The 57,671-nt window shown below is 60.6% G+C and carries 29 protein-coding genes and 3 rRNA genes (1 of these 32 cut by a window edge); 11 read left to right on the top strand and 21 right to left on the bottom strand.

The genetic code is table 11. The annotated features are described in order from the left end of the window. Both ACEN8E_RS00175 and ACEN8E_RS00170 read right to left on the bottom strand, forming a co-directional pair. On the bottom strand, positions 1–1,097 hold the 5' portion of the coding sequence (locus ACEN8E_RS00175) for an FUSC family protein (protein WP_495590954.1). 976 nt of this gene lie to the left of the window's left edge; the window shows 1,097 of its 2,073 coding nt (coding positions 1–1,097); the start codon lies at positions 1,095–1,097; its stop codon lies off the left edge, out of view. After that, positions 1,094–1,522: a MarR family winged helix-turn-helix transcriptional regulator gene (locus tag ACEN8E_RS00170; RefSeq protein WP_495590953.1), complete on the bottom strand. Its 429-nt coding sequence runs from the start codon at positions 1,520–1,522 to the stop codon at positions 1,094–1,096. The genes ACEN8E_RS00175 and ACEN8E_RS00170 overlap by 4 nt, the downstream gene beginning before the upstream one ends. Before the next feature lie 199 nt (positions 1,523–1,721). On the opposite strand from ACEN8E_RS00170, the gene ACEN8E_RS00165 reads away from it, so the two are divergent. Next, positions 1,722–2,000 carry an antitoxin of toxin-antitoxin stability system gene (locus tag ACEN8E_RS00165; protein ID WP_495590952.1) on the top strand — a complete coding sequence of 93 codons (279 nt, stop codon included), beginning with the start codon at positions 1,722–1,724 and terminating at the stop codon, positions 1,998–2,000. Beyond that, on the top strand, positions 1,997–2,278 hold the full coding sequence (locus ACEN8E_RS00160; RefSeq protein ID WP_495590951.1) for a type II toxin-antitoxin system RelE/ParE family toxin: 282 nt from the start codon (positions 1,997–1,999) through the stop codon (positions 2,276–2,278). Before ACEN8E_RS00165 ends, ACEN8E_RS00160 begins: the two co-directional genes overlap by 4 nt. A gap of 4 nt (positions 2,279–2,282) precedes the next feature. Here the strand turns inward: ACEN8E_RS00160 and ACEN8E_RS00155 are convergent, their stop codons facing one another. Both ACEN8E_RS00155 and ACEN8E_RS00150 read right to left on the bottom strand, forming a co-directional pair. Then, positions 2,283–2,528, bottom strand: a complete 246-nt coding sequence (locus ACEN8E_RS00155) for a DUF2789 domain-containing protein (protein WP_085727562.1) — start codon at positions 2,526–2,528, stop codon at positions 2,283–2,285. A 122-nt stretch (positions 2,529–2,650) separates the two neighbouring features. Next, positions 2,651–3,112 (bottom strand): aminoacyl-tRNA deacylase, encoded by a 462-nt coding sequence (locus ACEN8E_RS00150; RefSeq protein ID WP_008019133.1) that lies wholly within the window; start codon positions 3,110–3,112, stop codon positions 2,651–2,653. Between the two features lie 198 nt (positions 3,113–3,310). On the opposite strand from ACEN8E_RS00150, the gene ACEN8E_RS00145 reads away from it, so the two are divergent. Next, on the top strand, positions 3,311–3,844 hold the full coding sequence (locus tag ACEN8E_RS00145; RefSeq protein ID WP_495590950.1) for an NfeD family protein: 534 nt from the start codon (positions 3,311–3,313) through the stop codon (positions 3,842–3,844). A gap of 2 nt (positions 3,845–3,846) precedes the next feature. Continuing rightward, positions 3,847–4,605, top strand: coding sequence for a slipin family protein (locus ACEN8E_RS00140; RefSeq protein ID WP_413427156.1), 759 nt, complete (start codon positions 3,847–3,849; stop codon positions 4,603–4,605). A gap of 18 nt (positions 4,606–4,623) precedes the next feature. On the opposite strand, the gene ACEN8E_RS00135 is transcribed toward ACEN8E_RS00140, so the two are convergent. From ACEN8E_RS00135 to ACEN8E_RS00080, 12 genes are all read right to left on the bottom strand, one after another. Beyond that, on the bottom strand, positions 4,624–6,207 hold the full coding sequence (locus ACEN8E_RS00135) for a glycosyltransferase family 39 protein (RefSeq protein WP_495590949.1): 1,584 nt from the start codon (positions 6,205–6,207) through the stop codon (positions 4,624–4,626). A 120-nt stretch (positions 6,208–6,327) separates the two neighbouring features. Continuing rightward, positions 6,328–7,905: an efflux transporter outer membrane subunit gene (locus ACEN8E_RS00130; RefSeq protein WP_495590948.1), complete on the bottom strand. Its 1,578-nt coding sequence runs from the start codon at positions 7,903–7,905 to the stop codon at positions 6,328–6,330. Beyond that, positions 7,902–8,972, bottom strand: coding sequence for an HlyD family secretion protein (locus ACEN8E_RS00125; RefSeq protein WP_495590947.1), 1,071 nt, complete (start codon positions 8,970–8,972; stop codon positions 7,902–7,904). Before ACEN8E_RS00125 ends, ACEN8E_RS00130 begins: the two co-directional genes overlap by 4 nt. A 26-nt stretch (positions 8,973–8,998) precedes the next feature. Then, entirely contained in the window at positions 8,999–10,531 is a 1,533-nt protein-coding gene (locus tag ACEN8E_RS00120) for an MFS transporter (RefSeq protein ID WP_495590946.1), read from the bottom strand. 261 nt (positions 10,532–10,792) lie between these two features. Beyond that, positions 10,793–11,713 carry a LysR family transcriptional regulator gene (locus ACEN8E_RS00115; RefSeq protein ID WP_495590945.1) on the bottom strand — a complete coding sequence of 307 codons (921 nt, stop codon included), beginning with the start codon at positions 11,711–11,713 and terminating at the stop codon, positions 10,793–10,795. Between the two features lie 94 nt (positions 11,714–11,807). Next, positions 11,808–12,674: an ABC transporter permease gene (locus ACEN8E_RS00110; RefSeq protein ID WP_495590944.1), complete on the bottom strand. Its 867-nt coding sequence runs from the start codon at positions 12,672–12,674 to the stop codon at positions 11,808–11,810. A gap of 21 nt (positions 12,675–12,695) precedes the next feature. Further along, positions 12,696–13,556, bottom strand: coding sequence for an ABC transporter ATP-binding protein (locus ACEN8E_RS00105; protein ID WP_495590943.1), 861 nt, complete (start codon positions 13,554–13,556; stop codon positions 12,696–12,698). A gap of 5 nt (positions 13,557–13,561) precedes the next feature. Continuing rightward, positions 13,562–14,587: an ABC transporter substrate-binding protein gene (locus ACEN8E_RS00100; RefSeq protein ID WP_495590942.1), complete on the bottom strand. Its 1,026-nt coding sequence runs from the start codon at positions 14,585–14,587 to the stop codon at positions 13,562–13,564. Positions 14,588–14,605: 18 nt separating this feature from the next. Next, positions 14,606–15,493: a TauD/TfdA dioxygenase family protein gene (locus ACEN8E_RS00095; protein ID WP_495590941.1), complete on the bottom strand. Its 888-nt coding sequence runs from the start codon at positions 15,491–15,493 to the stop codon at positions 14,606–14,608. A 371-nt stretch (positions 15,494–15,864) separates the two neighbouring features. Beyond that, on the bottom strand, positions 15,865–17,229 hold the full coding sequence (locus tag ACEN8E_RS00090) for an HlyD family type I secretion periplasmic adaptor subunit (RefSeq protein ID WP_495590940.1): 1,365 nt from the start codon (positions 17,227–17,229) through the stop codon (positions 15,865–15,867). Next, a complete protein-coding gene (locus tag ACEN8E_RS00085; RefSeq protein ID WP_495590939.1) occupies positions 17,219–19,375 on the bottom strand; it encodes a type I secretion system permease/ATPase in 2,157 nt (718 codons plus the stop codon). The genes ACEN8E_RS00090 and ACEN8E_RS00085 overlap by 11 nt, the downstream gene beginning before the upstream one ends. 42 nt (positions 19,376–19,417) lie before the next feature. After that, positions 19,418–20,770, bottom strand: coding sequence for a TolC family outer membrane protein (locus ACEN8E_RS00080; protein ID WP_495590938.1), 1,353 nt, complete (start codon positions 20,768–20,770; stop codon positions 19,418–19,420). A 356-nt stretch (positions 20,771–21,126) separates the two neighbouring features. On the opposite strand from ACEN8E_RS00080, the gene ACEN8E_RS00075 reads away from it, so the two are divergent. Together ACEN8E_RS00075 and ACEN8E_RS00070 are read left to right on the top strand one after the other, a co-directional pair. Then, positions 21,127–43,716 carry a cadherin-like domain-containing protein gene (locus ACEN8E_RS00075; protein WP_495590937.1) on the top strand — a complete coding sequence of 7,530 codons (22,590 nt, stop codon included), beginning with the start codon at positions 21,127–21,129 and terminating at the stop codon, positions 43,714–43,716. Positions 43,717–43,862: 146 nt separating this feature from the next. After that, positions 43,863–44,201 carry a hypothetical protein gene (locus ACEN8E_RS00070; protein ID WP_008022183.1) on the top strand — a complete coding sequence of 113 codons (339 nt, stop codon included), beginning with the start codon at positions 43,863–43,865 and terminating at the stop codon, positions 44,199–44,201. 45 nt (positions 44,202–44,246) lie between these two features. On the opposite strand, the gene lapD is transcribed toward ACEN8E_RS00070, so the two are convergent. Together lapD and lapG are read right to left on the bottom strand one after the other, a co-directional pair. Continuing rightward, positions 44,247–46,193, bottom strand: a complete 1,947-nt coding sequence (gene lapD / locus ACEN8E_RS00065) for a cyclic di-GMP receptor LapD (protein WP_495590936.1) — start codon at positions 46,191–46,193, stop codon at positions 44,247–44,249. A gap of 14 nt (positions 46,194–46,207) precedes the next feature. Beyond that, positions 46,208–46,900: a cysteine protease LapG gene (gene lapG / locus ACEN8E_RS00060; protein WP_495590935.1), complete on the bottom strand. Its 693-nt coding sequence runs from the start codon at positions 46,898–46,900 to the stop codon at positions 46,208–46,210. 196 nt (positions 46,901–47,096) lie between these two features. Here lapG and ACEN8E_RS00055 point away from each other — a divergent pair, with 196 nt between their 5' ends. The 5 genes from ACEN8E_RS00055 (at position 47,097) to ACEN8E_RS00035 (ending at position 54,156) form a co-directional block, all read left to right on the top strand. Then, positions 47,097–47,807 (top strand): GntR family transcriptional regulator, encoded by a 711-nt coding sequence (locus ACEN8E_RS00055; RefSeq protein ID WP_495590934.1) that lies wholly within the window; start codon positions 47,097–47,099, stop codon positions 47,805–47,807. A gap of 731 nt (positions 47,808–48,538) precedes the next feature. Continuing rightward, positions 48,539–49,315 carry a DUF3050 domain-containing protein gene (locus tag ACEN8E_RS00050; protein WP_495590933.1) on the top strand — a complete coding sequence of 259 codons (777 nt, stop codon included), beginning with the start codon at positions 48,539–48,541 and terminating at the stop codon, positions 49,313–49,315. Then, entirely contained in the window at positions 49,312–50,241 is a 930-nt protein-coding gene (locus tag ACEN8E_RS00045; RefSeq protein WP_495590932.1) for a diiron oxygenase, read from the top strand. The genes ACEN8E_RS00050 and ACEN8E_RS00045 overlap by 4 nt, the downstream gene beginning before the upstream one ends. A 13-nt stretch (positions 50,242–50,254) precedes the next feature. After that, the gene (locus tag ACEN8E_RS00040; RefSeq protein ID WP_495590931.1) at positions 50,255–53,665 is read left to right on the top strand and encodes an amino acid adenylation domain-containing protein; all 3,411 of its coding nucleotides are present in this window, start codon (positions 50,255–50,257) and stop codon (positions 53,663–53,665) included. Positions 53,666–53,688: 23 nt separating this feature from the next. Further along, positions 53,689–54,156 carry an SRPBCC family protein gene (locus ACEN8E_RS00035; protein ID WP_495590930.1) on the top strand — a complete coding sequence of 156 codons (468 nt, stop codon included), beginning with the start codon at positions 53,689–53,691 and terminating at the stop codon, positions 54,154–54,156. Positions 54,157–54,261: 105 nt separating this feature from the next. Here the strand turns inward: ACEN8E_RS00035 and rrf (ACEN8E_RS00030) are convergent. From rrf (ACEN8E_RS00030) to ACEN8E_RS00020, 3 genes are all read right to left on the bottom strand, one after another. Further along, a 5S ribosomal RNA gene (rrf, locus tag ACEN8E_RS00030) occupies positions 54,262–54,377 on the bottom strand. A gap of 110 nt (positions 54,378–54,487) precedes the next feature. Then, a 5S ribosomal RNA gene (rrf, locus tag ACEN8E_RS00025) occupies positions 54,488–54,603 on the bottom strand. A 150-nt stretch (positions 54,604–54,753) separates the two neighbouring features. Continuing rightward, positions 54,754–57,645: ribosomal RNA gene (locus ACEN8E_RS00020) — 23S ribosomal RNA — on the bottom strand. Positions 57,646–57,671: the final 26 nt, after the last annotated feature.

The following is a 57,671-nucleotide window of genomic DNA, read 5'->3' as shown; positions in this document are numbered from 1 at the left end:
ATCAGACCGCGGTCCAGAAACGGCGTCAGCCGGCCCAGCCGCCAATGCCGAAACACCGCACGCCAGTTGTCCTGGCTTTCGCACTGGATGGCGTATTGCAGGCTGCGGCAGTCCTGCCACAAATCGATCCACTCGCCGAGGCGGTAAATCGCGTTGGAGAACAACAGTTGCTTGCGGTCATCCAGTGCCTGGGGAGCTGGCTGCAGGGCCTCAAGTTGATCCTTCAGGGCTTGCCAGCGATCGAGATCGGCATCCTTGTACCCGAGCCATTCGGTGGTGGCCGCCAGCAACGGCGCGAACTTGTCCACAAGCTCGGGGGTGCGCCGCTCCAATGCGTAAAGCGCGTCGTCGAGGGCATCGATCACTGGCAGCAGGTGAATCATCCGCCCGCGCAACTCCTTGGTGTTGCGCACCGTCTGCGGACGCGAACCTTCGTGGGGCAACTGACCGATCATCAATTCCAGGGAGTTGAAGGTAGCGACCATCGATGCCCGCAACGCACTGACTTCTTCGGGCTGCACGTTGCGGCTGAGGAAGCGCTGGCTATAGATCGATGCATCGGTAAACCATTTGCTCACCGAATCATTGAACACCGGCGCCAGACGCCGGGGCCAGAACATGGCAGCTACCACTGCCGCCACGGCGATGCCCAGAAAGATTTCTTCGGTCCGTGCTTCGGCCACATCCCACACCCCCAACGGGTTATTCACCACTGGCAGGGCGATCAACGGCAAGGTGTAACCGGCGAGCATCAAGGCGTAGTTGTTGGCCGTGCGCAAATGCAGGGACAGAAACAGCAGCGTGCCGGTCCACAGTGCAATCACCACCACCAGCACGTAAGGGCTCTGTACGAACATCGGCACGAACAGAACCGCCGCCGCAGCGCCGACAAAGGTGCCGATTGCCCGGTACAGCGCCTTGGAAGTGGTCGGCCCGAGAAATGGATTGGAAACGATGTACACCGTGGCCATCGCCCAGTACGGACGGGGCATCTGCATGAGCAAGGCGATGTACAGCGCGATCATCGATGCAGCGAAGGTACGGACCCCGTAGAACCAGTCCCGCGCCGGGGGCATGCCAGAGAAAAAACCGTTCAAGAGTTGGCCACCGACGGCGGCGTGGCCGCTTCAAATGCTCTCAGTACCCGCAGCGTAGCTTCCAGATCACTCTGGTCAATGCCTTCAAGTACTTCGTGGCGCAAGCGCACCAACTCCGCTTCGACCGCTTGCAGCAGGTCCCGACCGGTTTCGGTCAGGCTCAGGCATTTGGCGCGGCGGTCCTGTGTGTCTTCGGTCCGGCAGACGTAACCGGCATGGCACAGTTGATCGAGCAGGCGCACCAGTGACGGGCTCTCCATCCCCGAAGCTTGCGCCACCCTCACCTGGCGCACGCCCTCGCCCAGGCGCCCGATCATCAACAGCGGAACGGCGCAGGCTTCGGAGATTCCATAGTTGACCAGGGTGGTCTGGCAGATTTTGCGCCAATGCCTGGCGGCCACCACCATGGCACTGCTGATGTTCATCTGGAGGACGTCGAGGTTATTCGGCACGAGGGAAAACACACACTGTTAGTTTGCTAACTATCAATATCGCATTGGAGAGGATTTTCCGTCAAGTTTTGAAACATATTGGCTTCCATCCGTCGCGAAGCCATAGGAGGTGAACAAGCCACCGTACTGAAGATGTATATACTTTGTCATCACGACAACCGAGAAGGCAGCCATGTCGAAACAAGCCGTTTTTACAATGAAACTTGAGTCTGAACTGCGTGAACAGTTCATGGCAGAGGCAGAAGCCGCTCATCGCCCCGCCTCGCAAATCGTCCGGGAAATGATGCGTCAGTTTGTTCAAACCCAACGGGAGACTCGCGAGTACGAAGCATTCCTGCAGCGCAAGGTCGACACCGCACGCGCTTCAATGCGCGCCGGTGACGGGCTGGCAAATGATGAAATCGAGGCAGAGTTCGCTGCCAGGCGCAGGCGGGCCGAGCTACAGGAATGAAAATAATATGGACGAAAGAAGCAGCACAGGACCGTGCAGACATTTGGGATTACCTGCATGCCGTTAACCCAAAAGCAGCCATCGACATGGACAACCGGTTCAGCGATGCGCTATCCCGGCTTGCCCAATACCCGGAAAGCGGCCCTGTCGGGATCATTACAGGCACTCGCGAGCTGATTCCACATCAGAGTTACCGCATTGTTTATGAACAGGGACTGGACGCCATCTGGATACTCGCCCTGGTCCATACATCCCGACAGTGGCCGCCCGGAAGATGACGATTCACACCCCCCGCCCCTTCCTCAGCAGCACATCCAGTTGATCCACCACCTCGGCCCAATCCGCGTCATCGAGAATCTCGTCCCGCAGAAGTTCCGCCTGGCTCGGGCTCCAGAAAAACGCATCCGCAAGGTGCAGTTCCGGTTTGAGCGGTGAATGGGTAGCGATGAATTTATCAATGCTTTCGGCATCGTCCGGCAGGCCGAGTTGCTTGAACAGCGAAGGTAGGTTGTGGGTCGGGTTTTCCATGTCGAACTCCTGCGAACCGATCAAGGGACCGCTGCGCGGTCATCGCGGGCAAGATCACTCCCACAGGGTTCTGTGTGGGAGTGGGCTTGCCCGCGATGACGTCAGCATTGACGCAACAAAACTCAATGACTCAACTCCCGCACCTCGGCATGCGGCACCATTTTCAGGAACTCGGGCACGTCCATGCGCACCAGGTTGACGTGGTTGCCGGCCTCCAGATAGATGTCTTTCTGCCGGGTCAGCAGCGGATCGATGACCACATCCAACCCATAGGACTCACCCAGCGCCGGTACCGCGCCGCGTTCGCAATCGTCGAACAGGTGCGCCAGGTTGCTTTCGCGGGAAACCTGCCATTCACCACTGCTGCGGACTTTGCTCAGGTCAAGGTGACGGCTGGCTGGCAGTACGGCCATCAGGTAATGCCCATGGTGATCGTCGAGAATCACCGATTTGGCCACCCGTTCGGCAGGAATTCCTGCGACCCGTGCCGTTTCGAGGCTGCTGGCCGAGTGTGGGTGGCTGACGATGTCATATTGGCATTGAGCCTTTTCCAGGCTTCGCTGCACGGTTCTTGCCATACGCATGATGCACCTCGGTGTCCGCAACAACCGCTGACGGACGCTGGTTAACACTTCTTTCGGTACTCAAAGTCTAGGCCCGATGGCGTGTTCCGGCGGGAAATCCGCCCATCGGACGCCGTCGACAGTTGAGCAAAATTCATACAATCGGCGGGTCAACTAAACTGACTACAGAGCCACCCCAAGACTCTCCCGGAGGGTCACGTGAACACGCGTTGCTGTGCCGTTGCGTTGCTGTTGGCGTTGTGCGGACCCGCCTGCGCCGCCGACACGGTTGTGTTGCTGGTACCCAACCCCATCGGAATCTGGCTGATCACCTTCGGCCTTGCATTCCTGATCGCTGAGGCGGCCCTGCCCAATTACGGCGTGATCGGCCTGGGCGGCATCGTGATGTTCGTGATCGGCGCAGTGATCCTGACCAATACCGATGTGCCCGAACCGCTGATGATCGGCCTGGGACTGGTCAGCGCGCTGTTGCTGGTCTATCTGGTGATTCACGCCCTGAAGACCCGACCGCGCCACACCGTCAGCGGTGATGCCGGGCTGCTCGGCAGCGTGACGGCGGTGACGTCCTTGCAGGCCGGCAACGCCTATGGCGGCTGGGTGCATCTGCAAGGAGAACGATGGCAAGTGCTTAGCGCGACACCGCTGCAACCCGGGCAACAGGTGCGGGTGGTGGGGCGCAAGGGTTTGCTGCTGCAAGTGGCCGCGACTGACGCGGCGCCGGGTGGAGAATAGTCATGGGTTTGCAATTGGGTCTTGTCGCGCTGCTATTGTTGATCATCGCACTGGCGGGGGGGACGTTCCGCATCCTGCGCGAGTACGAGCGCGGCGTGGTGTTCCAGCTCGGGCGCTTCTGGCAGGTCAAGGGCCCCGGCCTGATCCTGCTGATCCCGGTGGTGCAGCAAATGGTCAGGGTCGATTTGCGGACCGTGGTGCTGGACGTTCCCCCGCAAGACGTGATCACCCGTGACAACGTGTCGGTCAAGGTCAACGCGGTGCTGTATTTCCGCGTGCTCGATCCGCAGAAGGCAATCATCCAGGTCGAGGACTTCCTCGCCGCTACCAGCCAACTGGCGCAAACCACACTGCGGGCGGTACTGGGTAAACACGAACTGGACGAATTGCTGGCCGAACGCGAACGGTTGAACCTGGACATCCAGCAAGTGCTCGACGCCCAGACCGACGCCTGGGGCATCAAGGTGGCCAACGTCGAGATCAAACACGTGGACCTCAACGAATCGATGATCCGCGCCATCGCCAAGCAGGCCGAAGCCGAACGGGAACGGCGAGCCAAGGTGATCCACGCCGAAGGTGAATTGCAGGCCTCGGAAAAACTCATGCAGGCCGCCGAAATGCTTGGCCGTCAACCGGGGGCCATGCAGCTGCGCTACATGCAGACCCTGAGTTCGATTGCCGGCGACAAGAGCTCGACCATCGTCTTTCCACTGCCTATCGAGTTGCTCAAGGGCATGGCGGACTTGTCGTCGAAACCCTGAAAGTTGCGATGACGCCACTCATTGCCCGGTATTGCCGGACAGGTACAACCTGGCGGTAACACCACCGGCCTTCATCTGACGACCGATATGCCACTGCGTCGGCAGCGGCGCGAACTCGTCCGGCACATCGGCGGTGCCGATCAGCCAGATCCGCCCCGTGCCCCTGGGCAGATCGCTCAAGTGGTCCAGATACACGTCTGGCGTCGTCAAGGTACCGAAACCATAGTCGTTTGGCCGGCTCGTAGAGCCATCGGCCCGTGGCGGGGTGTACAGCAGAGGCTGGGTCCCGGTGCGGTTGTAGTAGACGTAACTCAAGTACCAGAGCATGTCGCTGGTGACGATCCGGTCCCCCGGCTGAAAATGCAGATTGACGTCGTCCACCAGGACATTGACCTGATCATGGACGTCCACCGTAGCGTTGTTTTTCAGGCCCACCAGTTCCACACAGACAAACAGCGTCAGCACCGTCAGGGCCAGTACCCGGGTGCCGTTATACAAGCGGTCGATCGCCAATGCCGCCAGCAGCGGCAGGCCAAGCGCGTACGCGGTGAGGTAACGCTCGATGAATATCGGCGAAAAAAACGACACCGCAAACACCAGCAGCATCGGGACAAAAGTGTAGACCGCGAGCAAAACACTGCCGCGCATCACGCTTCGATCGCGTGCCAGCGCTACCCACGCCACTAACGGCAAAGCCAGCGGCAAGGCAATAAATAGCAGTGAAGGAAGGGTTTCACCGTCGTCCTGGGTCAGTAGCGACCAGACCATCGATGGCAAGGAATCCAGGCTGACGGGCAATTCCCAGCCAACATCGCCATTGGCCTTGAGCTGATCCACGTGCCGTAGCAAGTCGACAAACCCCGGCAACCACGGCAGATACAGCGCCACGATGGCCACATTGGCCAGCCACCAGTCACCCCGCTGGAGATGCCGCAGTCGATACCCCGGCTGCACGCGAATGACCCCCAGGTACAACCAATGGCAGAGCACGCACAGGGCCGTGAAATAATGCGTGTAAAACGCTGCGCTCATCAGCAGGACGTAGATCACCAGGTAACGCCGACGCTGTGGCTTGCGGATCCAGTACACCAGCGCCAGGGTTGCCCCCAGCAACCACAGCCCCAACAGCGAATACATGCGCACTTCCTGGCTATAGCGCACCGCCGTCGGGAGCAGGGCCAACAGCAAACCGGCCAATATCGCGGCCCGGCGGGTGGCGAGCCGGTCGACCAGCCACATACCGAGCCCGACCGAGGCAATGCCGGGCAAGGCGCTGAGACAGCGGATGGACAATATGCCGTCGCCAAACATTGCGATCCAGCCGTGCAGCAGCATGAAGTACAACGGCGGATGGACGTCGTAGGCGGCGTGAACCCAGATGTCAGGTATTGAATAACCGGCCAGCAGCAGGCTGGAGCCCTCGTCGCCCCAGATCGCGGCAGCGGTCAGATCGTAAAAGCGCACCAGCGCGGCCAATACCAGAATCGGCACCAGCCAATGCTCCCGCGCCCAGCGGACCAGCGGTAGCGCCCCCCTGGCGAAACCGGGATTGGCATGCGGTCCCTGGGTGTCGCCCATCGGCGTTTCTCGGCGCGCCTCCATTGCTTCCCCTTGCAACGCTTAGTGAACATCCGGATTGTCTACGCTTCACTTTAGCGCTTCAAGCCAAGCAACGTCGATGCTGGCCCACTGATGGAGCGATAGTCGGCGGCGGCTGCAACGTCAGCGCTGCGCCGTCTCTGTCACTGGATACACCGACTGCCACCCACCACCCAACGCCTTGTACAAACCGACGGCCGCCAGCGACACGCCAGTCGAACTCTCGACCCACTGCTCCTGCGTGGCCAGCAACGCCCCTTGCACGGTGAGTACGGTGACGAAGTCCACCACGCCCTCAATGTACTGCTGTTGTGCGGTGTCCAGCGCAATGCGGTTCTGGCGCACGGCTTCGGTCAGGCTGTCGCGGCGCAACTGACTGGCGTTGTAGGCGGTCAGTTGGTCATCGATTTCATGCCAGGCACGCAGCACGGTTTGTTGATAGGCGATGGCCGCTTCCTGTTGTTGTGCTTCACGCAAATCGAGCACGCCACGCAAGCGACCGCCGTCGAACAACGGCAAGCTCAATTGCGGGCCGATCCCGAACGAACGCGAACCCCATGAGCCGAAATCGCTCAGCTGCATGGCCTGGGAACCGATGTTCCCCGACAGGGTGATGCGCGGATAGAAATCGCCCTTGGCCACGCCAATGCTGGCGGTGGCGGCATGCAGCCGTGCTTCGGCCTGGCGAATGTCCGGGCGACGTTCAGCCAGCTGCGAGGGCAAGCCAATGGCGACCTGTCGCGGGGTTTGTGGCACGGGGGCATCTGTGGATAACTCCGCCGCCAATGCCTGGGGCGGTTCGCCCATCAACAGACTCAAAGCGTTGATCAGTTGCCACTGGCGCTGCTCCAGTGCGGGCAGGCGCGACTCGATGGCCGCCACCTGTGCGGCGGCTTCGGCGACATCCAGATCCGTCGCGACGCCGTCGGCCAGACGCAGTTGCGAAAGCTTCAGGCTATGGCGGGCGACGTCGAGATTCTGTTCAGTGACGAGCCGGGTGTTCTGCACCCCTCGCAATTGAATGTAGTCCTGGGCAGTTTCGGCCAGTACCGACAGCAGCACGCCGCGTCGGTCGTTCTCGGTGACTTCAAGGTTGGCATCGGCGGCTTCGGTTTCCCGACGCACGCGCCCCCACAAATCCAGCTCCCAGGCGGCGGAAAAGCCGGCATCCCACAGATTGAACGCGGATTGGCCGTTGTGCCCTGACGGGTCGCTCAGGCCTTCGCTACTGTTACGTTTTCGGGCGTAACTTCCCGTGGCGGCGGTATTCGGATAGCGGTCGGCGGTGATCACCTGGCGAACGGCACGGCTTTGTTGCAAGCGGCTGCTGGCGAGTTTCAGGTCGAGGTTGTCGGTCAGGGCGCGTTGCGTGAGAGCCGAAAGTTTCGGGTCGTTGAACACGTCCCACCAGCGCTCGTTCATCGTTTCGGCGATTACCTGGCTGGTGGCTGCCTTTGAGGGTTTCGACCACTCGGTGATTTGTGTGGGTTGAGGTTTGTGAAAGTCCGGGCCGACGGTGCAGGCGCTGAGACTCATGACGAGCAAGGCACTGAAGGTGAGTGGTTGCCACTGGCCTCTTCGCGAGCAGGCTCGCTCCCACAGCGAACTTTCGATGGAACCGCAATTACCGGCATTGCGCCGATCCCTTGTGGGAGCGAGCCTGCTCGCGAAAGCACTTGACCAGCCAACACAACCCTTCATCGCTGAGTCACCTCGCGCGCAGGCACTGCATTGCTGACGGTATCAATACTCGCCTCCACCGACATCCCCACCCGCAAGCGGTCGGCCAGCGATTGTCCCGGCTCCAGCACGATTTTCACCGGTATGCGCTGTACCACCTTGGTGAAGTTGCCGGTGGCGTTGTCCGGTTTGACCGCGGCGAACGTCACCCCGGTGGCCGGGGCAATGCTTTCGACACGACCGTTCAGTGCCGCACCGCCCAGACTGTCAACGCGCACTTGCACAGCCTGCCCCGGCTGCACATCCGTCAGTTGGGTTTCCTGGAAATTGGCCATCACGTATGCCTGTGCCAGCGGCACCACGGCGAGGATTTTACTGCCCGGAGTGACGTAGGCGCCGACCCGCACCGCGCGCTCGCCGACCATACCGTCCTGTGGCGCGACGATCCTCGTATAGGACAATTCGTAGCTGGCCATTTCCAGCTTCGCTTGCGCCCGTTTCAGGCCACCTTCGGCTGCATCGCGCTGGGCCGTGAGGATCTCCACTTGCTTGCGCTCCGCCGCCAGTACCGCCGTCGCATTGGCCAGCCGCGCAGAGGCCTGGTCGATGCGCGTTTGCGCCTGTTGCGCATTTTGTACCGTGCCGGCGCCCACCCCGGCGAGGTGGTTGTAACGGTTCAGTTCATGCTCGGCAAACGCCATTTCCGCCTTGGCCGAGACCACCGAGGATTGCGCCTGGGCAATCACCGACGCCTGGCGTTCCAGGGTCGCCCTGGCGTTTTGCAGTTGCGCCCTGGCCACCAGCGTTTCGGCGTCGGCGGCCTGGGCGGCTGCGCGCAAATCCCGGTCATCGATCAGTGCCAGCAACTGCCCGGCCTTGACCTGCTGGTTGTCCTCAACCAGCACTTGCTGGATAAACCCGGCGACCCGCGGCACTACCAGGGTGAAATCCGCCGAGACATAAGCATCGTTGGTGTTCTGTTGGGTACGCTTGCCGAACAGGCCGGGCATCGCCAGGTACAGCAATACCCCGACGGCCACTGCGGCGGTCATGGCAACCGCGACTTTCTGCTTTGCTTGAGTGTTCATAAAAACCTTCTGTTTCAGTGGAGCATTCAGGTCGGTGCGCGCGGCGGATAGATCCGCGTCGGCAGCCAGAAAATCAGCAGGATCAAGGTCACGGCGATACCGGCCATGCACAGGTAAAGATCGGAGGAGGCGAGCACCACCGCTTGCTCATGCAGGCGATGAGCGAGACTTGCTTTGTCGCGCTCGGCCAGCGGTGAGTTGCCGAGGCGATCGACCAGCATGGTCGAGTGAAAATGCAGACGTGCCGTGGTCAACGCCTCGATCACCCCGGTGGCGATGACCGCCGACAGGCCTTTGACCGTGTTGAACCAGGCCGATGCGAACGGCCCTTGCATCGGGTTGATGCTGCCGGTGGACAGCATCAGCAGCGGCAACACCGCCATGGGCTGACCGAAAATCTGCAGCCATTGCAGCACATAGAAATCGTCGCGAATCCACGCAGAGGTCAGTTGCGAGCCCCCGACGCACGACAGCGCCAGCATGCTCAGGCCAAGGCCCAACACCCAGCGGCAATCGACCCAGCGAAAGTTGCACAGCGCCGCCACCAACGGCAGCGCAATCAATTGCGGCAGCGCCGCCAGCAGCATGATCGGCGCAGTTTGCACCGGGCGGTAACCCTGGACCTGCGCCAGGTAGCTGGACGGAATAATGATCACCGCCTGCAACACCACCAGCACTCCCGCCAGGGTCAGCAGGGCGAAAGACAGGTTACGGATGCCGAGCATCTGCATCTTGAAAAACGGAACCGGCTGCGACCACTCGCCAGCCAGGAACAGCGCCAGCAACAACAACCCGCCACCGAGCAATCCGCAGATCAGGTTCGACTCGAACCAGTCCAGGCGATTGCCCTGCAGAATGCCGATCACCAGCATGCAGATGGCGGGAAAACCCAGCAGCACACCGCGCCAGTTGAAGGACTTGAAGCGCTCCAGACGCAGCGGGTCCCGGGGTAAGCCATACGCCACCGCAGCCATGGCAATCAGGCACGGGGCGATGATTTGCCAGAAGGTCCATTGCCAGCCGACATACTCGGTCCACAACCCGGCCAATGGCGTGCCCAGGCCCGGGCCGAACGTTGCCGTCAGGGCATAACCGGCCAGGCCATACAACTTCACGTTGGCGGGCAGAAACCGCAGGGCCACGGTCATCAACATGGGCGGCAACGCGCCGCCCGCCAGGCCTTGCAGGGTGCGCAGCAACAAAAGGCTTTCGTAATTCGGGGCGAAAGGGCACAGCGCGCCCAACAGGGTGAACAGGCTGATGGCGCACAGGGTGAAACGCCGTAACGAGAACGTCACCGCGCACCATGGTGCAAAAGCCATGGCCGCCACCGAAGTCGCGTTGTAACAGGCCACCAGCCAGGTGCCTTCGTCGTAGCCGATGGCCAACGCACCGCGGATGTCGGCCAGGGCGACTTTGGTCACCATCTCGTTCAGGCCCGACACCAGCACCGCCAGCAGCACGCCCACCAGGCCGATGATGATCCGCGGGCCGAAGACGGGTGCAGCGATTGCCGTGCTGGCCGCGGCGACAGGTGCCGTGGCTGTAAGGGAGGTCATGAACTGCAAGCTCCGGAGTGGAAATACCGAAGCATTCTAGAAAGCGTGATGCCTGACGGAAATCAACTTATTGGCAGGTTATAAGTGCGCTAAACGCAACGATACAACCCCCTGCCCACTGCCCCCTGTAGGAGCGAGCTTGCTCCGGGCGGCGTTCCGACGATGGTCGTCAACGATAACGCTGGCTGGCAGGTGCCCCGCGGTGTTCTCGGGTTTTTCGCGAGCAGGCTCGCTCCTACAAGGGGGGAAATTGCGTTCAGCTCAGTCCGGTTGCGCCGCCAGCCACGTCTCATCGCAGCAGGTTTTCAGCGTTTCACGCAGCCAGCGGTGCGCCGGATCCTTGTCGAAGCGCGGGTGCCAGGCCTGGGTCAACATCAGCGTCGGCAAAGGAATCGGCAGGTTGAACGAACGCAGTTTCAACCCCAACCGTCGCACACTCAGCAAGGCTTCCTTGGGCACCGGCAGAATCAGGTCGGAATCGGGCAAGGCAAACATCGCCGCATGAAAGCTTGGTGCGATCACCGCCACCCGCCGCTCCAGCCCCAGGGCATTGAGCGCGGTGTCGATCGGACCTCGGGCAATGCCACGCCGGGACATGCTTATATGGGAATAACCCGCATAGCGCTCGGCCGTGATTTCTTCATCCAACAGCGGATGATCCTCACGCACCAAGCCAACGAAGTGGGTGGAAAACAGGTTCTGAATCTTCACTTCGGGGGTCAATGGCCGGGTGTTGCTGATACTCAGATCGATCCGCCCTTCGCGCAACGCCTCATCATCGCCATCGCCTTCTGGGACAAAACGCAATTCGCAGTGCGGCGCCTGCCGGTCAAGGGTGTCGAACAACTTGCCGCCGTAGACGCCGACAAAAAAGTCGTTGGCCCGAATACTGAAACGCCGCCGCAGCGAACCCAGCTCCACCGCATCGGCCGAACGAAACAGCAACCCGGCCTGCTCCACCACACTGCGCACCTGCTCACGCAAGGCCAGGGCCTTGGGGGTTGGTACCAGGCCACGACCGGCGCGCACCAGAATCGGATCGCCAATGGCTTCGCGAATGCGCGTCAACGTCCGGCTCATGGCCGCCGGGCTCAGGTTCATCCGTCGTGCGGCACCCACCACACTGCCCTCGTCGAGCAAGGCGTCGAGAGCGACTAACAGGTTCATGTCTGGAAGCTGCATGGCAAGCACTCAAGCCCGATTTTTATTGATTCAGACGCAATGCTAGCAAACTCCACTCAGGCATTGTGCGGGCAGACTTCACACAATCAGACAGTCAACGCACCATCCCCCACCGCCTGACCGTCACCCGCTCCAACGAATCGAACACCAGATTCTCCACCAGCAATCCAATCAGAATCACCACCGCCAACCCGGCAAATACCTTGTCCGTGTACAGTTCATTACGATTCTGAAAGATGTACCACCCCAACCCACCCTTGCCGCTGGTTGCGCCAAACACCAACTCGGCAGCGATCAATGTACGCCAGGCAAAGGCCCAGCCGATCTTCAGGCCGGCGAGGATCGATGGCAGCGCAGCCGGAATCAGGATGAACAGCACGAAACGCATGCCCTTGAGGCCGTAGTTGCGCCCGGCCATGCGCAGGGTTTCCGAGACGCCGAGGAACCCGGCGTAGGTGTTCAGCGCCAAGGCCCAGAGCACCGAATGCACCAGTACGAAAATCAGGCTGTTCTGCCCCAGGCCAAACCACAACAGCGCCAGCGGCAACAACGCGATGGCCGGCAACGGGTTGAACATTGAGGTCAGGGTACTCAGCAGGTCGCGACCGAACTGGGTCGACACCGCCAGAGTAGTCAGGCCGAACGCCAGGACGATGCCGATCAGATAGCCCTTGAGCAATACCACCAGGGAAATCCATACCTTGCCCAGCAATTCGCCGCTGAGCAGGCCGTCATACAAGGCGTGAGCGGTTTGCACAAAGCTCGGCAGCAGCAGATCGTTGTTCTGATAACGGGCGACCGCTTCCCACAGCACCGCAAGCAAAATCAGGATCAGGCTTTTGCGCAGCCAGCCCTGTTGCCACAGGCGTTGGCCGAGGGGCAGTTCGCGCTCCAGCGGCACACTGGTCAGCGGTGGCAATACGGTTTCGAATTCTTCACGCAGGGATGATAAATGGCTCATCGGGCCCTCCTCTCAACTGGCTCAATAAGCAATGCGGATGTCAGCGAAATCCAGCTCATGCTCAGCGTTCGCCACATCACCTTCATCGAACAACAACCGATGGATGCGCCGTGCCGACTCCTGAAACGCCACGCCACCCAGGCTGTGCAAATCGTATTGATGGCTATGGACTTCGGCCCGCACCCGGCCCGGATGCGGTGACAACAACAGGATGCGGTTACCCACCACCAGCGCCTCTTCGATGGAGTGCGTGACGAACAGCAGGGTGAAGCGCACTTCCTCCCAGAGCAGCAGCAGTTCTTCCTGCATCTTGCGCCGGGTCAGGGCGTCGAGGGCGGCGAAGGGTTCGTCCATCAGGAGGATTTTCGGCTGCATCCCCAGCGCCCGGGCGATGGCGACTCGGGCCTTCATGCCACCGGACAAGGTGTGCGGATAGGCATCGGCAAACGCCGCCAGGCCGACTTTTTCCAGATAGTGCAGTGCTCGCGCTTCAGCTTCTTTTTTCTTCAGGGTTCGAGAAGCCAGCAGTGGGAACATCACGTTCTGTTTGACGGTTTTCCACGGTGGCAGTTGATCGAACTCCTGGAACACGACGATCCGGTCAGGCCCCGGTGCATCGACGCGCTGACCTTGCAGACGGATCTCGCCTTCGACGGGCTGGATGAAGCCGGCAGCGGCCTTGAGCAACGTCGACTTGCCGCAACCGGACGGGCCGAGCAGGACAAACCGATCCGCCGGATCCACTGCGAAACTGACTTGATGGGTCGCCCGCACCACGCGCTGCGGCGTGCGGTACTCCAGGCTGACGTTATCGACCGACAGCAGCGCCCGGGCTGCCGCGATCGACTTGCTGACCGTGTGGTCTTGCAAAGGGGCGTTCATCTCGGTCAGCTCCCTTGCAGCGGCTTGGCGTCCTGGAAGAAGTAGTCCTTCCACGAATCCGGTTTGTTTTTGATCGCGCCAACGCGGTACAGGAACTCGGCCAACGGGTAAGTATTTTTCGGCGTGACACTGAATTCGAACTGCGGGTTGTCGATGATTTTCAGCAACGCGGCACGGTCGATCCTGGCCCTGGTGACGCGAATGTAGGTATCGGCTGCTGCGACCTTGTCGTTCTGCGCGAATTGCGCCGCTTCGGTCAGCGCATCGATAAATGCCTTGTAGGTTTTCGGGTTCTCGTCGCGGAATTTCTCGGTGGCGAACAGGACGGTCGGCGAGTTCGGGCCGAGCAGGTCATAGGTGTTCAGCACCACGTGCACGTTCGGATTTTCCAGCGCCTGGTCCTGGAATGGCGGGTTGGAGAAGTGCCCGGTCAGCTCGGTGCCACCGGCAATCAGCGCCGCCGTGGCATCGGGATGGGGAACCGCGATGGTGTACTTGTCGAGGCGATTGAACTCCTTGTCGCCCCACTGCCTGGCAGCCGCGTATTGCAGGAAGCGCGACTGCACCGACACGCCTACCGCCGGCACCGCGATGCGGTCCTTCTCGGTGAAGTCGGCAATGGTCTTGACCTTGGGATTATTGCTCACCAGGTAGTACGGGAAGTTACCGAGGGAGGCCACGGCCTTGACGTTCTGCTTGCCGTGGGTGCGGTCCCAGATGGTCAGCAACGGACCGACGCCAGCGCCGGCAATGTCGATCGAGCCTGCAAGCAACGCATCGTTGACCGCCGCGCCGCCCGAGAGCTGGGTCCAGTCGACCTTGATGTCGATGCCTTGCTGCTTGCCGTACTTCTCGATCAGATTCTGATCGCGAACCACGTTGAGCAGCAGGTAAACGATGCCGAACTGCTCGGCAATGCGGATTTCACCTTCGGCATGAGCCACGGTCGGCGCCACCAGGCTGCCGGCGATCAGGCTGATACCCAGGCCGATGGCCGCGGCCAGCGCAGCGAATGGAAAACGTTTGGACATGGTCAGATCTCCGACAAATCAGAAAGGCGCGTCGCCCTGGATGGTGGTGCGAAACAGCTTGCGGCGCAGATGGCTTGGGCATCCTGCGGCGAGGTGGATCAGCGAACGGTTGTCCCAGAACACCAGATCATGGGGCTGCCATTGATGGCGGTAGATGTTTTGCGACAACACGCTGTGGGCGTAGAGCTCGGCCAGCAGTTGCCGGCTCTCGTCCTCCGGCAGGCCAACGATGCGGGTGGTGAAACCCTCGCTGACGAACAGGGCCTTGCGGCCGTTTTCCGGATGGGTACGCACGACCGGGTGCACCACTTCGGCGACCTGGGCGAGTTGCTCCGGGGTCAGGGTCGGGCGCCAGTTGCCTTCGAATTTGGTCTCGCTGTAACGCGCCGTGTAGGAGTGCGCGGCCGAGCGACCTTCAACGGCATTGCGCAATGCGAGCGGCAGGCTGTCCCAGGCTTTGTGCATGTCGGCGAACAGCGTGTCGCCGCCCTCCGATGGCAGCTCCTGGGCATGCAGCATCGAGCCCAGACTCGGCAGTTGTTTGTAGGAGAGATCGGAATGCCAGAACTTGCCGGCGTCACCCAGGCCGATGTTCTGCCCGTTTTCGACGATGTTGGAAACGATGAGGATTTCCGGGTGCCCTGCCAGCAGGAACTGCTTGAGCACGTGTATCTGCAACACGCCAAAACGACGGCTGAAGTCGATGTGCTGTTCGGGGGTGATGCGCTGGTCGCGAAACACCACCACATGATGGTCCAGATGCGCACGGTGAATGCGGGCAAAATCGTCATCATTGAGCGGGCGGGACAGGTCGAGACCAATGATCTCGGCACCCACCGCTCCGCTGAACGGACGAATCTCAAAGAATTGTGGCGCGATGCTTGGCGAAGCTGAAGCTGCAGACATAAATCACTCCCACGCACGGCACGCTCAAAGGCGCGCGCGTCGATCAGAAACTCACGGAGATCCCGTGTTGGTTCGTGTCGTGCGGCGCGCCGATTGGTCGGCAGGTACGCAGGAGGTTGACTTTATAGGTATAAGAATTGAAATTTAAATACCGTTAATGAATAACGATATGGCAATTGAAAAGGGGCTGCGTGGATTGTGGTGTGACGTTATTTGTCACTTACTGACAGGGTTGTGGTGTTGTGACTGACGTCATCGCGGGCAAGCCCGACTCCCACAGGTTTTTGTGTCGAACACATAATCGTGTTTCAACAGAAAACCTTGTGGGAGCCGGGCTTGCCCGCGATGGGGGCAGTGAATCCATTAAAGATCTAGCGCTCGTGCAGAGACTCGGCCCGCGCCTTGATGATCGGCTTGATCAGATAACTGAGAATGGTCTTCTTGCCGGTAATGATGTCCACCGAGGCCACCATCCCCGGAATGATCAGCAATGGTTTTTCGTCAGTGCCCAAGTGACTGCGGTCGGTACGCAGCTTGATCACGTAGTAGGTGGTTTTCTTGTCTTCGTCGGTAATGGTGTCGGCACCGATCTGCTCCAGCTTGGCCTTCAATCCGCCGTAGATGGTGTAGTCATAGGCGGTAAATTTTACCGTCGCTTCCTGCCCCGGATGCAGGAATGCGATGTCCTGTGGACGGATCTTCGCCTCGACCAGCAAGGTGTCGTCCAGCGGCACGATTTCCACCAGGTCGCTGCCTGGCTGGATAACCCCGCCGATGGTATTGACCAGCAACTTGTTGACGATACCTCGCACCGGCGAAGTGACCAGCGTCCGGCTGACCCGGTCTTCCAGGGCCTTACCGGTGGCCTGGGCCTTGTTCAGGTCGGTGCGTGCTTCATTGAGCTGGGTCAGGGCTTCGCTGCGGAACTTGCCACGAGTTTCGTCGATCTTGCGCTGTACTTCCTTGATCGCCGACTCGGCTCGTGGAATTGCCAGGGTGGTGGCGTCGAGCTGACCACGGGTCTCCGCTTCGGCACGCTTGAGGCGCAGGACTTCCACCGGCGATACCGCGCCCTGGGCCACCAACGGCTCGGACATACTGATTTCCTGACGCTGAAAGCCCAATTGCTGGCGATACTGCGCCTGCTTGGACGTGAATTCGCGCAGTTCTTGCTGACGCTGGATCAGTTGCTCCTGCAAGCCGCCAATCTCGTCGTGCAACTGCTGGCGGCGGCTTACATAGAGCGACTCTTCGCTCTTGGCCTGGCCCGGCACAGCCTTGAGTACATCCTCGGGGAAGTTCAGCGGACGGTCGTCAACCTCGGCGCTCAGGCGTTCGACCCGCAGCACCATCGACAACCGATCGGCCTCGGTTTCGCCGACGTTCGAAGCAAATCGCGTGTCGTCCAAGCGAATCAGCGGCGCGCCGGCTTCGACGATCTGGCCTTCCTTGACGAACAGCTCGGCAACGATACCGCCCTCAAGGTTCTGGATTTTCTGGATCTTCGACGATGGAATCGCCTTGCCGTCGCCCTTGGTCACTTCGTCGATCACCGCGAAGTTTGCCCAGAGCATCAGGAACACGAAGAACGCGATGATCGCCCAGATCGTCAGCCGCACCACACGTGGCGCATCCTCGATCAGCGCTTTGTTGACCTCCGGCAGCGGCTGGCCCTGCAGCGAAGCAGAGCCTTTGAAGTAGCGACGGATCGAATCCTTGCCCGACTTAAGCAACACTGATCTGCCCCTTCTTCAATGCTTCCATCACCGCAGCTTTCGGGCCGTCGGCGAGTATCTGCCCGCGGTCGATCACGATCAGCCGTTCAACCAGCGACAACAGCGATGCCCGGTGTGTCACCAGCACCATGGTCTTGTTTTCGATCACCGCTGCCAGGCGCTGCTTGAGGCGTTCTTCGCCGGTGTTATCCATGGCGCTGGTCGGTTCGTCGAGCAGCAGGATCGGCGGGTTGAGCAATAACGCACGGGCCAGGGCGACGTTTTGCCGTTGACCGCCGGAGAGGTTCTGCCCGCGTTCGCCCACTTGCAGCTCATAACCCTGCGGATGCAAACGCGCATATTCGTGGACACCGGCCAGCTCTGCCGCTTGCAGCACCAGTTCGTCCTCGACATACCGCGCGCCGGAAACCAGGTTGTCGCGCAAGGTGCCGGCGAGCAACTGGATGTCCTGGGGCACGTAGCCGATGTTGTAGCGCAGCTCGCTGACGTCAATCTGGCGGATATCCACACCATCGACCAACAATGAACCGTCGTCCGGCTGATACAGCCCCACCAACAGCTTCGCCAGCGAGCTCTTGCCCGAGCCGCTTCGACCAATGATGCCAACCTTCTCGCCGGGAGTAATCGACAGGTTGATGTTCTTCAGCGCCAGGTTCTGCTGCTGCGGGTAGGTGAAGTTGAGCTGGCGGCACTCAATACCACCCTGCAACACCTTGCGGCTGAGCGGGCGCTCTTCGAAATTGCGCTCCTGGGGCAGCTCCATCATCTGGTCGACCGACTTCATGGTCACCTGTGCCTGCTGATAGCGTGTCAGCAGCCCGGACAGCGACGCCAACGGGCTCAGCGCCCGGCCACTGAGCATGTAGCAAGCCACCAGGCCGCCCATGCTCAGGTTGCCGGCAATGATCTGGTACACACCGAAGACGATCATGATCACCCCGGCCAGTTGCTGGATCAGCAGGGTGATGTTCATTGCCAGGCCGGACAGCATTTTCACCCGCAACTCAAGGCGGCTGAGGGTGCCAATGGTTTGTTCCCACTGATACTGGCGTTCACTTTCGGCGTTGTTGACCTTCACTGCATCCAGGCCGGCCAGGGTTTCGATCAGGCTCGACTGGCGCTCGGCCCCCAGCGCCATGGTCCGTTCCATGGTCGCCACCAGGGGTTTCTGCAAGGCATAGCCGATGGCCAGGGCTATCGGGAACGCCAGCACCGGAATCCACACCAGATGCCCGCCAAGGATCGCGATGACGATAAAAATCAAAATGGTGAACGGCAGGTCGATCAGGCTGGTGAGGGTCAGCGAGGCGAGGAAGTCGCGCAGGCTCTGGAACTCATGGATGTTCTGGGCAAAGCTGCCGACCCGTGCCGGCCGGTATTTCATGGCCATGCCGACGATGCGCTCGAACAGCGTGGCCGAGATAATCAGGTCGGTTTTCTTGCCGGCCAGATCCAGGCACAGGCTGCGCAGGCTTTTCAGGATCAGGTCGAAAAAGTAGGCGCCAGAGATGCCGAGTGCCAGCACCCATAACGTCGCTTCGGCCTGGTTCGGCACAACGCGGTCGTAAACGTTCATCACGAACAACGGCGCAGCCATGGCAATGATATTGATCAGGAAACTCGCGGCGATGGCATCTGCGTACAACCAGCGCGAACGCTTGAGGGTGTCGCGGAACCACGAGCGCGCACGCGGGATCAGCGTGCCGTGATTGACGTCGAATTTGTGCTGGGGCTGGGCGAAAAACACTTTGCCGGTGTAGTCGTCGGCCAGCAGCTCACGGCTGACCTGGGACTCACCGCCATCGCTTTCACTGAGCAGCACCCGTACCTGATCTTCGCCTTGCCAGCCCAGCAGGACGGCACTGCGACCGTCCTTGAGCAGCAACAATGCCGGCATGGCAATCGCCGGAATGTCCTCCAGCTTGCGCTGCAGAACCCGCCCCTGCAGCCCCGCGCGAGCGGCCGCGCGAGGCAGCAAGTCGACACTCAGGCGTTGCTCGGGCAGCGGCAGGCCGGTGGTCAGCATTGCCGCGCTGGCAGGCTTCTGATGCAGCATGCAAAGAGCGAGCAGACCATCCAGCAACGGATCGTCATGCAACGCGCGCGGATCATGAATGAGTTGAACCCGACTGACTTCTGATTCCACGCTCGGCACTCTTGGCTAACAATTGAACAATGAAGGTCCTGCTCAATTCATACCGGGCAATTGGACCTTGGGCTTCACGTCGTTCTGCACAACGGATGCCAATGGTGCGACCACTCCCTGGCTCTTGAGCAACTCGCCCATGGTCGCCTTGATTCGGTACTGAGTAAATAACTGAATGTTCTTGATCTCCGCCAGACGGCGAGAAGAGGTGAACAGTTCGTTCTCGCTGTCGAGCAAATCAAGCAGGGTGCGCTCGCCAAGGCTGAACTGACGCTGATAAGCGGTACGCACGGCGGTGCTGTGGTCGACATACTGCTGGGCGATCGGCACCTGCGCGTTGGCGTTGTTCAGGGCGTTCCAGGCCAGGCCCAACTCTTCATTCAATTGGCGCAGGGCGTTGTTGCGGATATCAAGCGCCTGGTTCGACAGATAGGACTTGGACTCCAGATCTGCCTTGTTGCTGCCGCCGGAATACAGGTTGAAGCGCATGCGCAGCATGGCTTGCCATTCGTTGTTGTGGCCATTCTGGCCATCAATGTCGTTGTCTGCGGTGCGACCCAACTCAGCATCGAAGCGCGGGTAGAAAGTCGACTTGGCCGTGTCGTACTGCTTCTCGGCAGCGGCGATGTCGGATTCGGCCGAGCGCAGGATCGGGCTGTTTTCCAGCATCTGCGCCCGGGCTTCATTCAGATTGGCCGGCATCAGCGCCAGGAAACTCGCCGGACGCTCCAGTTGATCCGGCATCCGGCCGACAGCGGAGAGGAAGTTGGTTTCGGCGTCAGCCAGGTTGGTCTGCTCGGTGATCAGATTGTTGCGCGCCTGAGCCATCCGCGCCTCCGCCTGATCGAGGTCGGCGCCGCTGCCGACCCCACGCTGGGTGCGCAGCTGGATCTGGTCGTAAATACGTTGGTGGCTCTTGAGGTTGTCCTCGGCCAGGCGCACGAATTCGCGACGGGTCAGCACATCAAGATAGACCTGCACCACTGTCAGCCCGGTACGCTCGGAAGTACTCAACAGCGAATAGGCGCGGGAGTTGACGGTGGCTTGTTGACGCCCGACTTCGCTGGACGTCGCAAAACCGTCAAAAACCATTTGGGTCAGACGCAAGTTTGACTCACTGCGATTCAGGGTTTCCCAGTGATTATTGCTGCCGTCCGTTCGCGTGGTCACGCTATCGGTGCCTTCACGACCATAACCGCCCAGCAGGTCGACCCGTGGCAGGTATCCACCTTTCGCAGCCTTCAACTGATAATCCGCAGCCAATCGACTATTGACGCCTGCCTGGACCTCCGGATGGACATCCAGCGCTTGTTGCATGGCTTCTGGCAGGGATTGCGCCTGAACGAAAGACGCGGCGAGGGCGAAAGGTATAGCCATGAACAAAGGCGGACGCATTGTAGGAATTTCCCAGGACTTCTTGTCTTGAATCACAGTAAAAGAACGCGCTGTGTCGGAAGATGGCAAGCGGAATGACCGCATGTCGGAAGGTTCAAAAGCGGAACTGGATCACATACCGAGGACGAGTCACAGCGTAAATATCAATGTGACATTACTGGGGCGATTGTTTAGGATGGATCCAAGAAGGTCAATAGATTGGCATAAAGTTAATAGCGAAAAAATATAGCCAAATTATTGACGAATCAATGCGTCAAACTTGTGCATCTATTTTGCAATGTACGTCCAGACTGGTCGGCGCAAACGCTATCAGGTCTATGGAAGTCAACTGAACGTGACACCCCGGAGAGTCTTCAATGAGCAGTGTTGTTGCCATCGTCAAAAGCATTGTTGGTCAGGTTTTCGTGGTGTCCCCCGAGGGCATCCGCCGCGTTCTCGTTGAAGGCGACAAACTCTTCGCCGGTGACCAGGTCGACACTGGCCTTTCCGGTGCCGTGTCCCTGGAACTGGCCGATGGCCGTACCCTCGATCTGGGCCGTGACACTCAGTGGAGCGCAGGCGCTCCGGACTCCGGCACTGATCTGGCAGCCGCGACCGCGCAAGCCGCGCCGTCCGTAGAAGAGCTGCAGCAAGCCATTGTCGCCGGCGCCGACCCGACCAAAGACCTTGAAGCCACCGCTGCGGGTCCGACGGCGGCAGGCTCTGGTGGTGCCGCGGGTGGCGGTCACAGCTTCGTGGTGCTCGACGCCACCGCTGGCCGCGTCGACCCGACCATCGGCTTCCCGACCAACGGCCCTGATTCCACTGCTACTCCCGCTACGTTCGATACTGGCAACCCGAACATCACGAACATCACGACCATCAACGCTCCGAGCATACTGACCGCGGATACTGGCACTCTGGCGGAAGACAGCGTCGCGACAGGCAATGTCCTGAACAACGATAGCGATGCCGAGACGCCGCTCAGCGTCACCGGCTTCACCATCGCCGGCGTGACCGGCAGTTTCACCGCAGGCCAGACAGCGGCCATCATCGGCGTCGGTACGCTGACCATCGGTGCCAATGGCAACTACACCTTTACTCCGGACGCCAACTACAACGGTGCTGTACCGCAAATCACGTACACCACCAACACCGGCTCTAGCAGCACCCTGGATCTCACCGTGACGGCGGTCGATGATCCGAGCGTTTTGACTACCGACACCCAAACCATTGCTGAAGACACTGCTGCGATCGGCAACGTGCTGAGCAACGACAGCGACATCGATAACGTCCTGAGCGTGGTCAACTTCACCATCGACGGTGTTCCTGGCACTTTCAACGCCGGCACCACGGCAACCATCGCCAACGTTGGTACCCTGATCATCGCCGCGAACGGTGCCTATACCTTTACCCCGGACGCCAACTACAACGGCACAGTGCCGACGGTCAGCTACACCGTCACCGACGGTTCGGGTACCGATGTCACTTCGACCCTGAACATCAACGTCACCCCGGTCGACGACAGCTTCACCGATGCCAGCGAAAGCGTGACCACCAACGAAGACACCGCCTTGACCGGCAGCGTCCTCACTGGCACGAGCAGCGTCGATGGCCCGGTCAGCGTGGTGAATTTCACCATCGACGGTGTTCCTGGCACTTTCAACGCTGGCAGCACAGCAACCATCGCCAATGTCGGCACCTTGGTCATCGCGGCGAACGGCGCCTACACCTTCACCCCGGACGCCAACTACAACGGCAGCGTGCCAACGGTGAGCTACACCGTCACCGACGGTTCGGGCACCGATGTCACCTCGACCCTGAATATCAACGTCACGCCGGTCGATGACAGCTTCACCGATGCCAGCGAAAGCGTGACCACCAACGAAGACACCGCCTTGACCGGCAGCGTCCTCACTGGCACGAGCAGCGTCGATGGCCCGGTCAGCGTGGTGAATTTCACCATCGACGGTGTTCCTGGCACTTTCAACGCCGGCACCACGGCAACCATCGCCAACGTTGGTACCCTGGTCATCGGGACCAACGGCGCTTACACCTTCACCCCGGCCGTCGACTACAACGGCACGGTGCCAACCGTGAGCTACACCGTCACCGACGGTTCGGGCACCGATGTCACTTCGACCCTGAATATCAGCGTCACCCCGGTCGACGACAGCTTCACCGACGCCAGCGAAAGCGTGACCACCACCGAAGACACCACCGTCAGCGGCAGCGTGTTGACGGGCACCTTGAGCGTCGACGGCCAGGTCAGCGTGGTCAACTTCACCATCGGTGAAACCACCTACGCCGCTGGCAGCACAGCAACCATCGCCAACGTTGGTACCCTGGTCATCGGGACCAACGGCGCTTACACCTTCACCCCGGCCGTCGACTACAACGGCACGGTGCCAACCGTGAGCTACACCGTCACCGACGGTTCCGGCACCGATGTCACCTCGACCCTGGCCATCAACGTCACCCCGGTCGATGACAGCTTCACCGACGCCAGCGAAAACGTGACCACCGCCGAAGACACCGCCGTCACCGGCAGTGTGTTGACGGGCACCTTGAGCGTCGACGGCCAGGTCAGCGTGGTCAACTTCACGGTTGGCGGCACCCAGTTCCAGGCCGGTGAAACCGCAACCATCGCCAATGTCGGTACCCTGGTCATCGGGACCAACGGCGCCTACACCTTCACGCCTGCGGAGAATTACAACGGCAGCGTGCCGACCGTCACCTACACCCTCACCGACGGTTCGGGTACCGATGTCACCTCGACCCTGAACATCAGCGTCACCCCGGTCGACGACAGCTTCACCGACATCAGTGAAAGCGTGACCACCGCCGAAGACACCGCCGTCACCGGCAGCGTGTTGACGGGCACCTTGAGCGTCGACGGCCAGGTCAGTGTGGTCAACTTCACGGTTGGCGGCACCCAGTTCCAGGCCGGTGAAACCGCAACCATCGCCAATGTCGGTACCCTGGTCATCGGGACCAACGGCGCCTACTCCTTCACGCCTGCGGAGAATTACAACGGCACGGTGCCAACGGTGAGCTACACCGTCACCGACGGTTCGGGCACCGATGTCACCTCGACCCTGAATATCAACGTCACGCCGGTCGATGACAGCTTCACCGATGCCAGCGAAAGCGTGACCACCAACGAAGACACCGCCGTCACCGGCAGCGTGTTGACGGGCACCTTGAGCGTCGACGGCCAGGTCAGTGTGGTGAATTTCACCATCGGTGAAACCACCTACGCCGCCGGCAGCACCGCAACCATCGCCAACGTTGGTACCCTGGTCATCGGGACCAACGGCGCTTACACCTTCACCCCGGCCGTCGACTACAACGGCACGGTGCCAACCGTGAGCTACACCGTCACCGACGGTTCGGGTACCGATGTCACCTCGACCCTGAATATCAACGTCACGCCGGTCGATGACAGCTTCACCGACGCTAGCGAAAGCGTGACCACCGCCGAAGACGCCGTCTTGACCGGCAGCGTCCTCACTGGCACGAGCAGCGTCGACGGTCAGGTCAGCGTGGTCAATTTCACCATCGGTGAAACCACCTACGCCGCCGGCAGCACGGCAACCATCGCCAACGTTGGTACCCTGATCATCGCCGCGAACGGTGCCTATACCTTTACCCCGGACGCCAACTACAACGGCACAGTGCCGACGGTCAGCTACACCGTCACCGACGGTTCGGATACCGATGTCACTTCGACCCTGGCCATCAGCGTCACGCCGGTCGATGACAGCTTCACCGATGCCAGCGAAAGCGTGACCACCAACGAAGACACTGCTGTCACCGGCAGTGTGTTGACGGGCACCTCGAGCGTTGACGGCCAGGTCAGCGTGGTGAATTTCACCATCGGTGAAACCACCTACGCCGCCGGCAGCACGGCAACCATCGCCAATGTCGGCAGCCTGGTCATCGGCGCCAACGGCGCCTACACCTTCACGCCTGCGGAGAATTACAACGGCACGGTGCCAACGGTGAGCTACACCGTCACCGACGGTTCGGGCACCGATGTCACCTCGACCCTGAATATCAACGTCACGTCGGTCGATGACAGCTTCACCGATGCCAGCGAAAGCGTGACCACCGCCGAAGACACCGCCGTCACCGGCAGTGTGTTGACGGGCACCTTGAGCGTCGACAGCCAGGTCAGTGTGGTCAACTTCACCATCGGTGAAACCACCTACACCGCTGGCAGCACAGCAACCATCGCCAATGTCGGCACCCTGGTGATCGGCGCCAACGGCGCCTACTCCTTCACGCCTGCGGAGAATTACAACGGCACAGTGCCAACGGTCAGCTACACCGTCACCGACGGTTCGGGCACCGATGTCACCTCGACCCTGACCATCAACGTCACCCCGGTCGACGACAGCTTCACCGACGCTAGCGAAAGCGTGACCACCGCCGAAGACACCGCCGTCACCGGCAGTGTGTTGACGGGCACCTTGAGCGTCGACGGCCAGGTCAGCGTGGTCAACTTCACCATCGGTGAAACCACCTACGCCGCTGGCAGCACAGCAACCATCGCCAACGTTGGTACCCTGGTCATCGGGACCAACGGCGCTTACACCTTCACCCCGGCCGTCGACTACAACGGCACGGTGCCAACCGTGAGCTACACCGTCACCGACGGTTCCGGCACCGATGTCACCTCGACCCTGAATATCAACGTCACCCCGGTCGATGACAGCTTCACCGACGCTAGCGAAAGCGTGACCACCGCCGAAGACGCCGTCTTGACCGGCAGCGTCCTCACTGGCACGAGCAGCGTCGACGGTCAGGTCAGCGTGGTCAATTTCACCATCGGTGAAACCACCTACGCCGCCGGCAGCACGGCAACCATCGCCAACGTTGGTACCCTGATCATCGCCGCGAACGGTGCCTATACCTTTACCCCGGACGCCAACTACAACGGCACAGTGCCGACGGTCAGCTACACCGTCACCGACGGTTCGGATACCGATGTCACTTCGACCCTGGCCATCAGCGTCACGCCGGTCGATGACAGCTTCACCGATGCCAGCGAAAGCGTGACCACCAACGAAGACACTGCTGTCACCGGCAGTGTGTTGACGGGCACCTCGAGCGTTGACGGCCAGGTCAGCGTGGTGAATTTCACCATCGGTGAAACCACCTACGCCGCCGGCAGCACGGCAACCATCGCCAATGTCGGCAGCCTGGTCATCGGCGCCAACGGCGCCTACACCTTCACGCCTGCGGAGAATTACAACGGCACGGTGCCAACGGTGAGCTACACCGTCACCGACGGTTCGGGCACCGATGTCACCTCGACCCTGAATATCAACGTCACGCCGGTCGATGACAGCTTCACCGATGCCAGCGAAAGCGTGACCACCGCCGAAGACACCGCCGTCACCGGCAGTGTGTTGACGGGCACCTTGAGCGTCGACAGCCAGGTCAGTGTGGTCAACTTCACCATCGGTGAAACCACCTACGCCGCTGGCAGCACAGCAACCATCGCCAACGTTGGTACCCTGGTCATCGGGACCAACGGCGCTTACACCTTCACCCCGGCCGTCGACTACAACGGCACGGTGCCAACCGTGAGCTACACCGTCACCGACGGTTCGGGCACCGATGTCACCTCGACCCTGAATATCAACGTCACGCCGGTCGATGACAGCTTCACCGATGCCAGCGAAAGCGTGACCACCAACGAAGACACCGCCTTGACCGGCAGCGTCCTCACTGGCACGAGCAGCGTCGATGGCCCGGTCAGCGTGGTGAATTTCACCATCGGTGAAACCACCTACGCCGCCGGCAGCACGGCAACCATCGCCAACGTCGGTACCCTGGTCATCGGGACCAACGGCGCCTACACCTTCACGCCTGCGGAGAATTACAACGGCAGCGTGCCGACCGTCAGCTACACCGTCACCGACGGTTCCGGCACCGATGTCACCTCGACCCTGACCATCAGCGTCACCCCGGTCGACGACAGCTTCACCGACGCCAACGAAACGGTCTCGACCCTGGAAGACACCGCCGTCACCGGCAGCGTGTTGACGGGCACCTTGAGCGTCGACGGCCAGGTCAGTGTGGTCAACTTCACCATTGGTGAAACCACCTACGCCGCCGGCAGCACGGCAACCATCGCCAACGTCGGTACCCTGGTCATCGGCGCCAACGGCGCCTACACCTTCACCCCGGACGCCAATTACAACGGCAGCGTGCCAACGGTCAGCTACACCGTCACCGACGGTTCCGGCACCGATGTCACCTCGACCCTGGCCATCAGCGTCACCCCGGTCGACGACAGCTTCACCGACGCCAACGAAAGCGTGACCACCAACGAAGACACCGCCGTCACCGGCAGCGTGTTGACGGGCACCTTGAGCGTCGACGGCCCGGTCAGCGTGGTGAATTTCACCATCGGTGAAACCACCTACGCCGCCGGCAGCACGGCAACCATCGCCAACGTCGGTACCCTGGTCATCGGGACCAACGGCGCCTACACCTTCACGCCTGCGGAGAATTACAACGGCAGCGTGCCGACCGTCAGCTACACCGTCACCGACGGTTCGGGCACCGATGTCACCTCGACCCTGACCATCAGCGTCACCCCGGTCGACGACAGCTTCACCGACGCCAACGAAACGGTCTCGACCCTGGAAGACACCGCCGTCACCGGCAGCGTGTTGACGGGCACCTTGAGCGTCGACGGCCAGGTCAGTGTGGTCAACTTCACCATTGGTGAAACCACCTACGCCGCCGGCAGCACGGCAACCATCGCCAACGTCGGTACCCTGGTCATCGGCGCCAACGGCACCTACACCTTCACGCCAGACGCCAATTACAACGGCACGGTGCCAACCGTGAGCTACACCGTCACCGACGGTTCCGGCACCGATGTCACCTCGACCCTGACCATCAACGTCACCCCGGTCGACGACAGCTTCACCGATGCCAGCGAAAGCGTGACCACCGCCGAAGACGCCGCCGTCACCGGCAGCGTGTTGACGGGCACCTCGAGCGTCGACGGCCAGGTCAGCGTGGTCAACTTCACGGTTGGCGGCACCCAGTTCCAGGCCGGTGAAACCGCAACCATCGCCAACGTCGGTACCCTGATGATCGGCACCAACGGCGCCTATACCTTCACGCCGGACGCCAACTACAACGGCAGCGTGCCAACCGTGAGCTACACCGTCACTGACGGTTCCGGCACCGACGTCACCTCGACCCTGACCATCAGCGTCACCCCGGTCGACGACAGCTTCACCGACGCCAGCGAAAGCGTAACCACCAACGAAGACACCGCCGTCACCGGCAGCGTCCTCACTGGCACGAGCAGCGTCGACGGCCAGGTCAGCGTGGTCAACTTCACCATCGACGGTGTTCCTGGAACTTTCAACGCCGGCCAGACCGCGACCATTACCAACGTCGGCACCCTGATGATCGGCACCAACGGCGCCTATACCTTCACGCCAGACGCCAATTACAACGGCAGCGTGCCAACCGTGAGCTACACCGTCACCGACGGTTCCGGCACCGATGTCACCTCGACCCTGACCATCAGCGTCACGCCGGTCGACGACAGCTTCACCGATGCCAGCGAAACGGTCTCGACCCTGGAAGACACCGCCGTCACCGGCAGCGTCCTCAGCGGCACCTTGAGCGTCGATGGCCAGGTCAGCGTGGTCAACTTCACCATCGGTGAAACCACCTACACCGCTGGCAGCACAGCAACCATCGCCAATGTCGGCACCCTGGTGATCGGGACCAACGGCGCCTATACCTTCACGCCAGACGCCAATTACAACGGCAGCGTGCCAACGGTCAGCTACACCGTCACCGACGGTTCGGGCACCGATGTCACCTCGACCCTGACCATCAGCGTCACCCCGGTCGACGACAGCTTCACCGACGCCAGCGAAAGCGTGACCACCACCGAAGACACCACCGTCAGCGGCAGCGTGTTGACGGGCACCTTGAGCGTCGACGGCCAGGTCAGCGTGGTCAACTTCACCATCGGTGAAACCACCTACGCCGCCGGCAGCACGGCAACCATCGCCAACGTTGGTACCCTGGTCATCGGGACCAACGGCGCTTACACCTTCACGCCGGACGCCAACTACAACGGCAGCGTGCCAACGGTGAGCTACACCGTCACCGACGGTTCGGGCACCGATGTCACCTCGACCCTGGCCATCAGCGTCACGCCGGTCGATGACAGCTTCACCGACGCTAGCGAAAGCGTGACCACCGCCGAAGACGCCGTCTTGACCGGCAGCGTCCTCAGCGGCACGAACAGCGTCGACGGCCAGGTCAGCGTGGTCAGCTTCACGGTTGGCGGCACCCAGTTCCAAGCCGGTGAAACCGCAACCATCGCCAACGTCGGTACCCTGGTCATCGGCGCCAACGGCGCCTACTCCTTCACGCCTGCGGAGAATTACAACGGCAGCGTGCCAACCGTGAGCTACACCGTCACCGACGGTTCCGGCACCGACGTCACCTCGACCCTGAACATCAGCGTCACCCCGGTCGACGACAGCTTCACCGATGCCAGCGAAAGCGTGACCACCGCCGAAGACGCCGTCTTGACCGGCAGCGTGTTGACGGGCACCTCGAGCGTTGACGGCCAGGTCAGCGTGGTCAACTTCACCATCGGTGAAACCACCTACGCCGCCGGCAGCACGGCAACCATCGCCAATGTCGGCACCTTGGTCATCGCGGCGAACGGCACCTACACCTTCACGCCTGCGGAGAATTACAACGGCAGCGTGCCAACCGTGAGCTACACCGTCACCGACGGTTCCGGCACCGATGTCACCTCGACCCTGGCCATCAGCGTCACGCCGGTCGATGACAGCTTCACCGATGCCAGCGAAACGGTCTCGACCCTGGAAGACACTGCCATCAGCGGCAGTGTCCTCAGCGGCACGAACAGCGTCGACGGCCAGGTCAGCGTGGTGAATTTCACCATCGACGGTGTTCCTGGCACTTTCAACGCCGGCCAGACCGCGACCATTACCAACGTCGGCACCCTGATGATCGGCACCAACGGCGCCTATACCTTCACCCCGGACGCCAACTACAACGGCACGGTGCCAACCGTGAGCTACACCGTCACCGACGGTTCCGGCACCGATGTCACCTCGACCCTGACCATCAGCGTCACCCCGGTCGACGACAGCTTCACCGATGCCAGCGAAACGGTCTCGACCCTGGAAGACACCGCCGTCACCGGCAGCGTCCTCAGCGGCACCTTGAGCGTCGACGGCCAGGTCAGTGTGGTCAACTTCACCATCGGTGAAACCACCTACGCCGCTGGCAGCACAGCAACCATCGCCAATGTCGGCACCTTGGTCATCGCGGCGAACGGCGCCTACACCTTCACCCCGGACGCCAACTACAACGGCAGCGTGCCAACGGTCAGCTACACCGTCACCGACGGTTCGGGTACCGATGTCACTTCGACCCTGAATATCAGCGTCACCCCGGTCGACGACAGCTTCACCGATGCCAGCGAAAGCGTGACCACCAACGAAGACACCGCCGTCAGCGGCAGCGTCCTTAGCGGCACCTTGAGCGTCGATGGCCAGGTCAGCGTGGTCAACTTCACGGTTGGCGGCACCCAGTTCCAGGCCGGTGAAACCGCAACCATCGCCAATGTCGGCACCCTGGTGATCGGGACCAACGGCGCCTACACCTTCACGCCTGCGGAGAATTACAACGGCACGGTGCCGACGGTCAGCTACACCGTCACCGACGGTTCGGGTACCGATGTCACCTCGACCCTGAACATCAGCGTCACCCCGGTCGACGACAGCTTCACCGATGCCAGCGAAAGCGTGACCACCGCCGAAGACACCGCCGTCAGCGGCAGCGTGTTGACGGGCACCTCGAGCGTCGACGGCCAGGTCAGCGTGGTCAACTTCACGGTTGGCGGCACCCAGTTCCAGGCCGGTGAAACCGCAACCATCGCCAACGTTGGTACCCTGGTGATCGGGACCAACGGCGCCTATACCTTCACGCCGGACGCCAACTACAACGGCAGCGTGCCAACGGTGAGCTACACCGTCACCGACGGTTCGGGTACCGATGTCACTTCGACCCTGGCCATCAGCGTCACGCCGGTCGATGACAGCTTCACCGATGCCAGCGAAAGCGTGACCACCAACGAAGACACCATCGTCACCGGCAGCGTGTTGACGGGCACCTCGAGCGTTGACGGCCAGGTCAGCGTGGTCAACTTCACCATCGGTGAAACCACCTACGCCGCCGGCAGCACGGCAACCATCGCCAATGTCGGCACCTTGGTCATCGCGGCGAACGGCACCTACACCTTCACGCCTGCGGAGAATTACAACGGCAGCGTGCCAACCGTGAGCTACACCGTCACCGACGGTTCCGGCACCGATGTCACCTCGACCCTGGCCATCAGCGTCACGCCGGTCGATGACAGCTTCACCGATGCCAGCGAAACGGTCTCGACCCTGGAAGACACTGCCATCAGCGGCAGTGTCCTCAGCGGCACGAACAGCGTCGACGGCCAGGTCAGCGTGGTGAATTTCACCATCGACGGTGTTCCTGGCACTTTCACCGCCGGCCAGACCGCAACCATCGCCAATGTCGGCACCCTGGTCATCGCGGCCAACGGCGCTTACACCTTCACGCCAGCCGAGAATTACAACGGCAGCGTGCCAACCGTGAGCTACACCGTCACCGACGGTTCGGGCACCGACGTCACCTCGACCCTGACCATCAGCGTCACCCCGGTCGACGACAGCTTCACCGATGCCAGCGAAACGGTCTCGACCCTGGAAGACACCGCCGTCACCGGCAGCGTCCTCAGCGGCACCTTGAGCGTCGACGGCCAGGTCAGTGTGGTCAACTTCACCATCGGTGAAACCACCTACGCCGCTGGCAGCACAGCAACCATCGCCAATGTCGGCACCTTGGTCATCGCGGCGAACGGCGCCTACACCTTCACCCCGGACGCCAACTACAACGGCAGCGTGCCAACGGTCAGCTACACCGTCACCGACGGTTCGGGCACCGATGTCACCTCGACCCTGACCATCAGCGTCACCCCGGTCGACGACAGCTTCACCGACGCCAGCGAAAGCGTGACCACCACCGAAGACACCACCGTCAGCGGCAGCGTGTTGACGGGCACCTTGAGCGTCGACGGCCAGGTCAGCGTGGTCAACTTCACCATCGGTGAAACCACCTACGCCGCTGGCAGCACAGCAACCATCGCCAACGTTGGTACCCTGGTCATCGGGACCAACGGCGCTTACACCTTCACCCCGGCCGTCGACTACAACGGCACGGTGCCAACCGTGAGCTACACCGTCACCGACGGTTCCGGCACCGATGTCACCTCGACCCTGGCCATCAACGTCACCCCGGTCGATGACAGCTTCACCGACGCCAGCGAAAACGTGACCACCGCCGAAGACACCGCCGTCACCGGCAGTGTGTTGACGGGCACCTTGAGCGTCGACGGCCAGGTCAGCGTGGTCAACTTCACCATCGGTGACACCACCTACGCCGCTGGCAGCACAGCAACCATCGCCAACGTTGGTACCCTGGTCATCGGGACCAACGGCGCTTACACCTTCACCCCGGCCGTCGACTACAACGGCACGGTGCCAACCGTGAGCTACACCGTCACCGACGGTTCGGGCACCGATGTCACTTCGACCCTGAATATCAGCGTCACCCCGGTCGACGACAGCTTCACCGATGCCAGCGAAACGGTCTCGACCCTGGAAGACACCGCCGTCACCGGCAGCGTCCTCAGCGGCACCTTGAGCGTCGATGGCCAGGTCAGCGTGGTCAGCTTCACGGTTGGCGGCACCCAGTTCCAAGCCGGTGAAACCGCAACCATCGCCAATGTCGGTACCCTGGTCATCGGCGCCAACGGCGCCTACACCTTCACCCCGGACGCCAATTACAACGGCAGCGTGCCAACGGTCAGCTACACCGTCACCGACGGTTCCGGCACCGATGTCACCTCGACCCTGAACATCAGCGTCACCCCGGTCGACGACAGCTTCACCGACGCCAACGAAAGCGTGACCACCAACGAAGACACCGCCGTCACCGGCAGCGTGTTGACGGGCACCTTGAGCGTCGACGGCCAGGTCAGTGTGGTGAATTTCACCATCGGTGAAACCACCTACGCCGCCGGCAGCACGGCAACCATCGCCAACGTTGGTACCCTGGTCATCGGGACCAACGGCGCCTACACCTTCACGCCTGCGGAGAATTACAACGGCAGCGTGCCGACCGTCACCTACACCGTCACCGACGGTTCGGGTACCGATGTCACCTCGACCCTGACCATCAACGTCACCCCGGTCGACGACAGCTTCACCGACGCCAGCGAAAGCGTGATCACCGCCGAAGACGCCGCCGTCACCGGCAGCGTCCTCAGCGGCACCTTGAGCGTCGATGGCCAGGTCAGCGTGGTCAGCTTCACGGTTGGCGGCACCCAGTTCCAAGCCGGTGAAACCGCAACCATCGCCAATGTCGGTACCCTGGTCATCGGCGCCAACGGCGCCTACACCTTCACCCCGGACGCCAATTACAACGGCAGCGTGCCAACGGTCAGCTACACCGTCACCGACGGTTCCGGTACCGATGTCACCTCGACCCTGACCATCAACGTCACCCCGGTCGACGACAGCTTCACCGACGCCAACGAAACGGTCTCGACCCTGGAAGACACCGCCGTCACCGGCAGCGTGTTGACGGGCACCTTGAGCGTCGACGGCCAGGTCAGTGTGGTCAACTTCACCATTGGTGAAACCACCTACGCCGCCGGCAGCACGGCAACCATCGCCAACGTCGGTACCCTGGTCATCGGCGCCAACGGCACCTACACCTTCACGCCTGCGGAGAATTACAACGGCACGGTGCCAACCGTGAGCTACACCGTCACCGACGGTTCCGGCACCGACGTCACCTCGACCCTGACCATCAGCGTCACTCCGGTCGACGACAGCTTCACCGATGCCAGCGAAAGCGTGACCACCGCCGAAGACGCCGTCTTGACCGGCAGCGTCCTCACTGGCACGAGCAGCGTCGACGGTCAGGTCAGCGTGGTCAATTTCACCATCGGTGAAACCACCTACGCCGCCGGCAGCACGGCAACCATCGCCAACGTTGGTACCCTGATCATCGCCGCGAACGGTGCCTATACCTTTACCCCGGACGCCAACTACAACGGCACAGTGCCGACGGTCAGCTACACCGTCACCGACGGTTCGGGTACCGATGTCACTTCGACCCTGGCCATCAGCGTCACGCCGGTCGATGACAGCTTCACCGATGCCAGCGAAAGCGTGACCACCAACGAAGACACCATCGTCACCGGCAGCGTGTTGACGGGCACCTCGAGCGTTGACGGCCAGGTCAGCGTGGTCAACTTCACCATCGACGGTGTTCCTGGCACTTTCAACGCCGGCCAGACCGCGACCATTACCAACGTCGGCACCCTGATGATCGGCACCAACGGCGCCTATACCTTCACCCCGGACGCCAACTACAACGGCACGGTGCCAACCGTGAGCTACACCGTCACCGACGGTTCCGGCACCGATGTCACCTCGACCCTGACCATCAGCGTCACCCCGGTCGACGACAGCTTCACCGACGCCAACGAAACGGTCTCGACCCTGGAAGACACCGCCGTCACCGGCAGCGTGTTGACGGGCACCTTGAGCGTCGACGGCCAGGTCAGTGTGGTCAACTTCACCATTGGTGAAACCACCTACGCCGCCGGCAGCACGGCAACCATCGCCAACGTCGGTACCCTGGTCATCGGCGCCAACGGCGCCTACACCTTCACCCCGGACGCCAATTACAACGGCAGCGTGCCAACGGTCAGCTACACCGTCACCGACGGTTCCGGCACCGATGTCACCTCGACCCTGGCCATCAGCGTCACCCCGGTCGACGACAGCTTCACCGACGCCAACGAAAGCGTGACCACCAACGAAGACACCGCCGTCACCGGCAGCGTGTTGACGGGCACCTTGAGCGTCGACGGCCCGGTCAGCGTGGTGAATTTCACCATCGGTGAAACCACCTACGCCGCCGGCAGCACGGCAACCATCGCCAACGTTGGTACCCTGATCATCGCCGCGAACGGTGCCTATACCTTTACCCCGGACGCCAACTACAACGGCACAGTGCCGACGGTCAGCTACACCGTCACCGACGGTTCGGGTACCGATGTCACTTCGACCCTGGCCATCAGCGTCACGCCGGTCGATGACAGCTTCACCGATGCCAGCGAAAGCGTGACCACCAACGAAGACACTGCTGTCACCGGCAGTGTGTTGACGGGCACCTCGAGCGTTGACGGCCAGGTCAGCGTGGTGAATTTCACCATCGGTGAAACCACCTACGCCGCCGGCAGCACGGCAACCATCGCCAATGTCGGCAGCCTGGTCATCGGCGCCAACGGCGCCTACACCTTCACGCCTGCGGAGAATTACAACGGCACGGTGCCAACCGTGAGCTACACCGTCACCGACGGTTCCGGCACCGACGTCACCTCGACCCTGACCATCAGCGTCACTCCGGTCGACGACAGCTTCACCGATGCCAGCGAAAGCGTGACCACCGCCGAAGACGCCGTCTTGACCGGCAGCGTCCTCACTGGCACGAGCAGCGTCGACGGTCAGGTCAGCGTGGTCAATTTCACCATCGGTGAAACCACCTACGCCGCCGGCAGCACGGCAACCATCGCCAACGTTGGTACCCTGATCATCGCCGCGAACGGTGCCTATACCTTTACCCCGGACGCCAACTACAACGGCACAGTGCCGACGGTCAGCTACACCGTCACCGACGGTTCGGGTACCGATGTCACTTCGACCCTGGCCATCAGCGTCACGCCGGTCGATGACAGCTTCACCGATGCCAGCGAAAGCGTGACCACCAACGAAGACACCATCGTCACCGGCAGCGTGTTGACGGGCACCTCGAGCGTTGACGGCCAGGTCAGCGTGGTCAACTTCACCATCGACGGTGTTCCTGGCACTTTCAACGCCGGCCAGACCGCGACCATTACCAACGTCGGCACCCTGATGATCGGCACCAACGGCGCCTATACCTTCACCCCGGACGCCAACTACAACGGCACGGTGCCAACCGTGAGCTACACCGTCACCGACGGTTCCGGCACCGATGTCACCTCGACCCTGACCATCAGCGTCACCCCGGTCGACGACAGCTTCACCGATGCCAGCGAAACGGTCTCGACCCTGGAAGACACCGCCGTCACCGGCAGCGTCCTCAGCGGCACCTTGAGCGTCGACGGCCAGGTCAGTGTGGTCAACTTCACCATCGGTGAAACCACCTACGCCGCTGGCAGCACAGCAACCATCGCCAATGTCGGCACCTTGGTCATCGCGGCGAACGGCGCCTACACCTTCACCCCGGACGCCAACTACAACGGCAGCGTGCCAACGGTCAGCTACACCGTCACCGACGGTTCGGGTACCGATGTCACTTCGACCCTGAATATCAGCGTCACCCCGGTCGACGACAGCTTCACCGATGCCAGCGAAAGCGTGACCACCAACGAAGACACCGCCGTCAGCGGCAGCGTCCTTAGCGGCACCTTGAGCGTCGATGGCCAGGTCAGCGTGGTCAACTTCACGGTTGGCGGCACCCAGTTCCAGGCCGGTGAAACCGCAACCATCGCCAATGTCGGCACCCTGGTGATCGGGACCAACGGCGCCTACACCTTCACGCCTGCGGAGAATTACAACGGCACGGTGCCGACGGTCAGCTACACCGTCACCGACGGTTCGGGTACCGATGTCACCTCGACCCTGAACATCAGCGTCACCCCGGTCGACGACAGCTTCACCGATGCCAGCGAAAGCGTGACCACCGCCGAAGACACCGCCGTCAGCGGCAGCGTGTTGACGGGCACCTCGAGCGTCGACGGCCAGGTCAGCGTGGTCAACTTCACGGTTGGCGGCACCCAGTTCCAGGCCGGTGAAACCGCAACCATCGCCAACGTTGGTACCCTGGTGATCGGGACCAACGGCGCCTATACCTTCACGCCGGACGCCAACTACAACGGCAGCGTGCCAACGGTGAGCTACACCGTCACCGACGGTTCCGGTACCGATGTCACTTCGACCCTGGCCATCAACGTCACGCCGGTCGATGACAGCTTCACCGACGCTAGCGAAAGCGTGACCACCGCCGAAGACACCGCCGTCAGCGGCAGCGTGTTGACGGGCACCTCGAGCGTCGACGGCCAGGTCAGCGTGGTCAACTTCACGGTTGGCGGCACCCAGTTCCAGGCCGGTGAAACCGCAACCATCGCCAACGTTGGTACCCTGGTGATCGGGACCAACGGCGCCTATACCTTCACGCCGGACGCCAACTACAACGGCAGCGTGCCAACGGTGAGCTACACCGTCACCGACGGTTCCGGTACCGATGTCACTTCGACCCTGGCCATCAACGTCACGCCGGTCGATGACAGCTTCACCGACGCTAGCGAAAGCGTGACCACCGCCGAAGACACCGCCGTCACCGGCAGTGTGTTGACGGGCACCTTGAGCGTCGACGGCCAGGTCAGCGTGGTCAACTTCACCATCGGTGAAACCACCTACGCCGCCGGCAGCACGGCAACCATTGCCAATGTCGGCACCCTGGTCATCGCGGCCAACGGCGCTTACACCTTCACGCCAGCCGAGAATTACAACGGCAGCGTGCCAACCGTGAGCTACACCGTCACCGACGGTTCGGGCACCGATGTCACCTCGACCCTGACCATCAGCGTCACCCCGGTCGACGACAGCTTCACCGACGCCAGCGAAAGCGTAACCACCAACGAAGACACCATCGTCACCGGCAGCGTGTTGACGGGCACCTCGAGCGTCGATGGCCAGGTCAGCGTGGTCAACTTCACGGTTGGCGGCACCCAGTTCCAGGCCGGTGAAACCGCAACCATCGCCAACGTTGGTACCCTGGTGATCGGGACCAACGGCGCCTATACCTTCACGCCGGACGCCAACTACAACGGCAGCGTGCCAACGGTGAGCTACACCGTCACCGACGGTTCCGGCACCAACGACACTTCGACCCTGACCATCAGCGTCACCCCGGTCGACGACAGCTTCACCGATGCCAGCGAAACGGTCTCGACCCTGGAAGACACCGCCGTCACCGGCAGTGTGTTGACGGGCACCTCGAGCGTCGACGGCCAGGTCAGTGTGGTCAACTTCACGGTTGGCGGCACCCAGTTCCAAGCCGGTGAAACCGCAACCATCGCCAACGTCGGTACCCTGGTCATCGGGACCAACGGCGCTTACACCTTCACGCCAGACGCCAATTACAATGGCAGCGTGCCAACGGTCAGCTACACCGTCACCGACGGTTCGGGCACCGATGTCACCTCGACCCTGACCATCAGCGTCACCCCGGTCGACGACAGCTTCACCGACGCCAGCGAAAGCGTAACCACCAACGAAGACACCGCCGTCACCGGCAGCGTCCTCAGCGGCACCTTGAGCGTCGACGGCCAGGTCAGCGTGGTCAACTTCACCATCAGTGAAACCACCTACGCCGCTGGCAGCACAGCAACCATCACCAATGTCGGCACCTTGGTCATCGCGGCGAACGGCGCCTATACCTTCACGCCGGACGCCAACTACAACGGCAGCGTGCCAACGGTCAGCTACACCGTCACCGACGGTTCGGGCACAGATGTCACCTCGACCCTGACCATCAGCGTCACCCCGGTCGACGACAGCTTCACCGACGCCAACGAAACGGTCTCGACCCTGGAAGACACCGCCGTCACCGGCAGCGTCCTCAGCGGCACCTTGAGCGTCGACGGCCAGGTCAGCGTGGTCAACTTCATCATCAGTGAAACCACCTACGCCGCTGGCAGCACAGCAACCATCACCAATGTCGGCACCTTGGTCATCGCGGCGAACGGCGCCTACACCTTCACCCCGGACGCCAACTACAACGGCAGCGTGCCAACGGTGAGCTACACCGTCACCGACGGTTCGGGTACCGATGTCACTTCGACCCTGAATATCAGCGTCACCCCGGTCGACGACAGCTTCACCGACGCCAGCGAAAGCGTGACCACCGCTGAAGACACTGCCTTGACCGGCAGCGTCCTCACTGGCACGAGCAGCGTTGACGGCCAGGTCAGTGTGGTCAACTTCACGGTTGGCGGCACCCAGTTCCAGGCCGGTGAAACCGCAACCATCGCCAATGTCGGTACCCTGGTCATCGGCGCCAACGGCGCCTATACCTTCACCCCGGACGCCAACTACAACGGCACAGTGCCAACGGTCAGCTACACCGTCACCGACGGTTCCGGCACCGATGTCACCTCGACCCTGAACATCAGCGTCACCCCGGTCGACGACAGCTTCACCGATGCCAGCGAAAGCGTGACCACCGCTGAAGACACCGCCTTGACCGGCAGCGTCCTCACTGGCACGAGCAGCGTCGATGGCCCGGTCAGCGTGGTCAACTTCACCATCGGTACGACCACTTACGCCGCCGGCACCACGGCGACCATCGCCAATGTCGGCACCCTGGTCATCGCGGCGAACGGCGCTTACACCTTCACCCCGGCCGCCAACTACAACGGCACGGTGCCAACGGTCACCTACACCGTCACCGACGGTTCCGGCACCAACGACACTTCGACCCTGAACATCAGCGTCACCCCGGTCGACGACAGCTTCACCGATGCCAGCGAAAGCGTGACCACCAACGAAGACACTGCCTTGACCGGCAGTGTGTTGACGGGCACGAGCAGCGTCGATGGCCCGGTCAGCGTGGTCAACTTCACCATCGGTACGACCACTTACGCCGCCGGCACCACGGCGACCATCGCCAATGTCGGCACCCTGGTCATCGCGGCGAACGGCGCTTACACCTTCACCCCGGCCGCCAACTACAACGGCACGGTGCCAACGGTCACCTACACCGTCACCGACGGTTCCGGCACCGACGACACCTCGACCCTGAACATCAGCGTCACCCCGGTCGATGACAGCTTCACCGATGCCAGCGAAAGCGTGACCACCAACGAAGACACTGCCTTGACCGGCAGTGTGTTGACGGGCACGAGCAGCGTCGATGGCCCGGTCAGCGTGGTCAACTTCACCATCGGTACGACCACTTACGCCGCCGGCACCACGGCGACCATCGCCAATGTCGGCACCCTGGTCATCGCGGCGAACGGCGCTTACACCTTCACCCCGGCCGCCAACTACAACGGCACGGTGCCAACGGTCACCTACACCGTCACCGACGGTTCCGGCACCGACGGTTCCGGCACCGACGACACCTCGACCCTGAACATCAGCGTCACCCCAGTCGATGACAGCTTCACCGATGCCAGCGAAAGCGTGACCACCAACGAAGACACTGCCTTGACCGGCAGTGTGTTGACGGGCACGAGCAGCGTCGATGGCCCGGTCAGCGTGGTCAACTTCACCATCGGTACGACCACTTACGCCGCCGGCACCACGGCGACCATCGCCAATGTCGGCACCCTGGTCATCGCGGCGAACGGCGCTTACACCTTCACCCCGGCCGCCAACTACAACGGCACGGTGCCAACGGTCACCTACACCGTCACCGACGGTTCGGGCACCGACGACACCTCGACCCTGAACATCAGCGTCACCCCGGTCGATGACAGCTTCACCGATGCCAGCGAAAGCGTGACCACCAACGAAGACACTGCCTTGACCGGCAGTGTGTTGACGGGCACGAGCAGCGTCGATGGCCCGGTCAGCGTGGTCAACTTCACCATCGGTACGACCACTTACGCCGCCGGCACCACGGCGACCATCGCCAACGTTGGTACCTTGGTCATCGGCGCCAACGGCGCCTACACCTTCACCCCGGCCGCCAACTACAACGGCACGGTGCCAACGGTCACCTACACCGTCACCGACGGTTCCGGCACCAACGACACTTCGACCCTGAACATCAGCGTCACCCCGGTCGATGACAGCTTCACCGATGCCAGCGAAAGCGTGACCACCAACGAAGACACTGCCTTGACCGGCAGTGTGTTGACGGGCACGAGCAGCGTCGATGGCCCGGTCAGCGTGGTCAACTTCACCATCGGTACGACCACTTACGCCGCCGGCACCACGGCGACCATCGCCAACGTTGGTACCTTGGTCATCGGCGCCAACGGCGCCTACACCTTCACCCCGGCCGCCAACTACAACGGCACGGTGCCAACGGTCACCTACACCGTCACCGACGGTTCGGGCACCGACGACACCTCGACCCTGAACATCAGCGTCACCCCGGTCGATGACAGCTTCACCGATGCCAGCGAAAGCGTGACCACCAACGAAGACACCGCCTTGACCGGCAGCGTCCTCACTGGCACGAGCAGCGTTGACGGCCCGGTCAGCGTGGTCAACTTCACCATCGGTACGACCACTTACGCGGCCGGCACCACGGCGACCATCGCCAACGTCGGTACCCTGGTCATCGGCGCCAACGGCGCCTACACCTTCACCCCGGCCGCCAACTACAACGGCACGGTGCCAACGGTAACCTACACCGTCACCGACGGTTCGGGCACCAACGACACCTCGACCCTGAACATCAGCGTCACACCAGTCGATGACCCGAGTGTGCTGGCTGCTGACCTCAATACCACCCTTGAGGACAAGATCGCCGCCGGTAACGTACTGACCAACGACCGCGATGTGGATAACGTTCTCAGCGTGACCAAGTTCACCATTGGTGGCATCGACTACACCGCCGGGAATACTGCTACGATCGCAAACGTGGGCAGGCTGACTCTCGGTGCCAACGGTGACTACACCTTTACCCCCGCCGACAATTGGAGTGGCAAGGTTCCGACAGTGACCTACACCACCAATACCGGTTCAAGCACCACGCTGGACATCAGTGTGACCGCGGTCGCGGATACACCGATCGTGTCCGCCACCACGACTCAGGTGGCCGAGAACAGCAGCATCGCGTTGGGCTTGAAGGTAACGTCAGTGGACACTGATGGCTCTGAAACCCAGACCATTACCTCGATCGGCGGCATCCCGGCAGGTGCGACCCTGACCGATGGTACGCACACCTTTATCGGCACAACCGGTAACGGCGTCGTCAACCTCAGCGGGTGGGACGTGAGCAAGTTGAGCTACACCCCGGCACCGTACGCCACCGGTACCAACACGCTGACAGTTACGGCCATTTCGACCGAGAGCCAGGGTGATTCGGCCATCAATACGACGCAGATTCCGATCACGATCAATCCAGCGGTCTATAACCAGATCACTGCCACAGCAGGTAATGACACCGTCACCGGCACCGACGGCAATGACATCATCGTCGCCGATATCGGTGGCCTGACCGTAGTGCCAGGCACCAACTACAACATCGCGTTCATGGTCGACAGCTCCGGCAGCATGAGTTCCTCGTCGATCAACTCGGCCAAGGACTCGCTGACGTCGGTGTTCAACACCCTCAAGCAAAGTCTGGGCAGCAACTCGGGTACGGTGAACATCTTCCTGGTGGACTTCGACACCCAGGTCAACAAGTCGGTATCGGTCAACCTCAATGACCCGAATGCGCTGACCCAGCTGAAGGCGATCCTGGACTCGATGTCGTCCGGCGGCGGCACCAACTACGAGGACGTGTTCAAAACCACGGCCAACTGGTTCCAGAGTGCCGATGCGGTGGCGAACACCGGGGCGAAGAACCTCACGTATTTCATTACTGACGGCAAGCCGACTTACTACCAGAGCGGCGAGTCGACCAACCCGACCCTGTATAGCGGCAAAACCCTCGATAGCCTGATCACCACCAGCAATTATCAATTGGGTAAAGCGGTCACCCTGTACCCCGACAGCACGCACCAGATCGACATTACCGCCTCGGGCTACGTGACGGTCTATAGCAAGAACGGCAACGGCAACGGCAATAACTGGTCCTCCAAGGACTTCGGCTATCTGCATGCCCAGGGCGACGGCACCTACGAGTTCTCGGGGCGTGACGGCGACGGCGGTAGCACCGACGCGGACACCATCAGCAACTCCACCAGCAGCTTCACGCTGCTGAGCAACCTGTCGAACGTCGAGGCCATTGGCCTCAATAGCGGCGTGAGCCTCAGCGACCTGAAGCCGTACGACTCGGATAAAACGCCACAAACCAACATCGATCCGAAGGATCTGGCCAATTCGATCATCGGCCACACAGAAGCGACGCTGCCGGGGAACGACACTGTCAGCGGTGGCGACGGCAACGATCTCCTGTTCGGCGACCTGGTGAGCTTCAACGGCATCGCCGGCGAGGGTTACCAGGCGATGCAAGCCTTCGTGGCGCAGCAAACCGGCGTGGACGTCAGCAAAGTCACCACCAGCAACGTGCACCAGTTCATCACCGAGCATTACACCGCGTTCGACGTGTCCGGTGCCCATGACGGCAATGACACCCTACTGGGCGGTGCCGGCAATGACATCCTGTTCGGCTCGGGCGGTACCGATATCCTCGACGGTGGCAAGGGCAATGACATCCTGCTCGGCGGCACCGGCAACGACTCGCTGATGGGCGGACAGGGCAACGACATCCTGATCGGTGGTTCCGGTGGTGATACCTTCGTCTGGAAAGCGGGCGACACCGGCAGCGACGTGATCAAGGACTTCAATGCCAGCGAAGGCGACCGGATCGACTTGCGTGATCTGCTGCAGGGTGAATCCGGCAGTACCATCGACAACTTCCTGAAGATCTCCACGGTCGATGGCGTGTCGTCGCTGCAAGTCAGCTCGGCCGGCCAGTTCAACTCGGGCAACGCCGCAGCCGCCACGCCGGACGTGACGATCAAACTGGAGGGTAATAACTGGTCAAGCGCCAACCTGCACAACCTGATTGCCGGTAGCGACCCGACCATCAAGATCGATCACAACAACAGCTGATGCATGAAAACGGCCGCTCCTTATGGGGCGGCCGTCACGTTTGCGTCCACTGCCCGGTGACGATTTCGTCGCTGCGCCACATACTGGCGTGCAGTTGACCTATGCTGCTGACAGCACGACGCTGGTTCAATTCTGAGGGATGCTCAATGTTTTACGTGCAACGCGATGCGCAGGGCCTGTTGGTACGCGTGGAACCCGCCGCCTACGCTGAGGCCACGGAAACGCTGCCGGCCGACAATCACGAAATCCAGACCTGGTTTGCCAACGCAGCGGTGGAGAACAGCCTCAAACAGCTCAAGCAAAGTGACCTGGAAATGATCCGGGTACTCGATGACTTGATTCAGGTGCTGACACAGAAAGGCGTGATCCGCGTCACCGACCTGCCAACGGCGGCCCAGGCTAAACTCATGGACCGAAACCAGGCCCGCGAAGCCTTGGGTGGTTTGAGCCAATTGATCGATGATGAAGAGACCGGGTTGATCTGACACAACCCTCCGATCATTCCCACGCGATGCGTGGGAGCGATCAAATCAGCCCCAGGGCTTGGGCTCGCCGAACAACTGGCCCTGCACACCGTAAATCCCCATCTCGCGGATCACCGACAGCTCGCCTTCAGTCTCGACCCGCTCGGCAATCAGCGGCAAATCAATGCTGTGCGCCGCTCGCTGGATCGCCTCGATGAACAGGCGCTTGTCACTCTCCAGATCAATCGAGCGAATGTAGCTGCCATCGATCTTCAGGTACGCCAGCCCCAGCCGTGCCAGGTTGCCGATCATGCTGAAGCGTCCACCAAAACGTTGCAGGCTCAGTGAGAAGCCGAGTTCGCGCAGGTGCCGGGTCAACTGCTCCAGCACCGCCTGGTCAGGCAACTGCTCTTCGCCAATCTCCAGGGTCAGACGCGGGCCGAGGTTGGAATGCGCACGCAGTATCTCGAAAATTTTGTTTTGCGCCTGCAAGTCGCCCAAGGTAGCCGACGACAGATTCAGCGCCAGCGACTCCTCATGCCCGCTCATTTGCTCCAACACCCGTTCGAGCATCAGCCGATCCAGACGCGCCGTCCAGCCGAAGCGCTCCAGCCAAGGCAGAAAACGCCCGGCGGGGATGGTCTGGCCGTGTTCGTCGAGCAGTCGCGACAACACTTTGTAATGCAGTACCAGTTGCGTGTCCTGGGCAGCCACTACCGGCTGGAAATACAGTTCGAAGCGCTGCTGTGTCAGCGCCTGGTCGAGCATGCGATGCCAGGCGTGGTGATCATCGCCGACACTGGCCGAAAGACTGTGTTCGATACAGGCCCAGTTCTGCTCGCCCTGGCCCTCGGCCTGCGCCAGTGCCTGATCACCGAGGCTGAGCACGGTTTGCGGCGAGTCGCCGTGAGCAAAAGGCGCCAGGCCGATAGACGCCACGGCGGCCACATCGGTGGCGCCGGTAGCGTGCAGACTGGCCAAGGCGCTGTCGAGGTTTTGTGCCAGTTGCAGCGCTTCTTCGCGCACCAGCCCCGGCGCCAGCACGGCAAATTCGCCACCACGGATACGAGTGACCAGATTCTGGGTTTCCGGATATTTGGCGCACTCGCGAGACAGTTGTTCGCCGACGGCCTTGAGCACGTCATCGGTGCGCTGGCCACCGAGACGCTGGTTGAGACCGGCCAGATCCTTGACCCGTAATAGCAGCAGGTAACCGGAACTGGCCTGCTCCGGGTTGCTCACCCGCGCATTCAGTTGCATCTCGAAATAACGCCGGTTGGCCAACCCGGTCAATGAGTCCTGATAAGACTCGACCCGCAGTTTTTCACTACGCTCCGCCTGCTCCTGAAACAGCGCCTTGAGCTTCTCGACCATCTGGTTCATGGCCTGCACGACCCGGCGAAGTTCTGGGGTGCGCGGCAGCTCCGGCAGGCTGAGAAACTCCCGCCGGGCGATGGCGTGGGATTGCTTGACCATGTAATCCAGCGGTCTCAATTGCTGACGCAGCAACAGCGCGCCGAGTACCGCACTGACCGCGCCGCATAGCAGCAACCAGCTCAGGCTGCCCAAAGCGCTTTGCCACAACTTGGCCAGCGCGAACATCGGGTGGCTGACCACCTCGACCCGGGCAGCCTGCTCCCAGCCGCGGCTGACGATCGCATCACCACCAGCGGGCTCCAGGCCGATCAGTTTGACGAACCAGTCCGGAACGTTGTTGACCGCCGGAATGCCCGTGCGCTCTACCAGGGTCTGGTCGTTCTTCAGGTCGACCACGCGGATGCTCGCGTAGTAACCACTGTCGAAAATCGAGCTGACCAGCAACTCGACCATCGCCGGGTCGTCGATATTCGGTGTCAGGGAAAGCGCCAGCGCCGTCGCCGCGTCCTGGGCATGGGAGCGCAACTGGTTGACGTACTGAGTGCGCGAGCTTTCCAGACTGACCATGAAACTGCCGGTGAAGGCGACCACCAGGAACAGACAGATAGCAATCAACAGCTGTTTGAACAAAGACATCTGAGCACCTGCTCCTAGTTAGTCGTCTCGACCGGGAATCCTTCGGCCTGCATTTTCTTCAACACATCCTGCCAGCGCGACAGACGCTTGGTATCGCCGACCTTTTTGTTGCCCTTGGTGCCCCGCAACCACAACCCTTCTGCATTGAAAGAGTAGACCGGCAGCAAATCCTTTCGCTGGCTGGCGGGCTTGATTGCATCAATCAGACTATCGAGCACCAGGGGTTCGGCTTCGGGACTCGAGTAGTAAGTCAGCACCATGTGCGCGCGGTTCTGGGTCAGTGCCTTGACATAGGTAATACGCAGCTTTTCACTGGCTACACCGAGGTGACGCAAGCTGAAGTACTTGGCAATAGCGTAGTCTTCACAGTCGCCAGCGCCTTTCCAGAGGGCTTCGATCGGGGTTTCCCAGTAGTCGGTTTCATGCCACAGATCAATGTCTTCGACATATCGCAGCTGTTTGTTGAAGAAGCGATTGACCACATTGAGTTGTTCCAACTCGCCGATCTGCTTCTGACTGGCCAACAAGTATTGCCAATCATTGATGCGTTGCTGACCTTCCCCCAACGGTCCGTACAATGCCTGCGCCCGCCGGCTGATCAGGGAAAAATCCCAATCGGCACTCAAGCTGCCCAACATCACGCCAGCCAGCAGCAATGCGCTGCACAGCCAGCATAAAATCCGGGGGATCGTTAATCTTGCCGCCAATGCGAGGCATCCTGGGTAGGCAGGAGGGAGTCGTTCGAATGGTGAAGGTTAGACCGGAAAAAGACAATGGCACGGTGAGATCATTGGCGGCGCGCTAAACTGCAAGAAAGGCACTCGTTTGTTTGTTTGACAAGCTTTCAGGCAGTTACTAGTGTCATTTGGATCCAAAAAAACTCCATCAATCAGGGTGCGTTTAGTGACACAAAAGCCCAACCCTCTAAGCAGTATCAAGGTCAACGGGCCCATTCCCGCGCACCTGGCACGTTCGGTGATTGAAGAAACCCTGCGCGCGGCCATACTCGACGGGCGCATTCCTTGCGGCGCGGCCCTGCGCCAGCAGGACCTCGCCGACCTGTTCGGCGTCAGCCGCATGCCTGTACGCGAAGCCTTGCGCCAGCTCGAAGCACAATCGTTGCTCAACGTGATTGCCCATAAGGGAGCCGTGGTCGCACCGCTGGTCCAGGGCGACGCCGTGGAAACCTACGCGCTGCGCATCCTCCTGGAGTCCGAAGCCCTGCGTCTCTCGGTGCCATTGCTCCAGGACGAAGATCTCGAACAGGCTGCCCGTTACATCGACGAACTCGAAACACAAAGCGACTACGCCGAAATCGGCCGGCTCAATCGCCTGTTCCACATGGTGCTTTACAGCCGGGCACCTAATCGCCGGCTGTTGAGTCTGGTCGAAGACGGCCTGATCGAGGAAGAGCGGTTCCTGCGCTTCAACCTGGAAGCCATGGGCCTGGGCAAACTGTCCCAGGACGACCACCGGGCATTGTTACGGGCCGCCGAAGACCGGGACGTCGAACGCTCCGTGAAGCTGCTCGAACACCACCTTAACCGAGCGGTCGAGGTCATTTCGCGCTACCTCAACAGTCCTGAAGTCCGAGCCAAAAACACGTCCAGGTAACCCGCCGTGGCAAGTCCGGGCGAGGCGCACCGAAGGGTTCGCCTCGCCTGATGCACATTTCCCCGAATGTGCACCACGAATAATTTGATTACAAATTCCCTGCGTCCAATCCACACCACCCTCGCGGCGCTATATCACGCCCCAACGCCTCGTCGCCTGCAATCCTGACCATCTCAACGATTACTTGCTGTCTCAGTATTGGCGACCGCCTCGATTTGCGCCCACTCTGGGTGCCAAGGACACAATAAAACCGGGGACATTCCGTGCGAATGGCGTAGTCCCCATCCCCAGAAGCGAAGGAAGGAGCCTCACCACGGGAACGGAAGGATCGGCACCACTCACGACCCACTTCCACCCCCCTCAGACATCCCCCAACGACACCAACTAAAAAGTTACTTCGAGTGAGGCATTCACTCTTTATACAATTCTGACTTATATATGCCGGAAGGAGTAACTACGCCAAAATAAAACCAATATCAAAAGTTTTATTGGGACTTGTCAACTTTGAAAAAGTCGAATAGCAAAATAATACCAAAACAACTTGATTGACACTTTATATGTGTATTAATTTTTCTTCGCCGCCCACCACAAGCGACAGCAGCGCCTCAGTTACAAGGCATATCCAGCACTGAAAAAGATCAATTCATTTGAGGTACCCGTTCGCCCGCAAAAACCTTAAGCGAACTTCAGCGCTTGATTACTCTCACCGCAGATCACTTACAGGCCCATCCATGAAACCAACTAAAGAACGTCTTATTCAAATAAAAGCCGAACTTGGCGAACACCCGATTTTCTCTGAAATACATTCGCTACCGGTCCTGCGACGCTTCATGGAAACCCACATTTTTGCCGTATGGGACTTCATGTCACTGACCAAGCGCCTGCAACAGGAGCTGACTTGCGTGCGACTGCCCTGGCTGCCACCGCAGGATCCCCAGGCCGCGCGGTTGATCAACGAGATCGTGCTGGGTGAGGAGTCAGATGATCGCCCGGCCCAGGGTCATTACAGCCACTTCGAGTTGTATCTGGATGCAATGCGCGAAGTCGGCGCCTGCACCGTTGCCATCGAACGCTTCGTGGCCCTGCAACAAGAAGGCGTGAGCTACGACGTGGCCTTGCAGAGCATCAACGTCGACCCGGCGGCTGCACATTTCGTTCGCCATACGCTGCACACCGCGTTACATGCACCGGGTCACAGTGTCGCGGCGGCGTTTCTGCACGGTCGCGAGAGCGTTATCCCGCAGATGTTCCAGCGCATCCTCGACGATTGGGGTATCGGCACCGAGCAGGCGCCGACCTTCCGTTACTACCTCGAACGGCACATTGAAGTCGATTCCGAGGACCACGGCCCGGCAGCGGAAAAGCTCCTGGCGCGACTGGTCGATGGAGACCCGCAACGGCAGGAAGACGTGTACGCCAGCGCCATCGCGGCCGTGGAAAGCCGTATTGCCCTGTGGGATGGATTGCGCCTGAGCATCAACGAATCGGTCGCGCAGGTGAGTGCATGAACGCCGCCGACTACCAATCCTTCGCCGACACCTGGGAAAGTCGCGCGACCATCCGCACACGCCCGCGACGCGTGCTGGAGAACGACGACAAACTGATCTACCCCTTGAGCCGTCAACCGCTGGTGCTGAGTGAAACCTTTCTGCGCGAATGTCCGCAGCTGCGCGACTTCGCCCTGGTGCAGACGCTCTACAAATTCATCAACGATGTGGTGATTTTCGAAACCGAGATCGTCGACAAGACCGCCCGCAGCATCGCCAAGAATCGCTTCGCGGTCGAGTTCCCGTTCGCCTGCCGCTACGACGCCATGACTGTCGTGGTGGACGAGGATTACCACGCACTGGTGGCGATGGATTTCATGCAACAGACCATCGCGTTGACCGGCATCACCCCCATTGAATTGCCGAACGAGATCGAACTGAGCCGAGCGATACCGGCAGCCGTGGCACTCGCACCGGAGCACCTGCGCAGCGCTGTAGAACTGATCTGCGTGGCCATCGCCGAAAACACCGTGACCGGGGATGTCGCCGCGTTCGCCAGGGACGACACGGTCAAGCAATCGATCAAGGGCCTGATGGCCGATCACTTGCTGGACGAGGGGCGCCATTCCGGTTTTTGGGCACGGCTGGTACGCATTTACTGGCATACCGCAAGTGCGGACGACCGCCTTTGCATCGCGCAGATCCTGCCGGTGTTCATTGGCCATTACCTGACCAACGACATCCAGAAATCCTTCGACTTGCGCTTGATCAACGCACTGCAGACCAACGACGCGGCGCGCTACGCACTCAAGAACGAAATGTCGGCACTGGCCTTCCCGATCAATCGCCATCACCCGCTGGTGGCCAACATCGTGCGGTTTTTCCACAGCAGTTCGCTGCTCGACTCGCCGTGCGTACAAACCGCTCTCAGCGACTACCTGGTTTGACGAGGAGCCCACCATGAGACGTCTCGACATCTTGCTCCACGGACAAAGCCAGGCCATGACCGGCCTGGCGCGGGAACTCGAACAACACGGTCACTCTCTGACACGGATATCCGCACTCGACGAAATGCCGGGGCCTGTGGATCTCCTGATCGACGATGGCACGTCGCTTCAGTTCGCCGCTCAGGCGCCACAGCTGACATTGCAATTGGGTCTTGGCCTGCCGCAGGCGTCAGGCCTGCCCTCGCTGGAACTGTTGTGCTGTCATGGCTCAACGCTGCTGACTCGCGTACCCATTGCCGATGAGCCGTCGGGTAACGGTCAGGCGCTGCGTATGCGAGCCATAACAGCACTGATTGATCAGGTGGCGCTGCTGGTCAGCCGCTACTCGCGGGATGCCGATTATTTTATACACGCCGAACCCACCGTACCTGCCCGCTTCGAGCGCATCGAGAACCTGCGGTTCCTGGACAGCCTCGCGTTCGTGCATCGCCTCAATGCCACCGCCGACCCACGACTGCAGCAACTCGCGCAAACGCCAATGATAGAAAGGCTGGAACAGCAGTGCATCCAGAGCGCTGACCGTCCGGCCTTGAGCGTTGCCGGCACAACGCTCGACTATCGCCAGTTGCACGCCCACAGCCGCGCCATCCAGCAACGTTTGCGACCGCTGCTGGATCAGCACCAAGGCCCGGTAGTCGTCGGGATCTGCCTGCCCAAATGCAACGCGCTGTATGCCGCAATCCTGGCGATCCTGGGCAGTGGTGCGGTGTACCTGCCGCTGGAGCCGAGCCATCCGCTGCAACGTCTGCAATACATTCTGGCGAATGCCGGTGCGTTGTTGTTGCTGCATGACGGCGAGCATCCCCTGGCGAGGGAGATGCCGGGGCTGGACATCGGGCGTATCGATCACCGCGACGTGGACCTCACTCACCCCTTGATGTACCAACGGCCTGATCTCGATGCGCCCTGTATGGCGCTCTACACCTCAGGCACCACAGGTCATCCCAAGGGCGTGCTGCTCAGCCAGGCGAACCTCGCGCACTTCACCCACTGGTATGCCGACTATGTGCAGTTGACCAGCCAGAGCCGGGTGCTGCAGTTTTCTTCATTGAGTTTCGACTCATCGCTGATCGACATCTTCCCGACCCTGTTGCAAGGCGCCGAACTGATCGTGCCCGACGAGAACCAGCGTCGCGATCCACTGCAACTGGTGGAGCTGATTCGTCATCGGAAACTGAGCCACGCCTTTTTACCGCCGGCCTTGCTGAGCATCCTGCCGCTGGAGCAGTTGCAGTGCCTGGACCGTGTGATGACCGGCGGCGATGTCTGCGAGCCTTGGGTCATTGAGCAACTGAGCCGTCAGGGCAAGCTCTACAACCTCTACGGGCCCACCGAAGCCACGGTGCTGATCACCGCACGACGACTTCAGGCAGGCGACAACAACCGCTCGCTGGGGGCGCCGATCGCCAATAGTCAGGTGTTTATTCTCGATGATGACTTTCAACCGGTGGCCGAACAGACCGTCGGTGAGTTGTACATCGCCGGCCCGGGCGTGTGCCTGGGCTACCTGAACAACCCGCAGCAATCCGCTGAGCGTTATCTGGACCTGAACTTGCCTGATGGCCGGACCCTGCGCGTCTATCGCACCGGGGACATGGCGAAGTGGACGGCCGAAGGGATCGAGCTGTGCGGTCGGCGTGATAATCAGGTGAAGATTCGCGGCTTCCGGGTCGAGCCGGAAGAGATTGAGCGCTGCCTGCGCGACAGCCGGTTGTACCGCCAGGTTGCCGTGGTCATCGATGGCCAGCGACGGATTCTGGCCTTCCTTGCCCAACCCCGAGAAGACCTCCCAGACGCCGCTCGCCAGGCGTTGAAGGCTCACGCGGCACAGCACCTGCCGGACTACATGCACCCCATTGCATGGATCGAGCTGGCAAGCCTGCCTTACGCCAGCAATGGCAAGGTCGACCGCAAGGCGTTGCTGGAGCTGCCGGTGAGCGTTACCGAATGCCCTTCACGGCGCCTGCCCGTCAATGCCGATGAGGCCCTGCTGCTGGACATCTGGGCCGAGTTGCTGGAGCTGCCGGCGAGCGATATTCCCACCGACGAAAGCTTCTTCAATCTGGGCGGGCACTCGATCCTGCTATCGCGCATGCTCCTGCGCCTGCGTGAAGAGTTCGAGCGCAGCATCTCGATCAACCGCTTCATCGAGCTTCCCACCATCAGGAAGCTGGCGACACTGGTACGTGGCTCCGGCAGCGAAGAAGTGCTGAGCGAGCAAGCGCTGCGCGATGCGTTCCGCGAACTGGATATTCAGCCGCTGCCCATCAGCCGCATGGGCGATGTGCACAAGGTGATCGTCACCGGCGCCAACAGTTTCGTCGGTGTACACATCGTCGAGGCGCTGCTGGCCTGGGGGGCCAGCGAGGTCGCTTGCCTGGTTCGCGAGGGCAATGGGCAATCGGCGGACGAGCGATTTGCCCAGGCGCTGCGGGAGAACCGTCTGGAGCATCTGGATATGAGCCGCGTGCGGGTTCACGCGGCAGACATCTCGCGGCCGGAACTCGGTTTGGCAACCGAGGTTTATCAGCGCCTGGATCGAGAGTTTGGCGCACTGGTGCACAACGCGGCCAACGTCAATCACGTCCTCGATTACGAGTCGCTGGCGAGGGATAACGTAGAGCCGATTTTCGAATGTTTGCGCCTGTGCGAAGGGCGCAGCAAAAAAATCTTCAATTTCGTCTCGACGCTTTCGGCCTCCAGCACGATATCCGAAGACGGCCGAGTGCTTGAGCTGCCGGCCGCACCAACGCCCCCCATCTACATCAAGAACGGCTACAACCTGTCCAAATGGGTCGGCGAGCGAATCCTCGAACGGGCGCGGGAGCTTGGAGTCCGGGTCAATCTCTACCGCCCTGGCAACATCAGCTTCAACAGCCTCACGGGCGTGTGCCAGCCACACAAGAATCGCCTGATGCTGATGCTCAAGGGCTCGATCCAGCTGGGTCAGGTGCCGGAGTTCGCCTTGAACTTCGATTTGATGCCGGTGGACTTTCTCGCCCGATTCATCGCCTTCCACGCCAGTCGTTATCAACCGGAACAGGCGGTGTTCAACCTGCACAACCCCGAGCCCCTGAGCTGGGACGACTACGTGGCGTCTTTCCGCGAGGCGGGGCGCGAATTCGCGATGGTCAGCGTCACCGACTGGCAGCAGCAGCTGAGCCGGGTCGACAGCGATAACGCGTTGTTCGGCGTGCTGGGGTTCTACCTCAACGGTTTTGAGGAGGACATCGGCGACATCTCGATGATCGGTCACGACAACGCCCAGGCCGGCGTACGGCTCATGGGTGCGCACTACCCGCGAAAGTCCCCGGCGTTGCTACGTCGCGGCTGCGACTACCTCAAAGAAATCAACTTCATCTGACTCACCCCCAATGGAGCAAGACCATGAGTACTCTGCAACCCGATACCCTGATCAAAAACCCTCAAGGCTGCCACGTGGTGTCCTCGGTGGACGTGCCCGCCGATGCTGCGCAGGTATGGGCCGTAGTCGGTACCTTTTCCGGCTTCGATCGCTTCATCCCGGCACTGTCGCACATCGAAATGACCGGTGAAGGCGTGTCATCGCTACGCAAAAAGTTTTTCAAGGACGGCAACCAGGTGGTCGAACAGCTTAACTCCCGGGACGACCAGGCGCGACACATGACCTGGACCACTATCTACAACACATTAGGTGTGGCCAATCTGTGGGCCGCGATGAGCGTTGAATCACTGGATTCGGGCAAGTCCCGAGCCACCTGGACCATCATTGCCGAACCGGCGCAGGGTGGCGCCGAGGCGCTGCCAGGCTTCAAGGAATTCGTGCAAGGCTTTGCCGATGATGCGATGAACAATGTGCTGAAACTGTTTGCGTAGAGCGTGAAAAAGCCCGTTGTGGAGAGGCTCCGCAACGGGCTTTTCAGTACCCCTGAAACGACAAAACCCCTGTCTGCGTTAGCAGACAGGGGTTTCGGAATTTGATCTTGACGATGACCTACTCTCACATGGGGAAACCCCACACTACCATCGGCGATGCATCGTTTCACTTCTGAGTTCGGGATGGGATCAGGTGGTTCCAACGCTCTATGGTCGTCAAGAAATTCTGTTTGTCAGTCCGTCTGTAGTGACGTACCAACGAATTCTTGATGCTTCTACTATAAAGACAAAACCCCTACCTGCATACGCAGATAGGGGTTTCGGAATTTAATCTTGACGATGACCTACTCTCACATGGGGAAACCCCACACTACCATCGGCGATGCATCGTTTCACTGCTGAGTTCGGGATGGGATCAGGTGGTTCCAACGCTCTATGGTCGTCAAGAAATTCGGGTACCGAGTCGTGGCCGGCTGGCCGCGCTTCAGCAAATTGGGTATGTGATGGAAATCGGTGTTTTGTGAGCGTCGAACTTTCGGTTCTTGCGTCTTCACACACCGCAATCTGGCCTTTCGACGCAAATTGCTTGGGTGTTATATGGTCAAGCCTCACGGGCAATTAGTATTGGTTAGCTCAACGCCTCACAGCGCTTACACACCCAACCTATCAACGTCGTAGTCTTCGACGGCCCTTCAGGGAACTCAAGGTTCCAGTGAGATCTCATCTTGAGGCAAGTTTCCCGCTTAGATGCTTTCAGCGGTTATCTTTTCCGAACATAGCTACCCGGCAATGCCACTGGCGTGACAACCGGAACACCAGAGGTTCGTCCACTCCGGTCCTCTCGTACTAGGAGCAGCCCCTCTCAAATCTCAAACGTCCACGGCAGATAGGGACCGAACTGTCTCACGACGTTCTAAACCCAGCTCGCGTACCACTTTAAATGGCGAACAGCCATACCCTTGGGACCGGCTTCAGCCCCAGGATGTGATGAGCCGACATCGAGGTGCCAAACACCGCCGTCGATATGAACTCTTGGGCGGTATCAGCCTGTTATCCCCGGAGTACCTTTTATCCGTTGAGCGATGGCCCTTCCATACAGAACCACCGGATCACTAAGACCTACTTTCGTACCTGCTCGACGTGTCTGTCTCGCAGTCAAGCGCGCTTTTGCCTTTATACTCTACGACCGATTTCCGACCGGTCTGAGCGCACCTTCGTACTCCTCCGTTACTCTTTAGGAGGAGACCGCCCCAGTCAAACTACCCACCATACACTGTCCTCGATCCGGATAACGGACCTGAGTTAGAACCTCAAAGTTGCCAGGGTGGTATTTCAAGGATGGCTCCACGCGAACTGGCGTCCACGCTTCAAAGCCTCCCACCTATCCTACACAAGCAAATTCAAAGTCCAGTGCAAAGCTATAGTAAAGGTTCACGGGGTCTTTCCGTCTAGCCGCGGATACACTGCATCTTCACAGCGATTTCAATTTCACTGAGTCTCGGGTGGAGACAGCGCCGCCATCGTTACGCCATTCGTGCAGGTCGGAACTTACCCGACAAGGAATTTCGCTACCTTAGGACCGTTATAGTTACGGCCGCCGTTTACCGGGGCTTCGATCAAGAGCTTCGCGTTAGCTAACCCCATCAATTAACCTTCCGGCACCGGGCAGGCGTCACACCCTATACGTCCACTTTCGTGTTTGCAGAGTGCTGTGTTTTTAATAAACAGTCGCAGCGGCCTGGTATCTTCGACCGGCGTGGGCTTACGCAGTAAATGCTTCACCCTCACCGGCGCACCTTCTCCCGAAGTTACGGTGCCATTTTGCCTAGTTCCTTCACCCGAGTTCTCTCAAGCGCCTTGGTATTCTCTACCCAACCACCTGTGTCGGTTTGGGGTACGGTTCCTGGTTACCTGAAGCTTAGAAGCTTTTCTTGGAAGCATGGCATCAACCACTTCGTCACCCAAAGGGTAACTCGTCATCAGCTCTCGGCCTTAAGATCCCGGATTTACCTAAGATCTCAGCCTACCACCTTAAACTTGGACAACCAACGCCAAGCTGGCCTAGCCTTCTCCGTCCCTCCATCGCAATAACCAGAAGTACAGGAATATTAACCTGTTTTCCATCGACTACGCTTTTCAGCCTCGCCTTAGGGACCGACTAACCCTGCGTCGATTAACGTTGCGCAGGAAACCTTGGTCTTTCGGCGTGGGTGTTTTTCACACCCATTGTCGTTACTCATGTCAGCATTCGCACTTCTGATACCTCCAGCAAGCTTCTCAACTCACCTTCACAGGCTTACAGAACGCTCCTCTACCGCATCACTTACGTGATACCCGTAGCTTCGGTGTATGGTTTGAGCCCCGTTACATCTTCCGCGCAGGCCGACTCGACTAGTGAGCTATTACGCTTTCTTTAAAGGGTGGCTGCTTCTAAGCCAACCTCCTAGCTGTCTAAGCCTTCCCACATCGTTTCCCACTTAACCATAACTTTGGGACCTTAGCTGACGGTCTGGGTTGTTTCCCTTTTCACGACGGACGTTAGCACCCGCCGTGTGTCTCCCATGCTCGGCACTTGTAGGTATTCGGAGTTTGCATCGGTTTGGTAAGTCGGGATGACCCCCTAGCCGAAACAGTGCTCTACCCCCTACAGTGATACATGAGGCGCTACCTAAATAGCTTTCGAGGAGAACCAGCTATCTCCGAGCTTGATTAGCCTTTCACTCCGATCCACAGGTCATCCGCTAACTTTTCAACGGTAGTCGGTTCGGTCCTCCAGTCAGTGTTACCTAACCTTCAACCTGCCCATGGATAGATCGCCCGGTTTCGGGTCTATTCCCAGCGACTAGACGCCCTATTAAGACTCGCTTTCGCTACGCCTCCCCTATTCGGTTAAGCTCGCCACTGAAAATAAGTCGCTGACCCATTATACAAAAGGTACGCAGTCACCCAACAAAGTGGGCTCCCACTGCTTGTACGCATACGGTTTCAGGATCTATTTCACTCCCCTCTCCGGGGTTCTTTTCGCCTTTCCCTCACGGTACTAGTTCACTATCGGTCAGTCAGTAGTATTTAGCCTTGGAGGATGGTCCCCCCATATTCAGACAAAGTTTCTCGTGCTCCGTCCTACTCGATTTCATGACTAAGAGATTTTCGCGTACAGGGCTATCACCCACTATGGCCGCACTTTCCAGAGCGTTCCGCTAATCTCAAAGCCACTTAAGGGCTAGTCCCCGTTCGCTCGCCACTACTAAGGGAATCTCGGTTGATTTCTTTTCCTCAGGGTACTTAGATGTTTCAGTTCCCCTGGTTCGCCTCTTGCACCTATGTATTCAGTACAAGATAACCATCTTATGATGGCTGGGTTCCCCCATTCAGACATCTCCGGATCAAAGTCTGTTTGCCGACTCCCCGAAGCTTTTCGCAGGCTACCACGTCTTTCATCGCCTCTGACTGCCAAGGCATCCACCGTATGCGCTTCTTCACTTGACCATATAACCCCAAGCAATCTGGTTATA

This window comes from Pseudomonas sp. Pseusp9 (assembly GCF_059491265.1).
Note: the sequence above shows the minus strand (reverse complement) of the source record. Positions and strands in the feature narration are given on the sequence as shown.

Coding starts and splice junctions, on each gene's coding strand:
- ACEN8E_RS00170 (WP_495590953.1), bottom strand. CDS start 1,522: ATGAACATCAGCAGTGCCATGGTGGTGGCCGCCAGGCATTGGCGCAAA.
- ACEN8E_RS00165 (WP_495590952.1), top strand. CDS start 1,722: ATGTCGAAACAAGCCGTTTTTACAATGAAACTTGAGTCTGAACTGCGT.
- ACEN8E_RS00160 (WP_495590951.1), top strand. CDS start 1,997: ATGAAAATAATATGGACGAAAGAAGCAGCACAGGACCGTGCAGACATT.
- ACEN8E_RS00155 (WP_085727562.1), bottom strand. CDS start 2,528: ATGGAAAACCCGACCCACAACCTACCTTCGCTGTTCAAGCAACTCGGC.
- ACEN8E_RS00150 (WP_008019133.1), bottom strand. CDS start 3,112: ATGCGTATGGCAAGAACCGTGCAGCGAAGCCTGGAAAAGGCTCAATGC.
- ACEN8E_RS00140 (WP_413427156.1), top strand. CDS start 3,847: ATGGGTTTGCAATTGGGTCTTGTCGCGCTGCTATTGTTGATCATCGCA.
- ACEN8E_RS00135 (WP_495590949.1), bottom strand. CDS start 6,207: ATGGAGGCGCGCCGAGAAACGCCGATGGGCGACACCCAGGGACCGCAT.
- ACEN8E_RS00130 (WP_495590948.1), bottom strand. CDS start 7,905: ATGAAGGGTTGTGTTGGCTGGTCAAGTGCTTTCGCGAGCAGGCTCGCT.
- ACEN8E_RS00125 (WP_495590947.1), bottom strand. CDS start 8,972: ATGAACACTCAAGCAAAGCAGAAAGTCGCGGTTGCCATGACCGCCGCA.
- ACEN8E_RS00120 (WP_495590946.1), bottom strand. CDS start 10,531: ATGACCTCCCTTACAGCCACGGCACCTGTCGCCGCGGCCAGCACGGCA.
- ACEN8E_RS00115 (WP_495590945.1), bottom strand. CDS start 11,713: ATGCAGCTTCCAGACATGAACCTGTTAGTCGCTCTCGACGCCTTGCTC.
- ACEN8E_RS00110 (WP_495590944.1), bottom strand. CDS start 12,674: ATGAGCCATTTATCATCCCTGCGTGAAGAATTCGAAACCGTATTGCCA.
- ACEN8E_RS00105 (WP_495590943.1), bottom strand. CDS start 13,556: ATGAACGCCCCTTTGCAAGACCACACGGTCAGCAAGTCGATCGCGGCA.
- ACEN8E_RS00100 (WP_495590942.1), bottom strand. CDS start 14,587: ATGTCCAAACGTTTTCCATTCGCTGCGCTGGCCGCGGCCATCGGCCTG.
- ACEN8E_RS00095 (WP_495590941.1), bottom strand. CDS start 15,493: ATGTCTGCAGCTTCAGCTTCGCCAAGCATCGCGCCACAATTCTTTGAG.
- ACEN8E_RS00080 (WP_495590938.1), bottom strand. CDS start 20,770: ATGCGTCCGCCTTTGTTCATGGCTATACCTTTCGCCCTCGCCGCGTCT.
- ACEN8E_RS00075 (WP_495590937.1), top strand. CDS start 21,127: ATGAGCAGTGTTGTTGCCATCGTCAAAAGCATTGTTGGTCAGGTTTTC.
- ACEN8E_RS00070 (WP_008022183.1), top strand. CDS start 43,863: ATGTTTTACGTGCAACGCGATGCGCAGGGCCTGTTGGTACGCGTGGAA.
- lapD (WP_495590936.1), bottom strand. CDS start 46,193: ATGTCTTTGTTCAAACAGCTGTTGATTGCTATCTGTCTGTTCCTGGTG.
- ACEN8E_RS00050 (WP_495590933.1), top strand. CDS start 48,539: ATGAAACCAACTAAAGAACGTCTTATTCAAATAAAAGCCGAACTTGGC.
- ACEN8E_RS00045 (WP_495590932.1), top strand. CDS start 49,312: ATGAACGCCGCCGACTACCAATCCTTCGCCGACACCTGGGAAAGTCGC.
- ACEN8E_RS00040 (WP_495590931.1), top strand. CDS start 50,255: ATGAGACGTCTCGACATCTTGCTCCACGGACAAAGCCAGGCCATGACC.
- ACEN8E_RS00035 (WP_495590930.1), top strand. CDS start 53,689: ATGAGTACTCTGCAACCCGATACCCTGATCAAAAACCCTCAAGGCTGC.